At 59.7% G+C, this 55,408-nt stretch carries 58 protein-coding genes, 1 tRNA gene and 2 pseudogenes (2 of these 61 cut by a window edge); 35 read left to right on the top strand and 26 right to left on the bottom strand.

All coding sequences use genetic code 11. The annotated features are described in order from the left end of the window. Positions 1-1,182 carry the 5' portion of an OprD family porin gene (locus tag AACU78_RS17635; RefSeq protein ID WP_106577023.1) on the bottom strand. 111 nt of this gene lie to the left of the window's left edge, so 1,182 of the gene's 1,293 nt are visible here — the first part of the coding sequence; the start codon lies at positions 1,180-1,182; its stop codon lies beyond the left edge, outside the window. Between the two features lie 235 nt (positions 1,183-1,417). Between AACU78_RS17635 and AACU78_RS17630 the strand changes: the two genes are divergently transcribed. Together AACU78_RS17630 and AACU78_RS17625 are read left to right on the top strand one after the other, a co-directional pair. Next, complete coding sequence (locus tag AACU78_RS17630; RefSeq protein WP_083359659.1) at positions 1,418-2,089, top strand: response regulator; 672 nt, start codon at positions 1,418-1,420, stop codon at positions 2,087-2,089. After that, entirely contained in the window at positions 2,082-3,467 is a 1,386-nt protein-coding gene (locus AACU78_RS17625) for a sensor histidine kinase (protein ID WP_106577022.1), read from the top strand. Before AACU78_RS17630 ends, AACU78_RS17625 begins: the two co-directional genes overlap by 8 nt. Here the strand turns inward: AACU78_RS17625 and AACU78_RS17620 are convergent, their stop codons facing one another. After that, complete coding sequence (locus tag AACU78_RS17620) at positions 3,468-4,289, bottom strand: HDOD domain-containing protein (RefSeq protein ID WP_106577021.1); 822 nt, start codon at positions 4,287-4,289, stop codon at positions 3,468-3,470. A 37-nt stretch (positions 4,290-4,326) separates the two neighbouring features. After that, on the bottom strand, positions 4,327-5,268 hold the full coding sequence (ygfZ, locus tag AACU78_RS17615) for a CAF17-like 4Fe-4S cluster assembly/insertion protein YgfZ (protein ID WP_106577020.1): 942 nt from the start codon (positions 5,266-5,268) through the stop codon (positions 4,327-4,329). Positions 5,269-5,408: 140 nt separating this feature from the next. On the opposite strand from ygfZ, the gene AACU78_RS17610 reads away from it, so the two are divergent. Beyond that, the gene (locus AACU78_RS17610) at positions 5,409-5,663 is read left to right on the top strand and encodes an FAD assembly factor SdhE (protein ID WP_014717362.1); all 255 of its coding nucleotides are present in this window, start codon (positions 5,409-5,411) and stop codon (positions 5,661-5,663) included. Further along, on the top strand, positions 5,647-6,093 hold the full coding sequence (locus tag AACU78_RS17605) for a protein YgfX (RefSeq protein ID WP_106577019.1): 447 nt from the start codon (positions 5,647-5,649) through the stop codon (positions 6,091-6,093). The genes AACU78_RS17610 and AACU78_RS17605 overlap by 17 nt, the downstream gene beginning before the upstream one ends. Here the strand turns inward: AACU78_RS17605 and nadB are convergent. Beyond that, positions 6,062-7,678: an L-aspartate oxidase gene (nadB, locus tag AACU78_RS17600; RefSeq protein ID WP_106577018.1), complete on the bottom strand. Its 1,617-nt coding sequence runs from the start codon at positions 7,676-7,678 to the stop codon at positions 6,062-6,064. The genes AACU78_RS17605 and nadB overlap by 32 nt on opposite strands. 463 nt (positions 7,679-8,141) lie before the next feature. On the opposite strand from nadB, the gene rpoE reads away from it, so the two are divergent. From rpoE to AACU78_RS17580, 4 genes are all read left to right on the top strand, one after another. Continuing rightward, positions 8,142-8,723: an RNA polymerase sigma factor RpoE gene (rpoE, locus tag AACU78_RS17595; protein ID WP_003172477.1), complete on the top strand. Its 582-nt coding sequence runs from the start codon at positions 8,142-8,144 to the stop codon at positions 8,721-8,723. A gap of 32 nt (positions 8,724-8,755) precedes the next feature. Then, complete coding sequence (locus AACU78_RS17590; RefSeq protein WP_003172479.1) at positions 8,756-9,343, top strand: sigma-E factor negative regulatory protein; 588 nt, start codon at positions 8,756-8,758, stop codon at positions 9,341-9,343. Between the two features lie 16 nt (positions 9,344-9,359). Beyond that, on the top strand, positions 9,360-10,322 hold the full coding sequence (locus AACU78_RS17585; RefSeq protein WP_106577017.1) for a MucB/RseB C-terminal domain-containing protein: 963 nt from the start codon (positions 9,360-9,362) through the stop codon (positions 10,320-10,322). 234 nt (positions 10,323-10,556) lie between these two features. Further along, positions 10,557-11,996 carry a DegQ family serine endoprotease gene (locus AACU78_RS17580; RefSeq protein ID WP_106577016.1) on the top strand — a complete coding sequence of 480 codons (1,440 nt, stop codon included), beginning with the start codon at positions 10,557-10,559 and terminating at the stop codon, positions 11,994-11,996. 55 nt (positions 11,997-12,051) lie between these two features. Here AACU78_RS17580 and AACU78_RS17575 read toward each other — a convergent pair whose 3' ends face one another. Beyond that, entirely contained in the window at positions 12,052-13,485 is a 1,434-nt protein-coding gene (locus AACU78_RS17575) for a M48 family metalloprotease (protein WP_106577015.1), read from the bottom strand. A 95-nt stretch (positions 13,486-13,580) separates the two neighbouring features. Here AACU78_RS17575 and AACU78_RS17570 point away from each other — a divergent pair, with 95 nt between their 5' ends. Together AACU78_RS17570 and AACU78_RS17565 are read left to right on the top strand one after the other, a co-directional pair. Continuing rightward, positions 13,581-13,820, top strand: coding sequence for a sulfurtransferase TusA family protein (locus AACU78_RS17570; RefSeq protein WP_010212198.1), 240 nt, complete (start codon positions 13,581-13,583; stop codon positions 13,818-13,820). Positions 13,821-13,851: 31 nt separating this feature from the next. Further along, positions 13,852-14,922, top strand: coding sequence for an AI-2E family transporter (locus tag AACU78_RS17565; RefSeq protein ID WP_106577014.1), 1,071 nt, complete (start codon positions 13,852-13,854; stop codon positions 14,920-14,922). Between the two features lie 36 nt (positions 14,923-14,958). Here AACU78_RS17565 and AACU78_RS17560 read toward each other — a convergent pair whose 3' ends face one another. Further along, entirely contained in the window at positions 14,959-15,432 is a 474-nt protein-coding gene (locus AACU78_RS17560; RefSeq protein WP_106577013.1) for a peroxiredoxin, read from the bottom strand. A gap of 14 nt (positions 15,433-15,446) precedes the next feature. Beyond that, positions 15,447-16,007, bottom strand: coding sequence for a glycine cleavage system protein R (locus tag AACU78_RS17555; protein ID WP_003172487.1), 561 nt, complete (start codon positions 16,005-16,007; stop codon positions 15,447-15,449). 273 nt (positions 16,008-16,280) lie between these two features. On the opposite strand from AACU78_RS17555, the gene dapA reads away from it, so the two are divergent. The 7 genes from dapA (at position 16,281) to AACU78_RS17520 (ending at position 21,701) form a co-directional block, all read left to right on the top strand. Then, complete coding sequence (gene dapA / locus AACU78_RS17550) at positions 16,281-17,159, top strand: 4-hydroxy-tetrahydrodipicolinate synthase (RefSeq protein ID WP_106577012.1); 879 nt, start codon at positions 16,281-16,283, stop codon at positions 17,157-17,159. A 17-nt stretch (positions 17,160-17,176) separates the two neighbouring features. After that, positions 17,177-18,292, top strand: a complete 1,116-nt coding sequence (gene bamC, locus AACU78_RS17545; RefSeq protein WP_106577011.1) for an outer membrane protein assembly factor BamC — start codon at positions 17,177-17,179, stop codon at positions 18,290-18,292. Positions 18,293-18,296: 4 nt separating this feature from the next. Beyond that, positions 18,297-19,055, top strand: a complete 759-nt coding sequence (locus AACU78_RS17540; protein ID WP_106577010.1) for an MBL fold metallo-hydrolase — start codon at positions 18,297-18,299, stop codon at positions 19,053-19,055. Positions 19,056-19,082: 27 nt separating this feature from the next. Continuing rightward, complete coding sequence (gene purC, locus AACU78_RS17535; RefSeq protein ID WP_016971341.1) at positions 19,083-19,796, top strand: phosphoribosylaminoimidazolesuccinocarboxamide synthase; 714 nt, start codon at positions 19,083-19,085, stop codon at positions 19,794-19,796. An 83-nt stretch (positions 19,797-19,879) separates the two neighbouring features. Next, positions 19,880-19,969 (top strand) — tRNA-Ser (locus AACU78_RS17530). A 590-nt stretch (positions 19,970-20,559) separates the two neighbouring features. Further along, the gene (locus AACU78_RS17525) at positions 20,560-21,045 is read left to right on the top strand and encodes an Hcp family type VI secretion system effector (RefSeq protein WP_106577009.1); all 486 of its coding nucleotides are present in this window, start codon (positions 20,560-20,562) and stop codon (positions 21,043-21,045) included. 98 nt (positions 21,046-21,143) lie between these two features. Beyond that, positions 21,144-21,701 (top strand): DUF4225 domain-containing protein, encoded by a 558-nt coding sequence (locus tag AACU78_RS17520; protein WP_339382661.1) that lies wholly within the window; start codon positions 21,144-21,146, stop codon positions 21,699-21,701. A gap of 493 nt (positions 21,702-22,194) precedes the next feature. Here the strand turns inward: AACU78_RS17520 and AACU78_RS17515 are convergent. Beyond that, positions 22,195-22,354, bottom strand: a pseudogene (locus AACU78_RS17515) (MFS transporter); the annotation flags it as partial. Between the two features lie 764 nt (positions 22,355-23,118). On the opposite strand from AACU78_RS17515, the gene AACU78_RS17510 reads away from it, so the two are divergent. From AACU78_RS17510 to AACU78_RS17500, 3 genes are all read left to right on the top strand, one after another. Then, complete coding sequence (locus AACU78_RS17510; RefSeq protein WP_106577007.1) at positions 23,119-23,604, top strand: Hcp family type VI secretion system effector; 486 nt, start codon at positions 23,119-23,121, stop codon at positions 23,602-23,604. Between the two features lie 98 nt (positions 23,605-23,702). Then, on the top strand, positions 23,703-24,332 hold the full coding sequence (locus AACU78_RS17505; RefSeq protein WP_256586937.1) for a DUF4225 domain-containing protein: 630 nt from the start codon (positions 23,703-23,705) through the stop codon (positions 24,330-24,332). Then, positions 24,322-24,630, top strand: a complete 309-nt coding sequence (locus AACU78_RS17500) for a hypothetical protein (protein WP_106577005.1) — start codon at positions 24,322-24,324, stop codon at positions 24,628-24,630. Before AACU78_RS17505 ends, AACU78_RS17500 begins: the two co-directional genes overlap by 11 nt. Before the next feature lie 287 nt (positions 24,631-24,917). On the opposite strand, the gene AACU78_RS17495 is transcribed toward AACU78_RS17500, so the two are convergent. Continuing rightward, the gene (locus AACU78_RS17495; RefSeq protein WP_106577300.1) at positions 24,918-26,144 is read right to left on the bottom strand and encodes an MFS transporter; all 1,227 of its coding nucleotides are present in this window, start codon (positions 26,142-26,144) and stop codon (positions 24,918-24,920) included. Between the two features lie 274 nt (positions 26,145-26,418). Between AACU78_RS17495 and AACU78_RS17490 the strand changes: the two genes are divergently transcribed. Next, positions 26,419-26,673, top strand: a complete 255-nt coding sequence (locus tag AACU78_RS17490; protein ID WP_106577004.1) for a hypothetical protein — start codon at positions 26,419-26,421, stop codon at positions 26,671-26,673. A 93-nt stretch (positions 26,674-26,766) separates the two neighbouring features. On the opposite strand, the gene AACU78_RS30105 is transcribed toward AACU78_RS17490, so the two are convergent. From AACU78_RS30105 to AACU78_RS17475, 4 genes and pseudogenes are all read right to left on the bottom strand, one after another. Then, the gene (locus AACU78_RS30105; protein ID WP_371924122.1) at positions 26,767-27,630 is read right to left on the bottom strand and encodes a methyl-accepting chemotaxis protein; all 864 of its coding nucleotides are present in this window, start codon (positions 27,628-27,630) and stop codon (positions 26,767-26,769) included. Next, positions 27,622-28,377, bottom strand: a pseudogene (locus AACU78_RS30100) (MCP four helix bundle domain-containing protein); the annotation flags it as partial. The pseudogene AACU78_RS30100 and the gene AACU78_RS30105, both read right to left, overlap by 9 nt. A 155-nt stretch (positions 28,378-28,532) precedes the next feature. Then, the gene (locus AACU78_RS17480) at positions 28,533-29,741 is read right to left on the bottom strand and encodes an EAL domain-containing response regulator (RefSeq protein WP_106577002.1); all 1,209 of its coding nucleotides are present in this window, start codon (positions 29,739-29,741) and stop codon (positions 28,533-28,535) included. A gap of 108 nt (positions 29,742-29,849) precedes the next feature. Continuing rightward, on the bottom strand, positions 29,850-33,461 hold the full coding sequence (locus AACU78_RS17475) for a transporter substrate-binding domain-containing protein (RefSeq protein WP_256586936.1): 3,612 nt from the start codon (positions 33,459-33,461) through the stop codon (positions 29,850-29,852). 176 nt (positions 33,462-33,637) lie between these two features. On the opposite strand from AACU78_RS17475, the gene AACU78_RS17470 reads away from it, so the two are divergent. From AACU78_RS17470 to AACU78_RS17450, 5 genes are all read left to right on the top strand, one after another. Then, positions 33,638-34,264, top strand: coding sequence for a response regulator transcription factor (locus AACU78_RS17470; RefSeq protein ID WP_106577001.1), 627 nt, complete (start codon positions 33,638-33,640; stop codon positions 34,262-34,264). Positions 34,265-34,436: 172 nt separating this feature from the next. Further along, entirely contained in the window at positions 34,437-34,994 is a 558-nt protein-coding gene (locus tag AACU78_RS17465) for a cytochrome b (RefSeq protein WP_106577000.1), read from the top strand. 34 nt (positions 34,995-35,028) lie between these two features. Beyond that, complete coding sequence (locus tag AACU78_RS17460; protein WP_177410078.1) at positions 35,029-35,580, top strand: tetratricopeptide repeat protein; 552 nt, start codon at positions 35,029-35,031, stop codon at positions 35,578-35,580. A 72-nt stretch (positions 35,581-35,652) separates the two neighbouring features. Further along, a complete protein-coding gene (locus AACU78_RS17455; RefSeq protein ID WP_106577297.1) occupies positions 35,653-36,138 on the top strand; it encodes an RNA polymerase sigma factor in 486 nt (161 codons plus the stop codon). Beyond that, positions 36,135-36,902, top strand: a complete 768-nt coding sequence (locus tag AACU78_RS17450) for an anti-sigma factor family protein (RefSeq protein WP_106576999.1) — start codon at positions 36,135-36,137, stop codon at positions 36,900-36,902. The genes AACU78_RS17455 and AACU78_RS17450 overlap by 4 nt, the downstream gene beginning before the upstream one ends. 2 nt (positions 36,903-36,904) lie before the next feature. Here AACU78_RS17450 and AACU78_RS17445 read toward each other — a convergent pair whose 3' ends face one another. Then, positions 36,905-37,864, bottom strand: coding sequence for a LysR family transcriptional regulator (locus AACU78_RS17445; RefSeq protein WP_106576998.1), 960 nt, complete (start codon positions 37,862-37,864; stop codon positions 36,905-36,907). A gap of 157 nt (positions 37,865-38,021) precedes the next feature. Between AACU78_RS17445 and AACU78_RS17440 the strand changes: the two genes are divergently transcribed. From AACU78_RS17440 to AACU78_RS17425, 4 genes are all read left to right on the top strand, one after another. Next, positions 38,022-39,341 (top strand): MFS transporter, encoded by a 1,320-nt coding sequence (locus AACU78_RS17440; protein WP_106576997.1) that lies wholly within the window; start codon positions 38,022-38,024, stop codon positions 39,339-39,341. 13 nt (positions 39,342-39,354) lie between these two features. Next, positions 39,355-40,605, top strand: a complete 1,251-nt coding sequence (locus tag AACU78_RS17435; protein ID WP_106576996.1) for a Zn-dependent hydrolase — start codon at positions 39,355-39,357, stop codon at positions 40,603-40,605. Positions 40,606-40,671: 66 nt separating this feature from the next. Then, the gene (locus tag AACU78_RS17430) at positions 40,672-41,694 is read left to right on the top strand and encodes a histone deacetylase family protein (protein ID WP_106576995.1); all 1,023 of its coding nucleotides are present in this window, start codon (positions 40,672-40,674) and stop codon (positions 41,692-41,694) included. A 74-nt stretch (positions 41,695-41,768) separates the two neighbouring features. Further along, on the top strand, positions 41,769-41,900 hold the full coding sequence (locus AACU78_RS17425; RefSeq protein ID WP_256586935.1) for a hypothetical protein: 132 nt from the start codon (positions 41,769-41,771) through the stop codon (positions 41,898-41,900). Between the two features lie 28 nt (positions 41,901-41,928). Here AACU78_RS17425 and AACU78_RS17420 read toward each other — a convergent pair whose 3' ends face one another. From AACU78_RS17420 to AACU78_RS17385, 8 genes are all read right to left on the bottom strand, one after another. After that, positions 41,929-42,822, bottom strand: coding sequence for a hypothetical protein (locus AACU78_RS17420; protein ID WP_177410077.1), 894 nt, complete (start codon positions 42,820-42,822; stop codon positions 41,929-41,931). A gap of 98 nt (positions 42,823-42,920) precedes the next feature. Next, complete coding sequence (locus AACU78_RS17415; RefSeq protein WP_106576994.1) at positions 42,921-44,855, bottom strand: response regulator; 1,935 nt, start codon at positions 44,853-44,855, stop codon at positions 42,921-42,923. Further along, complete coding sequence (locus AACU78_RS17410) at positions 44,845-45,708, bottom strand: sensor histidine kinase (protein ID WP_106576993.1); 864 nt, start codon at positions 45,706-45,708, stop codon at positions 44,845-44,847. Before AACU78_RS17410 ends, AACU78_RS17415 begins: the two co-directional genes overlap by 11 nt. Further along, positions 45,701-46,708 carry an ATP-binding protein gene (locus AACU78_RS17405; RefSeq protein WP_106576992.1) on the bottom strand — a complete coding sequence of 336 codons (1,008 nt, stop codon included), beginning with the start codon at positions 46,706-46,708 and terminating at the stop codon, positions 45,701-45,703. The genes AACU78_RS17410 and AACU78_RS17405 overlap by 8 nt, the downstream gene beginning before the upstream one ends. Further along, the gene (locus AACU78_RS17400; protein ID WP_106576991.1) at positions 46,699-47,103 is read right to left on the bottom strand and encodes an ATP-binding protein; all 405 of its coding nucleotides are present in this window, start codon (positions 47,101-47,103) and stop codon (positions 46,699-46,701) included. The genes AACU78_RS17405 and AACU78_RS17400 overlap by 10 nt, the downstream gene beginning before the upstream one ends. Next, a complete protein-coding gene (locus tag AACU78_RS17395) occupies positions 47,100-47,462 on the bottom strand; it encodes an STAS domain-containing protein (RefSeq protein WP_106576990.1) in 363 nt (120 codons plus the stop codon). Before AACU78_RS17395 ends, AACU78_RS17400 begins: the two co-directional genes overlap by 4 nt. A 2-nt stretch (positions 47,463-47,464) precedes the next feature. Beyond that, complete coding sequence (locus AACU78_RS17390; RefSeq protein WP_106576989.1) at positions 47,465-48,316, bottom strand: STAS domain-containing protein; 852 nt, start codon at positions 48,314-48,316, stop codon at positions 47,465-47,467. An 86-nt stretch (positions 48,317-48,402) separates the two neighbouring features. Next, positions 48,403-48,618, bottom strand: coding sequence for a hypothetical protein (locus AACU78_RS17385; protein ID WP_146151420.1), 216 nt, complete (start codon positions 48,616-48,618; stop codon positions 48,403-48,405). Positions 48,619-48,720: 102 nt separating this feature from the next. Between AACU78_RS17385 and AACU78_RS17380 the strand changes: the two genes are divergently transcribed. Beyond that, the gene (locus tag AACU78_RS17380; protein WP_106577295.1) at positions 48,721-49,623 is read left to right on the top strand and encodes a LysR family transcriptional regulator; all 903 of its coding nucleotides are present in this window, start codon (positions 48,721-48,723) and stop codon (positions 49,621-49,623) included. On the opposite strand, the gene AACU78_RS17375 is transcribed toward AACU78_RS17380, so the two are convergent. Beyond that, entirely contained in the window at positions 49,615-50,373 is a 759-nt protein-coding gene (locus tag AACU78_RS17375; RefSeq protein ID WP_106577294.1) for a substrate-binding domain-containing protein, read from the bottom strand. The two genes, AACU78_RS17380 and AACU78_RS17375, sit on opposite strands and share 9 nt — an antisense overlap. Then, positions 50,373-51,677: an MFS transporter gene (locus AACU78_RS17370; protein WP_106576988.1), complete on the bottom strand. Its 1,305-nt coding sequence runs from the start codon at positions 51,675-51,677 to the stop codon at positions 50,373-50,375. The genes AACU78_RS17375 and AACU78_RS17370 overlap by 1 nt, the downstream gene beginning before the upstream one ends. Positions 51,678-51,875: 198 nt before the next feature. On the opposite strand from AACU78_RS17370, the gene AACU78_RS17365 reads away from it, so the two are divergent. Next, positions 51,876-52,022 (top strand): hypothetical protein, encoded by a 147-nt coding sequence (locus tag AACU78_RS17365; RefSeq protein ID WP_164487912.1) that lies wholly within the window; start codon positions 51,876-51,878, stop codon positions 52,020-52,022. A gap of 125 nt (positions 52,023-52,147) precedes the next feature. Here the strand turns inward: AACU78_RS17365 and AACU78_RS17360 are convergent, their stop codons facing one another. Both AACU78_RS17360 and AACU78_RS17355 read right to left on the bottom strand, forming a co-directional pair. After that, positions 52,148-52,540 carry a VOC family protein gene (locus AACU78_RS17360; protein ID WP_106576986.1) on the bottom strand — a complete coding sequence of 131 codons (393 nt, stop codon included), beginning with the start codon at positions 52,538-52,540 and terminating at the stop codon, positions 52,148-52,150. Positions 52,541-52,582: 42 nt separating this feature from the next. Continuing rightward, the gene (locus AACU78_RS17355) at positions 52,583-52,762 is read right to left on the bottom strand and encodes a hypothetical protein (RefSeq protein WP_106576985.1); all 180 of its coding nucleotides are present in this window, start codon (positions 52,760-52,762) and stop codon (positions 52,583-52,585) included. 129 nt (positions 52,763-52,891) lie between these two features. On the opposite strand from AACU78_RS17355, the gene AACU78_RS17350 reads away from it, so the two are divergent. From AACU78_RS17350 to AACU78_RS17340, 3 genes are all read left to right on the top strand, one after another. Further along, positions 52,892-53,827, top strand: coding sequence for a LysR substrate-binding domain-containing protein (locus AACU78_RS17350; protein ID WP_106576984.1), 936 nt, complete (start codon positions 52,892-52,894; stop codon positions 53,825-53,827). A gap of 26 nt (positions 53,828-53,853) precedes the next feature. Further along, positions 53,854-55,041, top strand: coding sequence for a low temperature requirement protein A (locus tag AACU78_RS17345; RefSeq protein ID WP_106576983.1), 1,188 nt, complete (start codon positions 53,854-53,856; stop codon positions 55,039-55,041). Positions 55,042-55,112: 71 nt separating this feature from the next. After that, a protein-coding gene (locus tag AACU78_RS17340) for a 5-carboxymethyl-2-hydroxymuconate Delta-isomerase (protein WP_106577293.1) crosses the window boundary here: on the top strand, positions 55,113-55,408 show its 5' portion. 67 nt of this gene lie beyond the right edge of the window; only the first 296 of its 363 coding nucleotides appear in the window; the start codon lies at positions 55,113-55,115; the stop codon falls past the right edge of the window.

The following is a 55,408-nucleotide window of genomic DNA, read 5'->3' as shown; positions in this document are numbered from 1 at the left end:
CGTGCCGCTTTGCACCACGTAGCGGATCTCGCTGTTGCGCTCCCACTCCTTGCCGGTCTCGCCGTTGCGAAGCCTGATGTTGTCACCCGACAAATAACGGCTCATGAAACTCAGGCCGGGAATGCCCAACTTGGCGAAGTCATAGTCGTAGCGCGCCTGCCAGGAGCGCTCCTGTGCGCCGGCAAAGTCGTTGATCTGCACGAAGTTGACCAGGTACGGATCGCTGCCATCCACGTAGGGAAAGGCGCTGTCGCCGGACATGTGCTGGTAGCCGGCGCTGAGCTTATGGCCATTGAGGGCATAGCTGAACAGGCCGTTGAGGGATTTGTTGTCGATGTTACCGCCACGGGCGCTGCCGGTGTCATCGCTGATGGCCAGGCGCAAGTCGGCGCCGAAAGTGCCGGGGCCCACTGGGCGTGAGGCCACCAGGCCAAGGAAGTGCTGGCGGTAGACGTCGTCGAGCTGGGCGAAGTGGTAGCTGCCGGTGATCTTGTCGGCGAACTTGTAGTCCGCACCGCCGAAATTGAAGTGCTTGCCGGTGGCGCCGCTGACGAAGCGGCTGTTTTTGTTGTTGAGGGCGATGTCTTCGTAGTGGGTGTCGTCGCGGTCTTTGGCTTTGTCGAGGCGGCCGCCGGTGAACACCAGGTTTTTGAATTCTTTGGAGGTCAGCAGGCCGCCGTTGAAGGTCTGCGGCAGGATGCGCCCGTCGTTGGGTTTGAGGATCGGCAGTTCGGGGATCAGCGCGCCGATTTTCAGTTCGGTGGCGGAGATCTTCACTTTGCCGGTCAGGCCCAGCTTGGAGTATTCGTTGGCGGCGCGGCCGTCGTCGTGGGTCGGCAACAGGCCGGTGCCGGTGCGGTCGGGGCTGGAGTCGAGCTTGACCCCAAGCATGCCCAACGCATCCACGCCGAACCCGACAGTGCCATCGGTGTAGCCCGATTGCAGGTTGAGCATGAACCCCTGGGCCCATTCGTCACGCTTGGATTGCTGGGCACTGGTACCGTCGCGAAAGTCGCGGTTGAAGTACATATTGCGGGTTTCGAGGGTGGCGCTGCTGTCTTCAAAGAAGGCGGCCTGGCTCAGTGGCGAAAAGCCGGCAAGGGCGGTGGCACTGGCAAGGGCGGTCTGGGCAAGGCGAGAAAAACGAACAGGCAGGCAAGCCTGTGGCTGTGTCGACAGCATCGTTGTGTACTCCGTTATTGTTCTTATTTTGGCGAAAACGCTTCGAGGCGTTTTTCTGGCACTACGGATCAGGTAGCTCGGCGGGCATAACCCACCGTGGCTGGATGCTAAAGGGCGAAGCTTTCACTAACCTTTCAGTTGCCTTTCAATGTTTTCGGGCTTCACAGGGCAGGCGGCGCCTGTAAACTGCCCCGCAAAGCGTGGCGTCGACCATGCCCGAATGAGGTGAAAATCCATGCGTGTCCTCCTGGTTGAAGACCATTTGCAACTCGCTGAAAGTGTCGCCCAGGCGCTCAAGAGCACGGGTTTGACTGTCGACGTGTTGCACGATGGCGTGGCCGCTGACCTGGCCCTGAACAGTGAGGAATATGCGGTGGTGATCCTCGACGTGGGGCTGCCGCGCATGGACGGTTTTGAAGTGTTGGCGCGCCTGCGCGCGCGTGGGAAAAATCTGCCTGTATTGATGCTCACGGCGCGCAGTGATGTGAAAGACCGCGTGCATGGCCTGAACCTGGGCGCCGATGACTACCTTGCCAAGCCGTTTGAATTGACCGAGCTGGAAGCGCGGGTCAAAGCGCTGTTGCGCCGCAGCGTCTTGGGGGGCGAGCGCCAGCAGGCGTGCGGCGTGCTGGTCTATGACCTGGATACCCGGCGTTTCACCGTGGGTGGCGAGCTGCTGACGTTGACTTCCCGCGAGCAGGCGGTGCTTGAAGCGCTGATCGCACGCCCTGGTCGCGTGATGAGCAAGGAGCAATTGGCGTCGCAGGTGTTCGGCCTGGATGAAGAGGCCAGCCCCGACGCCATCGAAATCTACGTGCACCGCCTGCGCAAGAAGCTCGACGGCCAGCCTATTGCCATCGTGACTTTCCGCGGCCTTGGCTACCTGCTGGAAGCCCGCGATGCATAAGCCCAGCAGCCTGCGCTGGCGCCTGCTGTGGAACCTGGCGCTGTTGCTGGTGGTGTTGATGCTCGCCAGCGGCATGAGCGCCTACTGGAATGGTCGCGAAGCCGCCGACACCGCTTATGACCGCACCTTGCTGGCGTCAGCGCGCACCATCGCCGCCGGATTGACCCAGGTGGATGGCACCCTGAGCGCGAACGTGCCGTATGTGGCGCTGGACACCTTTGCCTACGACAGTGCCGGGCGTATTTACTATCAGGTCAATGACATTGATCGCAAGCTGATCTCCGGTTACGAAAACCTCCCCGGGCCGCCGCCGGGCACGCCGCGCACGGACGACTACCCAGCGCTGGCGCGGTTTTACAACGCCACCTATCAGGGCCAGCATGTACGCGTGGTGAGTTTGCTCAAGGCTGTCTCCGAACCGAACATGAATGGCATGGCCGAAATACGCGTTGCAGAAACCGATGAAGCGCGCGAAAGCATGGCCCGTAGCCTGCTGGCCGACACCTTGCTGCGCCTTGGGATGTTGGCCGTCGGCGCATTGCTGCTGGTGTGGTTTGCCGTCAGCGCGGCGCTGCGTCCACTGGAGCGCTTGCGCACTGCCGTGGAGGAGCGTCAGCCCGACGACTTGCGGCCATTGCCGTTGGTGGAAGTGCAGCATGAGTTCGGTCCCCTGGTGCGCTCCCTCAATCACTTTACCGAGCGCCTGCGCGGCCAGTTCGAGCGCCAGGCGCAGTTTATCGCCGACGCCGCCCATGAATTGCGCACCCCGCTGGCGGCACTGAAGGCGCGTTTGGAACTCGGCCTACGCAGCGACGCCCCGGCGACGTGGCACAGCACCCTGGAAACCGCCGCCCAAGGCACCGACCGCCTCACCCATTTGGCCAATCAACTGCTGTCGCTGGCACGCATTGAAAACGGCGCGCGGGCGATTGCCGAAGGCGGGGCGCAATTGCTCGACCTCAGCCAACTGGCGCGGGAATTGGGCATGGCCATGGCGCCGCTGGCGCATGCGCGCGGCGTTGCGCTGGCGTTGGAGGCGGATGAGCCGGTGTGGCTGCGGGGTGAGCCGACCTTGTTGAACGAGTTGCTGAGCAATCTGGTCGATAACGCCCTGGCCCACACACCGCCTGGAGGCAATGTGATTTTGCGGGTCACGGCGCCCGCGATCCTGGAGGTGGAAGATGATGGCCCGGGTATCCCGCTGGATGAGCGGGACCGGGTATTCGAGCGTTTCTACCGCCGCAGTCAACAGGGCATGGGCTCAGGTTTGGGGCTGGCGATTGTTGGTGAGATCTGCCGCGCACACTTGGCGCAGATCAGCCTGCATGACGGCGAGTTGGCGGGGTTGAAGGTGCGCGTGAGCTTTATCGCGGGCTGATCAGTAAAACATCGAGCGCGCTTCATCCAGTTCGGCACGCAGGGCATTGCTGTACGGGTCGACCCGTAACTTCTGGATCGCCGGCAGGCTGGCAACCGATACATTCGCCAGCGGATGATCAGTGCCCCGGTGGCAATACAGCACGGCGACTTGCACCAGGTCGATGTAGTCCAGGCTCGCGGAGTCGCGCTCCAGGTCCAGGTATTGCCCTGGCAGCTTCGCGAGCATCTCCGGGAAATCCCAGCCGCCCAGCAGTTTGTCCCCCAGCAGCGGGTGAATGCTCTCTATCACATGGTTGAGGCTGACGGGGTCGGAGAGCAGTTCGTAATGGTCTTCGGCATAGGTGAGGATCGGCAGCACGCCAATCTGATGCACCAGACCGCCGAGCGCTGCCTGGTCAGGTTTCAACTGGCTGTGGCTGCGGCACAAGGCGTAGCTCACGCCCGCCACTTCCAGGCTGCGGCGCCACACTTCGCGCATTTTCAATTCGACGACCTCGGAGCGGGCGTGGAAAATTTGTTCCATCACCAGGCCGATGGCCAGGTTACTGCTGTAGTTGGTGCCCAGCCGGGTGATTGCGGTATGCAGGTCGGTGACTTCCTGGGTCGCGCGCAGCAGCGGGCTGTTGACCACTTTGATCAGGCGTGCCGACAGGGCGGTGTCGCGACCGATCACTTTGCTCAAGTGGCTGATGCTGATTTCCGGGTCTTCGGCGGCCTGTCGTATGTTCAGGGCCACTTCCGGTAATGTCGGCAGAACCAGGTCATCGTTGTCGATGGCCGTCACTAAAGCCTGTTGGACTTTTTCCGCCAGCTTGTTCATTCATGCTCTCTAGGGTGTTGCAAAAAAAGTACGGCGATTAACGCTGGATCTCTTGATCGCGATCCAGTGAGTACGGCAGGTCAAGCAGGTGTAAGCCGGGGCCTTCCAGAGCGCCCAAGTGCACATCGCCACTGTCGGCAGCTTCGGCTTGCAGCACGGCCAGAAGTTCAACGCATTGGTCAGCTTTTGCTGCAATCACCACCTCACCGATAGCACTGTTGTGGCTGGGCGCAAACAGCGGGGTGCCCGGCTCGGGCAATTCGGTTGCATCCAGGCTCAGGCGGTACAGGCGACGCTTGAGTTTGCCCAGGTATTGCATGCGCGCGACGATTTCCTGGCCGGTGTAGCAGCCTTTCTTGAAGCTGACGCCGCCGACGGCCTGCAGGTTAAGCATCTGCGGGATAAACAGTTCGCGGGTCTGGGGCATGACTTGGCCGATGCCAGCGCGGATCTGGCCCAGCAGCCATTGATTCAAGTCAGCAGGTTGCAGCTGTGTGGCCAGCTGAGCGCGTACGGCTTCGGTGTGTTCGACGGGCACCCAGAGTTCGCTGCGGCCAGGGGAGACGCGAATGGCGATCAATGTGTCGCTGCGCGCGACGCTGTCGGTTTCGGCAGGCAGCTCAAGGCCAAGGGAGGCGAGGGCCTGATCCGCATTCGACAGGCCGAAACGCACCCAGGCGGCGCTTTCGTCGGTGAGTTTGGATTTGGAGAACACCGCGTATTTTTTCAAATCTGCCAGTTGCGGTTCGAGCAGTTCGCTGGCCATGGCCAGGAGCACGCCGTCGCCTTGCAGCAGGATGCGAAAACTTGACTGCATGCGGCCTTTTTGCGTGCAGCGAGCGCCGAGGCTCGCCTGGGTGTCACTCAGGTAATTGAGGTTGCAGGTCAGTTGCCCTTGCAGGAACTTGGCAGCGTCGGCGCCGCGTACGGCGAGAACGCCTTCGTGTGACAAGGGGCAGAAAAAAGCAGAGTCAGCCATGGGTCATCGCAGGTCAAAAAGTCATGGGTGCATCATAGAGGGGCGCCCGGCAAATGGATAGTTTCCGTATGGTGCGACCAAAGCCGACTGGTCCGGTGCCGTCGGGCCTGTATACTTGCGCTCTATTTGAGGAGCGCTCCATGGTCGAAGATGTAGAAATCAATCGCCTCTACTGGCACAGCCGTCGCGGCATGCTGGAGTTGGATGTGTTGCTGGTGCCTTTCACCAAAGAGGTATACGCGACGCTCAATCAGGTGGACCGCGACCTCTACGTCAGGCTGCTGACTTGCGAAGATCAGGACATGTTCGGCTGGTTCATGGAGCGCGCCGAATCTGAAGATCCGGAGCTGCAGCGCATGGTTCGGATGATTCTGGATCGTGTCCAGCCCAAGTAATCGCTTCGAATGCCGCTGGCAGGCCTCACGGCTATTGCTGGCGGCCTACTCGCTTGCCCAACTGTTCGCGTTGGGCGCCTTGCTGCTTGGGGATCTACCGTTCTACGGCCTCGGCATTCTGTTGTGTCTGGCTCACGCCGTGTGGGTTTTACCGCGTCATATCCTGTTAAACCACCGTTCGTCGATTCGTGGCCTGCGCCGCGATGAAGACGGCTGGCAATTATTGTGTGACGAGCGCGGTTGGCACCCTGTGCAACTGCGTCCCGACAGCCTGGCATTACCGCTGATCGTGGTGCTGCGCTATCGGGTGCAGGGAGAATGGCGGGTGCGTTCGATCTGTGTGCCGAGGGACGCGCAGGCTGCCGATGTGCATCGGCGCCTGCGGGTTCGCTTGAAGTTCAGCCGCCGTAGGTGGCTGGCACCAGAATAGTGTCACGGGCCTCGAGCAGCATCTGCGGGTAGTCGAGGGTGTAGTGCAGGCCTCGACTTTCCTTGCGCTCCATGGCAGAGCGAATCATCAATTGCGCCACTTGGGCCAAGTTGCGCAATTCGATCAGGTCCCGGCTGACTTTATAGTTGCTGTAGAACTCGTCAATCTCGTCCAGCAGCAACCGCACGCGGTGTTGAGCGCGTTGCAGGCGCTTGTTGGTGCGCACGATCCCCACGTAGTCCCACATGAAGCGGCGCAGCTCGTCCCAGTTGTGGGCGATGATGACGTCTTCGTCCGAATCGGTGACCTGGCTGGCGTCCCAGCGGGGCAGGGCGGCGGGCACCGGGATGCGGGGTAGTTGTTCGAGGATGTCGGCGGCGGCGGAACGGGCATAGACGAAGCATTCGAGCAACGAATTGCTGGCCATGCGGTTGGCGCCGTGCAGGCCGGTGAAGCTGGTTTCGCCGATCGCATACAGGCCGGGTACGTCGGTGCGACCGTGTTGGTCGACCATGACCCCGCCGCAGGTGTAGTGCGCGGCCGGCACTACCGGGATCGGGCCTTTGGTGATGTCGATGTTGAACGCCAGGCAGCGCTCGTAGACGGTGGGAAAATGGGTCTTGATGAAGGCTTCGGGCTTGTGGCTGATGTCCAGATAGACGCAGTCGATGCCCAGGCGCTTCATTTCGTGGTCGATGGCGCGCGCGACGATATCCCGTGGCGCGAGCTCAGCGCGAGGGTCGAAGCGTTGCATGAAGCGCTCGCCATTTGGCAGTTTCAGGTGCGCGCCTTCACCGCGCAGGGCTTCGGTGATCAGGAAACTCTTGGCCTGCGGGTGATACAGGCAGGTGGGGTGGAACTGGTTGAATTCCAGATTCGCGACGCGGCAGCCCGAACGCCACGCCATGGCAATGCCATCGCCGCAGGCACCGTCGGGGTTGCTGGTGTAGAGATAAACCTTGGCCGCGCCGCCCGAGGCGAGAATGGTGAAGCGCGCGCCGTAGGTGTCGACTTCGCCGCTGGCGCGGTTGAGCACGTAGGCGCCGAGGCAGCGTTCGCCTGCCAGGCCCAGGCGTTTTTCGGTGATCAGGTCGACGGCTACCCGTTGTTCCAACAGCTCGATATTGGGGCGTTGGCGGGCCTGGTCGAGGAGGGTTTTGAAAATGGCGGCGCCGGTGGCGTCGGCCGCATGGATGATGCGGCGATGGCTGTGACCGCCTTCACGGGTCAAATGGAATTCAAATCCGCCGTCGTCGCTGCCGGCATGCTCGTCGCGGGTGAACGGCACACCCTGGTCGATCAGCCATTGGATAGCTTCGCGGCTGTGCTCGACGGTGAAGCGTACGGCGTCCTCGTTGCACAGGCCGCCGCCGGCATTAAGGGTGTCTTCGACGTGGGATTGCACGGTGTCAGTGTCGTCCAGCACTGCCGCGACGCCGCCCTGGGCCCAGAATGTCGAGCCGTTGGCCAGATCGCCTTTGCTCAGGACCGCAATGCGCAAGTGGCTGGGGAGCGTCAGCGCCAGGCTCAAGCCGGCCGCGCCACTACCGATCACCAGGACATCGTGTTGAAACTGTTGGCTCATTAGCAGGATTCCGCAAAAAGCGATCCAAAGGGGCGGCGCGAACAGGACGCCTGGATCGGCGAATCAAAGGGTCACACGGGCCACTAGTATATAGAGGGGGGGAGCGGCACAATAGCCGGGCATTCGTGGCAATGTGAGATTACGGTGCGCAGCTTGGGTAAAATCGGCTGGTTATTGAGGCGGGAACTTTTTGCATAAGCCCCGACTCAATAGCAGGTTGCCCGAAAGCTGGGAAAACGTTGAGTTTATTGGCCCGTCGGGAGCATTGGACGCGTCAGAAAACCGGCGACAAGATTATTCGCGCAGCCGGCAATGCCCGTGCTGCGTTTTTCGTGTGTGCCAAATCAGTGCGCGCCGGAAACTTGCTTGGAGGGGGAGAACTTTTGCGAAAAGTCCGAGTCTATGTTTGCAAGCCTGATCGTTTAGTTATGCAAGCCTCCTCCAAGTACAACGAGGAGTGTTCATGCTAACCCAGGAAGAGGATCAGCAGCTGGTCGAGCGCGTTCAACGCGGCGACAAGCGAGCATTTGATCTGCTAGTGCTGAAATACCAGCACAAAATTCTCGGGTTGATCGTGCGTTTTGTGCACGACACCCATGAAGCGCAGGACGTTGCACAGGAAGCCTTTATCAAGGCGTACCGTGCACTTGGAAACTTCCGCGGTGATAGTGCGTTTTATACGTGGCTATACCGCATCGCCATTAACACGGCGAAGAACTATCTGGTGTCTCGCGGCCGCCGCCCACCTGACAGTGATGTAAGTTCAGAAGATGCAGAATTTTATGATGGTGATCACGGCCTCAAAGATCTCGAGTCGCCGGAGCGTGCATTGCTGCGCGACGAGATCGAAGGCACCGTTCATCGCACAATTCAGCAACTTCCAGAAGATTTGCGTACGGCGTTAACTTTACGTGAATTCGATGGTCTGAGTTACGAAGACATTGCGAGCGTCATGCAGTGTCCGGTGGGGACTGTAAGGTCACGGATTTTCCGGGCCCGGGAAGCCATCGATAAAGCCTTGCAACCGTTGTTGCAGGAAAACTAAAGACAGCGGCGACAGCCAAGAGAGGAACCGCCATGAGTCGTGATGCCCTGCAGGAATCGCTGTCCGCAGTGATGGATAACGAAGCGGATGAACTGGAACTTCGTCGAGTGCTCAATGCATTTGATGATGCCGAAACCCGTGATACCTGGTCTCGTTACCAAGTCGCTCGGGCGGTGATGCACAAGGATCTTCTAATCCCTCGTCTGGATATTGCTGCGGCCGTTTCTGCTGCGCTGGCTGATGAAGCCGTTCCGGCAAAAGCTGCTCGTGGTCCATGGCGTAGCCTGGGTCGTTTGGCAGTAGCTGCTTCGGTAACTGTTGCCGTATTGGCCGGTGTTCGCCTGTACAACCAGGACGAAATAGCCGGTGCCGAACTGGCCCAACAGACTCAGCAGCCGGTCATGGCCGGTCCGCAAGTCAAAGGTCCAGCAGTGCTGGCCGGCTATAAGGAAAGCTCCGATACCACCGGCCCTATGGCTAACGGTGTACTTCAAGGGCAATCCGGCTGGCAGGATCAGCGTCTTCCAGGCTACCTGCGTCAACACGCACAGGAATCGGCTTTGAAAGGCACTGAAAGCGCTCTGCCATACGCCCGTGCAGCAAGTCTGGAAAACCGCTAAACCGTTAAGGAGCCCTATGCGCGCCATACCGCTCCTTACGCTTTTGCTCAGTGGTTGTTTTGCACTATCCGCCCATGCCGATGAAGCCCAAGATTGGCTGACTCGACTTGGGCGTGCAGAACAGCAGCAAAGCTTTGAAGGTACGTTCGTCTACGAGCGTAACGGCAGTTTCTCTACCCATGATATCTGGCACCGTATTCAAGACGGGCACGTCCGTGAGCGGCTCTTGCAGCTCGACGGATCAGCTCAGGAATTGGTGCGCGTAGACGGTCGAACCCAATGCGTCAGTGGCGCTCTGGTGGCTGGCCTGGGTAATTCGCCCGAAGCGCCGTCGCGCGCTCTTGATCCGCAAAAACTCACTCAACTCTACGAATTGGCCGTCATCGGCAAATCTCGCGTGGCCGGTCGAAATGCGGTGATTGTCTCGATCACGCCGCGCGATCAGTATCGGTATGGGTTCGAATTGCACCTTGATCGTCAAACGGCGTTGCCGCTCAAATCCTTGTTACTTAATGAACAGGGACAATTGTTGGAGCGTTTCCAGTTCACTCGACTGAACACGTCGGTCGCGCTCTCTGATCGAGACTTGCAGCCCAGCGGTGATTGCGCACCTATTGCACTTGCCAATAGCAAAGCGCCTGAAATCCCCGCCACCCATGCGTGGCATTTGGATTGGCTGCCTCCGGGTTTTCAGCTCACCAGCAGTACTGCACGCAAAGATACCCAGACCAAGTCCACCGTCGATAGCTTGATGTACGACGATGGGCTGGCACGTTTTTCAGTGTTTCTTGAGTCGACCGATGGCGCCAATGTGAGCGAAACCCGCACCCAGCTGGGCCCGACTGTTGCTGTATCGCGCCGCTTGAACACGGTAGATGGTGAAGTGATGGTGACCGTCGTGGGCGAAATCCCCATCGGCACTGCCGAGCGCATTGCGCTGTCGGTGCGCGGTGAAAAACCCGCCACCGCCAGGCCGTGAGTCGTTAATCCTATGTTCATCCTGACCTTTCAATGTGAGCCTATGCTTGGTTGGAGGCTGGAAGCATGAAACTTCAGGATCAGTATTTTCACTTGCAAAAAATCCCCATGTTTTTTATAGGTCAGGGCTTGTCGGCCCTGGCCTTGTTTTGTTCGCGGAACAAAGATGTCGGTCGCACTTTTCGGCGTTTCTTGAACCCTGTCGCTCAACCCTGCTCGTCGTAACGGGAGCTGTATGTCGATACCACGTTTGAAGTCTTACCTATCCATAGTCGCCACGGTGCTGGTGCTGGGTCAGGCCGTGTCCGCGCAAGCGGCCGAACTGCCTGACTTCACCCAACTGGTGGAGCAGGCCTCGCCTGCCGTGGTGAACATCAGTACCACGCAAAAACTGCCGGATCGCAAAGTCTCGAACCAGCAGATGCCCGACCTGGAAGGCCTGCCGCCAATGCTGCGCGAGTTCTTCGAGCGCGGCATGCCGCAACAGCGTTCCCCGCGTGGCGGCGGCGGTGGCCAGCGTGAGGCGCAGTCCCTGGGCTCGGGCTTCATCATCTCGCCTGACGGCTACATCCTCACCAACAACCACGTGATTGCCGACGCCGACGAGATTCTTGTGCGCCTGGCTGATCGCAGTGAATTGAAGGCCAAGCTGATCGGCACGGACCCGCGTTCCGACGTGGCCTTGCTGAAAATCGACGGCAAAGATTTGCCGGTACTGAAACTGGGTAAATCCCAGGACCTGAAAGCCGGCCAGTGGGTAGTAGCGATCGGTTCACCGTTCGGCTTTGACCATACCGTCACCCAAGGCATTGTCAGTGCCATTGGCCGCAGCCTGCCAAATGAAAACTACGTGCCATTTATCCAGACCGACGTGCCGATCAACCCGGGTAACTCCGGCGGTCCGCTGTTCAACCTGGCGGGCGAAGTGGTCGGGATCAACTCGCAGATTTATACCCGCTCCGGTGGCTTCATGGGGGTGTCCTTCGCCATTCCGATTGACGTGGCCATGGACGTTTCCAACCAGCTCAAAAGCGGTGGCAAGGTCAGCCGTGGCTGGTTGGGCGTAGTGATCCAGGAAGTGAACAAAGACCTGGCCGAGTCTTTCGGTCTCGATAAGCCGGCCGGTGCCCTGGTCGCCCAGATCCAGGACGACGGCCCGGCTGCCAAAGGTGGCCTGCAAGTCGGTGACGTGATTCTGAGCATGAATGGCCAACCAATCATCATGTCGGCCGACCTCCCACACCTGGTCGGTGCACTCAAGGCCGGCAGCAAAGCCAAGCTGGAAGTGATTCGTGACGGCAAACGCCAGAACGTTGAGCTGACCGTTGGTGCTATCCCGGAAGAGGGCGCCACCCTTGACGCTCTGGGCAACGCCAAACCGGGTGCCGAGCGCAGCAGCAATCGCCTGGGCATTGCCGTGGCTGAGCTGACTGATGAGCAGAAGAAAAGCTTCGACCTTAAAAGCGGCGTAGTGATCAAGGAAGTGCAGGACGGCCCTGCCTCTTTGATTGGCCTGCAACCAGGTGACGTGATCACTCACCTGAACAATCAGGCCATCGACTCCACCAAGCAGTTCACCGACATCGCCAAGGCGCTGCCGAAGAACCGTTCGGTGTCGATGCGTGTCTTGCGTCAAGGGCGTGCGAGTTTCATCACCTTCAAACTGGCCGAGTAACTTCCAGGCCACAAAAAAGCCCCGCGAAAGCGGGGCTTTTTTGTGGGCGACGTATTTAGCTCATCATCCCTTTTACCAAGCGTTCCTGCTCGATCAGCTCACGCTGGCGCGCGTCGATACGAGACGACAGCGGGAAGTTGTTGCCAGCCCGGCGTTTGGCAAAATCCAGTTGCTGAATGGCCTGCTGGAAGTCGCCCACCAATGCAAAGTACTCGGCGCGGGCTTGATGCAAGCCAATGATGTTGCCGGACAGTCCGCGTGTCTCGGCGACCTGGTACCAGACGTCGGGGTCGTCGGGACGAGATTTGAGCAGCGCATCCAACGCTTTCTCCGCATCGGCGGTTCGGTTCTGCTTAAGCAGCAAGTCCACGCGCACCTGGTTGAGTGGGTAGTTACCGGGGTACTGGGTCAGCATCCGATCAGTGCGTTGCTGAGCATCCGGCAAGCGGTTGTTGGTGATGTCCAGCTCGATTTGCGCCAGGTTGTACGTGATGTCGTTGGGCGCGTTGGCCAGCAGCGGTGCCAGGGTTTCGCGCGCTTCCTTGAGTTGAGTGCCCTTGATCTGGGCGATGGCCAGGCCATAGCGCGCCACATCGTTCTTCGGGTTCTCGTCCAACTGCGCCTGGAAGCGTTTGGCCGCAAGACCAGGCGTGTCCTCGTATTGCAACTGCACGCGCGCGCGAATCAGTTGATAGCGCAGACTGTCTTCCGTGCCGCCGGGTTTGGCTTGCTCGGCGCGGTTACGGGTATCTGCGATCCGTGATTCGGTAACCGGGTGAGTCAGCAGGAACTCCGGTGGCTTGGCGTCGAAGCGATATTGACGCATCAGCCGTTCGAACATGGTCGGCATGGAGCGTGGGTCGTAACCGGCTTTTTCCAGGTTAAGAATGCCGATACGGTCGGCCTCCTGTTCGTTCTGACGGGAGAACCGGCGTTGCTCCTGGATGGCTGCCGCCTGGCTGCCGGCAATCGCGGCAATACCGGCATCACCCGCACCCGCTGCCGCAGCGATGATGCCGCCGAGCAAAGCGGCCATCATCGGGATCTGCATGCGTGACTGCGCTTCCACGCCGCGGGCAAAGTGGCGCTGGGACAAGTGAGCCAATTCGTGGGCGAGTACCGAAGCATATTCGCCTTCGGTTTGCGCGTTGAGGAACAAACCGCCGTTGACCCCGACGATCCCGCCGGGGGCGGCGAAGGCGTTGAGCTGTGGGCTGTTGATCAGGATGAACTCCAGGCGCCGGTCATTGACCTGGCTGGTCTCCACCAGCTTGTACACGCTGGTTTCGACGTAATCCTTGAGTTGTGGGTCATTGAGTTGCGAGACCTGGCCGCGCAGGTAAGCAAGCCAAGCACGGCCCAGCTGGTATTCCTGTTGTGGCGAGACAATGGCAGAACTGGCGTCGCCAAGTGACGGCAGGTCGTCAGCGAAGCCCGGAGAGGCCAGCAGGCAGGCCAGCGTCAGCAGGGTAGGGCGCAAAAAAGTCATGCACAGAGCCTTTCGACAAAGAGCTTACTGTAGCCGGACACTGAGCTTCGGACCAGATATTCTAAGCACCCCAAACGCGTGCCCGGAGTAAAACCATGACCGACGCTGTAGCCTTTGATGCCGAACTCGATGCCAGCGGCCTCAATTGCCCGTTGCCGTTGCTTAAGGCCAAGCTGGAACTCAATCGATTGGCCAGCGGTGCAGTGCTCAAGGTGATCGCCACGGACGCAGGCTCCCAGCGTGATTTCCGCACGTTTGCCAAGTTGGCTGGCCACACCCTGTTGCATGAAGAAGACGCCGCCGGTGTATACCGCTATTGGTTGCGCAAGGCCTGAACCGTTCGCCCCTACCGCCCGAGGTTGATTGATGTTCAAAGTGTTACGAGACTGGATTCAGCGCTACTTCTCCGATGAGGAAGCCGTGGTGCTGGCGGTCCTGCTGTTCCTGGCTTTTACCGCCGTACTCACCTTGGGCGGCATGTTGGCACCGGTGCTGGCGGGGATGGTGTTGGCGTACCTGATGCAAGGCCTGGTCACCACGCTGGAGCGTATGCGTTTGCCGGGCGGGGTCGCGGTAGGGTTGGTGTTTGCGTTGTTCATGGGGTTGTTGGTGGTGTTCATCGTGGTGGTGCTGCCGTTACTGTGGCATCAGCTGATTACGTTATTCAACGAGTTGCCGGGCATGCTCGCCAAGTGGCAATCGCTGTTGCTGCTGTTGCCTGAACGCTATCCGCACCTGGTGTCTGACGAGCAGGTGCTGCAGGCCATCGAAGTGGCGCGCGGCGAGATCGGAAAGTTCGGGCAATGGGCGCTGACCTTTTCCCTGTCCAGTCTGCCGTTGCTGGTCAACATCATGATCTACCTGGTGTTGGTGCCAATCCTGGTGTTCTTCTTTCTCAAGGACCGCGCGATGATTGGCCGCTGGGTAAGTGGTTACTTGCCACGTGAGCGAGCGCTGATTACCCGAGTGGTGGAGGAAATGAACCGGCAGATTGCCAACTACATCCGCGGCAAGGTCATTGAGATCGTCATCTGCGGGGGCGTCACCTACATCGCTTTCGTCGCGCTCGGCCTGAACTACGCGGCATTGCTGGCGTTGCTGGTGGGGGTGTCGGTGGTGGTGCCCTACGTCGGCGCGGTGGTGGTAACGGTGCCGGTGATGTTGATCGCGCTGTTCCAGTGGGGCTGGAGTGATCAGTTCATCTACCTGATGGCGGTGTACGGCATTATCCAGACCCTGGACGGAAACGTACTGGTGCCGCTGTTGTTCTCGGAGGCCGTCAACCTGCACCCGGTGGCGATCATCTGTGCAGTGTTGTTGTTTGGCGGGTTGTGGGGGTTTTGGGGCGTGTTCTTTGCGATTCCCCTGGCGACACTGTTCAAGGCCGTACTGGATGCGTGGCCGCGGCAAGAACCGGTGGTGGCGCCTTTGTTGTAATGATGAGGGCGAACACCCGGTGTTCGCCCCAACCATTCAAGCCTTGCTCAGCGCCTGCGCCGCCGCCAAGACGGCGTCCACATGCTCTGGCACTTTCACGCCACGCCATTCCTGACGCAGCACGCCGTCCTTGTCGATCAAGAAGGTGCTGCGATCAACGCCCAGGTATTCCTTGCCGTAAAGCTTCTTCAGTTTGATCACATCAAACAGCTGGCAAACCGCTTCGTCCTTGTCGCTGATCAGCTCGAAGGGGAATTCCTGCTTGGCCTTGAAGTTTTCGTGGGACTTCACGCTGTCGCGCGACACGCCAAACACCTCGGTGTTGGCGGCCTTGAACGCTGCGTACTGGTCCCGAAAGCCCTGGCCTTCGGTGGTGCAGCCCGGCGTGCTGTCTTTCGGATAGAAGTAGATCACCACTTGCTTGCCCTTGAGGGCTGCGAGGCTGAAGGTCTGGCCGCTGGTGGCCTGGGCTTCGAAATCGGCCACGGGTTTATCGATGACTACCGGCATGGATAGAGACTTCCTTACATTGGGTTCTGTGGGCGCCATGGCTCGATCAAGGCGTCGAGGTTAAGGGCATCGGCGAAATCCAGGAACTGGTCACGCAACCAACTGATCTGCACGCCCGCCGGCAAGGTCACGGTAAACGTGGCGTTGAGCATGGTGCCGCCGGTCTGTGGCGCCTGGTAGGTGTCGCAGGTCAGGTTCTCGAGCTCGACGTTGTGGTCGATAAAGAACTGGCACAGCTCATTGACGATGTCCGAACGGTAAGCCGAGCTGACGTATGCCACGTAAGGCAGAGCCTGCGGGCGGTTTTCCAGTGCGGCGCTGCGCACTACGTTGACGGTGAAGTCATGCTTCTTGGCCAGGCCCGGCAGGCCGGTTTCCAGGCGCGCCAAGGCGTCCCAGGTGCCGGAAATCTGCAGCACCAGCGCGCTGCACTCGCCATGGCGCGTGAGGCGGGAGGTTACGACGGCGCAGCGGTTTTCATGGCTGGCGCGGCACAGGACGTTGGTCAGCTCCATGGGGTTGGCGCCGAGGGCACTGATAACAAGGAATTGTTCGCGAACTGTGGGGGTGGACATGCAGCCTTCCTAAAACGATGAGCGGTCGATACGGTCAGGGCTGTATCGATCAAAGGATGAAGGGTAGCGAAAACCGCCGCCAAGGGATAGGAGGTGGCGTTTTCATTGCGTGATCGGTCTGATTTCAGCGTGCTTCAAGGCACGCTTTGACCCAATGATGGCATTGCCCATCGTTTAGTTGCCCCAGAACGCATCCTCAGGCGGTACTTCGCTTGTACAAGCATCTTGGCGCCAGTACCATTACGGCTCTCTTTTTCCGGCAGGAGCGGTTGCATGATTGCGGGCAGTATGGTGGCACTGGTCACACCCATGGATGCACAAGGTCATCTCGACTGGGATAGCCTGGGCAAACTGGTGGACTTCCACCTGCAAGAGGGCACCAACGCCATTGTGGCGGTCGGCACCACAGGTGAGTCGGCCACACTGGATGTGGAAGAACACATCCAGGTGATCGAATTCGTGGTCAAGCGCGTTGCGGGCCGTATCGCCGTGATCGCCGGTACGGGCGCCAACTCGACGCGTGAAGCGATCGAGCTGACCAAAAACGCCAAGAAAGCCGGCGCCGATGCCTGCCTGCTGGTGACCCCGTACTACAACAAGCCGACCCAGGAAGGCCTGTACCAGCACTTTCGCACCATTGCCGAAGCCGTTGATATCCCGCAGATCCTCTACAACGTACCCGGCCGCACTGCCTGCGACATGAAGGCCGAGACCGTGATTCGCCTGTCCACCGTGCCGAACATCATTGGTATCAAAGAAGCCACCGGTGACCTGCAGCGCGCCAAGGACATTCTGGCCGGCGTGAGCAGCGACTTCCTGGTGTATTCCGGTGACGACGCCACGGCTGTCGAGCTGATCCTGCTGGGTGGCAAGGGCAACATCTCGGTGACCGCCAACGTCGCCCCGCGCGCCATGAGCGAACTGTGCGCCGCCGCCATCGCCGGTGATGCCGTGACCGCCCGCGCGATCCACGAGAAGCTGATGCCGCTCAACAAGACACTGTTTATTGAATCCAACCCTATTCCCGTGAAATGGGCGCTGTTTGAGATGGGCTTGATGCCGGACGGTATCCGTCTGCCGCTCACCCGGCTCAGCGAAGCCTGTCACGAACCGCTGCGACAGGCCCTGCGCCAGTCCGGCGTCCTGGTTTAATTGAGGAAGCACTACGCATGAAGCGATTGGCCGGACTTTCCGCACTTGCCTTGATTATCTCCAGCACCAGTGGCTGCGGTTGGATTTGGGGCCCGGATGGTTACTTCCGTGACCGCGGCAGCGATTACCTGGAAGCACAAGCAACCAAACCGATGCAACTGCCGCCGGACGTCAATGTCGCCAAGCGCCTTGACCCGTTGCTGCCTATTCCGCGCAACGTTGCCGACGACACCACCAAGGGTGAATACGTGGTGCCACGTCCACAGCCGATCTCGGCCGTGGCTGATGCCAGCGACTACAGCCTGCAGAAGAGCGGCGACAACCGCTGGATTATCGCCCAGCGCCCACCTGCCGAAGTCTGGCCAGTGGCGGTGCAGTTTTTCCAGGACAACGGTTTTCGCATTGACCAGCAACGCCCGCAGACCGGTGAATTCACCACTGCCTGGCAGCGCAGCAGCGAACTGTCCGCCAACATGGCCCAGCGCCTGCAGGCCGGCGGTGTAGCCGCTGACAGCGAAGCCCGTGTGCGTGTGCGCATCGAGCCGGGCGTGCAGCGCAATACCAGTGAAGTCTACGTGGTCAGCGCCGAGCGTCCCGCCGGCAGCACCGCCGCTGTCGATTTCACCCCGCGTTCGGTCAACATGGGCGTGGACGCCGCGCTGGTCGACGAGATGCTGGCCAGCATGAGCCGTATCTCCGAGAAGGGCGGTTCGGTGTCGCTGCTCGCTGCGCGTGATTACGACACGCCGAACCGCGTCAGCCTCACCGAGGACGGCAGTGGCAACGTGGTACTGAACCTGGGTGAAGACCTCGACCGTGCCTGGGCCAGTGTTGGCCGAGCGTTGGAGAAAGGCCCATGGCGCGTTGAAGACATCAACCGCAGCCTGGGTCTGTACTACATCAACGTGGCTGAAAAAGCCGAGAAGAAAGACGACGAGCCAGGTTTCTTCGGCAAACTGTTCGGCAGCAAGCCGACCAAGGAAGAGGTCGAAACCCGCGCCGAGCGCTACCAGATTCGTTTGAGCAAAGTGGGCGAAAGCGTGCAAGTCACCGTCGAGAAAAACATCAACACCGTTGCGCCGGCTGAAACAGCGCGCAAAGTGTTGGGCGTGATTCAGGACAACCTGGGCTGATCCAATGCGTTTTGCCGTTCTCGGCAGCGGTAGCCAAGGGAACGGCACGCTGGTCGCCCACGACGACACGTACGTGCTGGTGGATTGTGGTTTCTCGTTAAAAGAAACCGAGCGGCGCCTGCTGCGCCTGGGGGTTCACCCCACGCAGCTGAGCGCGATTCTAGTGACCCACGAACATGCCGACCACGTGCATGGCGTGGGTTTGCTGTCTCGGCGCTACAATCTTCCGGTGTACCTGAGTCGCGGCACACAGCGCGGGATGCGCAAACCCATAGAACCTGCAGGTTTCCTGGCTGGCGGCGAGCAGCTGCAGATTGGTGCGTTGAGCATCGATGTGATTGCCGTTGCGCATGACGCCCAGGAGCCCACGCAGTATGTATTCAGCGACGGAGAGCGACGTTTTGGCGTGCTCACCGACCTGGGTTCCTACTGTTCCAAAGTGCTGGATGGATACCGCAACCTCGATGCATTGATGATCGAGTCCAACCACTGTCGAGACTTGCTGGCGCGCGGTCATTATCCGTACTTCCTCAAGCAACGGGTGGGCGGCGAGCTGGGACATTTGAATAACCACCAGGCGGCGTACCTGGTGTATGAGTTGGGCTGGCAAGACCTTCAGCACTTGGTCCTGGCCCACCTAAGCAGCAAGAACAACCTGCCGCAGCTGGCCCGGCAATGTTTTGTCGACACCCTCGGGTGCGACCCGGACTGGCTGCAACTGGCCGATCAAGATTCAGGGCTCGACTGGCGACACATCGCCTAGCCCACCATTTAGCAAGCGGAGCCCATCATGGAAAAACGTGAAGAACTCTACCGCGGCAAAGCCAAGTCGGTGTACAAGACCGACGACGCCAACCGCCTGATCCTGCTGTTTCGCAACGACACCTCGGCGTTCGACGGCAAGCGCATCGAACAGCTCGACCGCAAAGGCATGGTGAACAACAAGTTCAACGCCTTCATCATGCAGAAACTCGAAGCGGCGGGCATCCCGACCCAATTCGACAAACTGCTGGGCGACAACGAGTGCCTGGTCAAGAAGCTCGACATGATCCCGGTTGAATGCGTTGTGCGTAACTACGCCGCCGGCAGCCTGGTCAAGCGTCTGGGCGTGGAAGAGGGCCTCAAGCTCAACCCTTACACGTTTGAGCTGTTCCTGAAGGACGACGCCAAGGGCGACCCGTTCATCAACGAATCCCACGTCGTGGCATTCGGTTGGGGCACCGCTGAGCAACTGGCACGCATGAAGGAGTTGTCCCTCAAGGTCAACGAGGTGCTGAGCAAGCTGTTCGACGACGCTGGCCTGCTGCTGGTCGACTTCAAGCTGGAATTCGGCGTATTTCACGACGGCTCCATCGTCCTGGGCGATGAATTCAGCCCGGACGGCTGCCGTCTGTGGGACAAAGACACCAAGAAGAAGATGGACAAAGACCGCTTCCGCCAGGGCCTCGGTGACGTTATCGAAGCCTACGAAGAAGTCGCCAATCGTCTCGGCGTACCGCTTTAATCGACGCAAGCATCTGATAGCACGGAAAAAAATCGCATTTGGGGTTTGCTTCCGCGAAACACACTGTTATGATGCGCGCCGTTGGAGAGATGCCAGAGTGGCCGAATGGGACGGATTCGAAATCCGTTGTACCTTCACCGGTACCTAGGGTTCGAATCCCTATCTCTCCGCCATTACATAGAAAAAGCCCCGTAGCTGAATAAGCTACGGGGCTTTTTTGCGTTGGCTTATAAATCGGTGGCAGGCTCAATCGCTCAGTTGCTTTCCGATAAACCTAATCACGATCTGGTTTATCAAAGGCCGCCCCAGCGACGGTGATTTTCTGATCAGTCACCTGAAAAATAGCCTGGCTGCTACGTCGCTTGAGCTGTAGCCATCAGGCATCTCATGCAGGCGGTTAGCGTCAATCCGGAGATCTTCAGTACTTATACCCATTCCTCCGTGAGCGACTGACGAACGGTATCGCCAAGTTTTTGCCATTCCTTCAATGGCTTGATCTTCCTCGGTCATCAGAACACCCGAGGACAACTGCCACCCAGTCCTGTTTGAAAGCAGAGATTAGTAAGTTCTTCATAACGTGTTGTTACATCGTGAAAAGGCTGACTCCCGACCTACCGATGCGCTCAACGCCATTTATGACGACGACAGTGCGCTGAAATCAGAAGTCTCAGATTTTCCTGAGAACCGGACGCGTCCTACACGTGCATCCTTGATCGCTGTAATAGTCTACTCAGCCGATTGGTTGAGTACGAGAAGGTTACCCATGGCGAACACTGGTTATATGTCGATCACCGGTAAGGTTCAAGGATTGATTTCAGCGGGTTGTTCAAGTCAGGAGTCGATAGGTAATAAGTGTCAGCCGGGCCATTTAGATGAAATCATGGTGCTCTCATACAGCCATAACATGGCGAATATTGGCAACGTGAACAAGCCGACGCATCGCCCAATTGTGCTCACAAACAATGTTGATAAATCGTCACCGTTACTCGCTCAAGCGCTTTCAAGTAGAGAGGAAATTGAATGTACGATTAACTTTTATCGAATATTTTCCTTTGGACAGCAGCAAAAGTTTTACTCAATCTCCATTGAAGGCGGTGTTATCACAGACCTGACGCTGGATATGCCGCATGTCATTTTACAAAACGATGCCGAACCACAGGAACATCTAGCGATTCGTTATCGGAGCATCACGTGGGCTCACCACCTTGCTGGCACAACAGGCTATAGCGCTTGGGGAGGCGATGAGTGAAACCCTTGACGGACAGAGTGGATGGCGACAGGTCCGATAGCTGCGATTTTTGGCAGGTCAGTCGTGCTCGGAGCATTCTGGCTAACCAGGCGTGTACCGTGAGCGCACGGCATATCAAAGATGGAGTTCTGCGACTGCAGTTCAACCGTGAGGTAGCGTTCTTCGCGAGAAGTATTGTCCACGATGTGGAGCAGGGTAAAAAGTCCCCAGAGCAGGGTCTTAGGGACTTGGAGAACGAGCAAAAAGGCCTGCTTGACCAGTCAATGGAAATTTCTCGACAGGGTATTGGGATGATTGCAGGTGCACTGCAATTCGCGGCCGGAGCAGGGATTTGTTACGTGTCTATCGGTGCGCTATGTGTGGTCCCCGGAGTGCCGTTGATGGCGCACGGAGCCAATAATGTCTATGAGGGCGGACGCAATTTGTGGGAGCGCCGCTCGGACACTCAAGGGCCGGTGCGCAAGGTTTACCACCAAGTTGCTAAAGCAATGGGCGGTGGTGAGTTTGAAGGGAATATGGCGTATGGAGGCGGCGATTTATTGATGTCAGTGTATGGTGCGACCAGGTTGGTTTTAAAGCCTGGTTCTTGCGTCTGTTTCGTTATGTTCGTAGTGGCTATCAACGTGGATATGTCGAGGCTAGCAAATTTACCTTAGTTTTTGACGCGTTTGCTGCCGGAGTGACGATGGATAATTTGACTAGAGATATAAAGAATAATGAGCAGTGATAATATTTTTTTAACTTTATTTTATTTTATAGTTTCTGTTTTGGTTTTCTTGTGTTGTTATTCAATTAGCAGGCATCTTTCTGGTGAAGGCTTTAAAGAGAAATGGTTTTGGCTTTGCCTTGCTGGCGTTCTACTTTGGGGGACGGTGCAATATAACGTAGCTCGTCACGGATCTATTTTATTTTTTTCGTCCCCTCTGGAGTTTCTTGTGAGTAATTATTGGATTCGATGGATTGCATTCATCAGTGCTATCCTTCAAGCGATATGTATTCCTAGCAAAACAATGCACAAGCCAAACGCTGGTGGATCTATTTGAGCATGATTTCCCGGCGGATAAACACGGCAGATCCTGTCTAACATCTAAAACTAAAAAATCCTGCTGAGCTCAACGCCCAGCAGGCCTTTCAGTCATTCCTCCCTGGTCAGCCGGGCTGCGCCACCAAGCTATTGCTCATTGCGCCCCAGCACCAATACCGTCACAAACCCACAGCCGACCAACGCCGTCGCCAAACTCAACAACATCGCGCCCCCCATCTGATCGACGATCCGTCCGCCAAAGAACGAACCCAAGGCAATCAGAATTGTTGAGCCCACGCGTCTGTTCCCCCACGTGTTCTTCCACTGAACGTGGGATTCAGCGGATGCTCTCGGGACGCTAATGGACGGATACTAGGCTGTAAGCCTTGTTTTATCTAGGGGTTGTGGATTTTTTAGGACATTGGCGAATACTAAGTTGGCGGCCTATCTCTCCGCCATTACATAGAAAAAGCCCCGTAGCTGAATAGGCTGCGGGGCTTTTTTGCGTTGGCTTATAAATCGGCCGCAGGCTCAATCGCTCAATTGCTTTCCGATAAACCTGATCACGATCTGGTATGTCAAAGGTCGCCCCAGCGACGGTGATTTTCTAATCAGTCACCTGAAAAATTAGCCTGGCTGCTACGTCGCTTGAGCTGTAGCCATCAGGCATCTCATGCAGGCGGTTAGCGTCAATCCGGAGATCTTCAGTACTTATACCCATTCCTCCGTGAGCGACTGACGAACGGTATCGCCAAGTTTTTTCCATTCCTTCAATGGCTTAATCTTCCTCGGTCATCAGAACACCCGAGGACAACTGCCACCCAGTCCTGTTTGAAAGCAGAGATTAGTAACTTCTTCATAACGTGTTGTTACATCGTGAAAAGGCTGACTCCCGACCTACCGATGCTCTCAACGCCATTTATGACGACGACAGTGCGCTGAAATCAGAAGTCTCAGATTTTCCTGAGAACCGGACGCGTCCTACACGTGCATCCTTGATCGCTGTAATAGTCTACTCAGCCGATTGGTTGAGTACGAGAAGGTTACCCATGGCGAACACTGGTTATATGTCGATCACCGGTAAGGTTCAAGGATTGATTTCAGCGGGTTGTTCAAGTCAGGAGTCGATAGGTAATAAGTGTCAGCCGGGCCATTTAGATGAAATCATGGTGCTCTCATACAGCCATAACATGGCGAATATTGGCAACGTGAACAAGCCGACGCATCGCCCAATTGTGCTCACAAAAAATGTTGATAAATCGTCACCCTTACTCGCTCAAGCGCTTTCAAGTAGAGAGGAAATTGAATGTACGATTAACTTTTATCGAATATCTTCCTTTGGACAGCAGCAAAAGTTTTACTCAATCTCGATTGAAGGCGGTGTTATCACAGACCTGACGCTGGATATGCCGCATGTCATTTTACAAAACGATGCCGAACCACAGGAACATCTAGCGATTCGTTATCGGAGCATCACGTGGGCCCACCACCTTGCTGGCACAACAGGCTATAGCGCTTGGGGAGGCGATGAGTGAAACCCTTGACGGACAGAGTGGATGGCGACAGGTCCGATAGCTGCGATTTTTGGCAGGTCAGTCGTGCTGGGAGCATTCTGGCTAACCAGGCGTGTACCGTGAGCGCACGGCATATCAAAGATGGAGTTCTGCGACTGCAGTTCCACCGTGAGGTAGCGTTCTTCGCGAGAAGCATCGTCCGCGATGTGGAGCAGGGTAAAAAGTCCCCAGAGCAGGGTATGAGGGAGCTGGAAAGCGAACAAAAAAGCCTGCTTGAGCAAGCACGGGATGTCGCACAAAAAGGTGTCGGGGTGATTGCCGGTGCACTGCAGTTCGCGACAGGGGCAGGCATTTGCTACGCGTCCTTCGGTACGCTATGCCTGGTCGCTGGAGCGCCGCTGATCGCGCACGGAGCCAACAACGTCTATGAGGGGGGACGAAATTTGTGGGAGGGCCGCTCGGACACTCAAGGGCCGTTACGCAAGGGATACCATGAAGTTGCCAAAGCAATGGGCGGTGGTGAGTCTGAAGGAAATATGGCGTACGGAGGTGCAGATTTATTGATGTCAGCATATGGTGCAGGTCGATTGGTGTTGAGGCCTGACTCCTGGCGTCTGTTTCGTTATGTTCGAGCCGATTACCAGCGTGGATACGTCGACGCAAGTAAAGCCGCCTTGGTACTCGATGCTGCAGCTGATATAAGCACCATAAATGTCTTATATAAAGAGTATAAAGAAAATGGGCGCTGACCAGATTCTTGTCACTGCCATTTATTTTTTTATTTCTCTTTTGGGATTTTTATTTTGGCGTTCAATCAGTAAGCATTATTCTGGTGATAATTTTACTGTTAAGTGGTTTTGGATATGCCTTGTTGGTGTTTTACTGTGGGCGGCGGCTCAGTCTAGTGTGGCGCACCACGGCTCGTTATTGTTTTTTTCTCCACCCTTGGAATTTCTGGAGCATAACGATTGGGTTCGATGGATTGCTTTCATTAGTTGGCTTCTTCAGGGGGTATGTATTCCTAGCAAAACCATGCGCAACCCTTAGCTTGCATGCGTTCTGATCCAGCTTGCCTGAGCGACTGAGAAGGATTCGAGCCTATTGCCCGCAGCTATTGGCATCGAAACAACCCTTGCCAACAAGACCCGGACAACATCCACTCACCAGTGATCATGCACCTCGCTTAATTGAACGAGAGCACCCAGGCGCTAGTGGAAGCTGTGTTGGAGCGCAGTTCCCCGACAGGTACACCCACCCAATAATCCGCTACCTCAGAAACTAAAAAATCCTGCTGAGCTCAACGCCCAGCAGGCCTTTCAGTCATTCCTCCCTGGTCAGCCGGGCTGCGCCACCAAGCTATTGCTCACATTGCGCCCCAGCACCAATACCGTCACAAACCCACAGCCGACCAACGCCGTCGCCAAACTCAACAACATCGCGCTGCCCATCTGATCGACGATCCGTCCGCCAAAGAACGAGCCCAAGGCAATGATCACTTGGAACAAGGCAACAAACAGTGGCATGCCGCGTTCGACATCCTTGGGCGCTACTACAAACATCCAGATACTGGCGCAAGCCGGGAAGGCGCCGAAGGCGAAGCCCCACAGCCCGATCAACATCGCGGCGCCGGTCATGCCGGTGGCGAAGTAGGGGAACAGCGCGGTGCTTGTGCCGATCATCAGCGCGACCAGCAGCAAGGTGTAACGGACGCTGCGGTTGGCGGCGAAACCGGCAAAGACATTGCCCATCACGCCGGCCACACCGTAAAGCAGCAGCAGTGAGCCAATCGTTGGGCCGTCGAAGCCGGAGCTGTTTTTGAAGAAGGGCGCGACATAGGTGTAGGCCGCAAAGTGCGCCAGCCCGATCAGCAAGACGGCGATCAACCCGACCCGTGCTTGTGGGTTGATGAACAAGGCCGGCAGGTCGCGGACCTGAATGGCTTTTTCCGGGGTAAGGCGTGGCAGCAGGAGGACTTGCGCCAGCAGCACCGGCACGCCCACCAGCGCGGTCACCAGAAAGGTCATGCGCCAGCCCATCAGGCCACTGAGCCAGGTGCCAACAGGCACGCCAAGCACGGTGGCCAGCGTCACTCCCATCATGATGATCGACGTGGCCTTCGCTACGCCCACACCCTTGGGTGCCAAGCGCCCGCTGAGGGCGATCGCTGTCGCCCAGAAGCCGCCGATGCTGATGCCCAGCAGTACGCGGCCGAACAACAGCACGCTGAAATCGCTGGCGTAGGCCACCACCGAGTTGGCGATGATCATGATCAGCGTCAGACCGATCAGCAGGTAACGACGGTCCATGGCGCCAATGCTGACAGACAGCAACGGCGCGGCCAGGGCGGCCATGATGCCGGGCAGGGTCACCATCAGGCCGGCGTGGCCGGCGCTGATGCCGAGGTCGCTGGCAACGTCGTTGAGTACGCCCACCGGCAGAAACTCACTGGTCACCAAGGCGAAGGCGCCCACGGCGACCGAGAGTATCGCCAGCCACTGCTGTTTGACGCTCTGTTGATTATGTTCGGGAAGGCCGCTGGGAGCCGGGCTGGCGCTTGGCATGGTATTGGGTTCCATAGGGACATGTCGCCTGAAGCAGGCGAGGGGAAGGGAGAGTGGGGGCGATTATAGGAAGCGGGTTGGGCAATCACACAGGCGAGCGTTTCGATAATAACCATCAGTGCAATCGATTAGACGCCTTACATCACGCTTGCGCCTTTCGTACCGGTTTCCCAAACGTTGCCTACAGGCAGCGCGTTGCGACCTGTTCTGCAACTCACTATCGTGGTCCAGCGATTTTCAGGTAGGAAATCCCACACAGCAAAGGAGTTGCATCATGAGCAAAAACACCAAGAAAACCTCCGGCAAGATGGCCACCTTGGCGGCGGAAACCCTCAATAATCCAAACGCCTCGGCCCTTGCCAAAAGCCTTGCCGCTTCGGCGTTGGCCCAGAGCGGTACAGACAAGCAGACGAGCGCCGAGATGGAGGAGAAAGCAGCGAAGGCGCTTCAGAGCGATAAATACAGCGACCAGACCAAATCCCTCGCTGCCTCGGTCCTCTCCCAGGCCAATAGAGAACGCGGACGCTGAGTTAACAACGCCGCCAAGGCACAAGCCCTGTAGCTGAACACGCTACGGGGCTTTTTCGTTTCCGATGTTTTGTTCCAGCAGCTTGCGGCGGGCTTAAACCACGAACTTCGCAATCATTGTGTTCAGGTCAACCGCCAGGCGCGAAAGCTCCTGACTGGCGGCGGTGGTCTGGTTGGCCCCGGCGGCCGTCTGGGCCGACAGATCACGGATATTCGTCAGGTTGCGATCCACCTCCCGGGCCACCTGCGCCTGCTCTTCGGAAGCGCTGGCGATGATCAGGTTGCCTTCGGTGATGCGGGTGATTGCATGGGTGATCCGCTCCAGCGACTCGCCCGCACAGTGGGCCACCGTCAGTGTCGAGCGTGCGCGTTCATTGCTGCTGTGCATCACCGATACCGCCTGGGCCGAACCCTTCTGCACCCCGCTGACCATCTGCTCGATTTCCTGGGTCGACTGCTGGGTTCGATGCGCCAGGGCCCGGACTTCGTCGGCCACCACGGCAAAACCGCGTCCGGCCTCACCGGCGCGGGCGGCTTCAATGGCCGCGTTCAGGGCCAGCAGGTTGGTTTGTTCCGCAATGGCGCGGATCACGTCCAATACTTTGGTGATGTGTTGAACACTGTCGGCCAGGCTCTGGATTTCTTCGGTCGCCGACGTCACTTCCTCGGCCAGCAAAGCAATCGACTCCACGGTGTCCATGACGTGGCCGCGACCGTTGCCTGCCATGGCATCACCGTCTCGGGAGGCGTCGGCAGTGCTGATGGCGTTGCGTGCGACCTCATCCACCGCTGCGGTCATCTGGTTGACCGCCGTGGCGGCCTGTTCGATTTCACCGTTCTGTTCGTGTAAGGCCCGTGTGGACTCCTCGGTGACCGCCGAGAGTTCTTCCGCCGCGGATGCCAGTTGATTGGACGAGTCGGTAATCTGGTGGATGGTTTCGCGAAGGTCCGACTGCATGGTTTCCAGCGCACGCAACAGCTGCCCAGGCTCGTCGTTGCCGTCCACCACAATCGACACAGTCAGGTCGCCCTTGGCCACTTGCTCGGCGATACGCACCGCCTGGTGCAATGGCAGCACGATGCTGCGGGTAAACAGCGTGGCCAGCAGTGCGGTGAGGAATGTCGCCAGTGCCATGGCGATGAATACCCATTTCACTGCGCCGTGGTACGTGGCGTCGGAGCTCGTGGCCGCGTCGTCGGCTTCCTGAATATTGATCGACAGCAGGTTCGCCAGCTCGGTCCCAAGCTTGTCGCCCAGGGCGATCAGTTCGCCATTGAGCAGCGCGATCGCCTGTGAGCGTTCGCCGTTGGCGGCCAGGGCCAATACCTGTTGCTGGACCTGCAGGTATTGGTCCTGGGCCGACTTGAAACGTTCGAACGTGACTCGCTCGGCGTCCACCGTGAGCTTGCTTGCGTACTGCGCGTTGTCGGCCTGAATCTGTTGGCGCAGCTGCGAAAAAGCCCGCTGGCTGGCCTTTACCTGCTCGGCGCTGTCCACCAACATCACCCGGTAGGTCGCGGCGCGGATCTCGGACACGGCGGTTTGCAGGTCGCCCAAGGCGAGGATGCTGGGCAACCAGTTTTTGTCGACTTCATCCGACTCGCTGGCCATGTCGCGCATCTGGCTCAAAGAGAACAGGCCCAGCAATACCACGAGCAGCCCGACCAGGCCGAAGCCAAAGGCCGAACGCAACGCTATTTTCATCTTTCTTAAACTCATGAACTCCCCCGGTCACAGGAAAAAAGAGCGGTTGCAGCACGCCGTTGTCCACGCGAAAGCGCAGGAGGCAATGGCTGCACCCTCTGTTGGTTTGAATGTTTTATAAGGCGCCAGTCAGCGGTGCTGACCGGTGTTGAGCGTCATCCCAGGCGCTGCGTGATGGCTTTTCTGCCGATCAGCCATGGCAATAGGGTGTGTGCCGGCATTGGGCGAGCAAGCAGGTAGCCCTGGCCCGTTTCACAGCCCAGGGTTATTAGAATGTCGCGCTGTTCAACGGTTTCAATGCCTTCAATCACCACACCAATGTTCAGCTCGCGCGCCAGGGACAAGACGCTCGAGATCGCTGCACGGCTGCGCGGCTCCGAAGACAGGTCGCGAATAAATTCGGCCTGTATTTTTATTTCGTTGAACGGCAGGCTGCACAGGCGCTGCAATGACGAATAGCCGCCGCCGAAGTCGTCGATGGACAAACCGCAGCCCATCATGCGAAGGCGCACCATGTTTTCCAGGCTGATGGAGCCTGGGTCGAGTGTGCCGGTCTCGGTCATCTCAAACGACAGGCTGGAACCGGGCGCGTCGAAGCGCTTGAGCAGCAGGGCCACGTGCGCACTCATCTGCGGGTTGGCAAATTGGCTCGCGTTGACATTCACCGCGAAGGTGAGCGACACCTCAGAGGCCAGTGCTTGCTTGCGCAGCGTCAGGCAGTGATCGATCTGGCGATACAGCAAACTGTCCATCAGGCCGTGCCGTTCCAGTACCGGAATAAATGACGCGGGTGCCAAGATGCCCCGCTCAGGATGATTCCAGCGAGCAAGCGCCTCCACCGAGGTGACCTGCAATGTCCTGATGTCGAATTTTGGCTGATAGAAGACCTCCAGCTCGCCGTTCTCGAGTGCGCTGAGCACCTGATGTTCGTTGGTCTCACCGGCAACGTGCAGCGGGCAGGCTGGGTGCGAGTCGTCGTCCAGGTACTTGCCTGCCAGTCTTTTCAACTCGTGCTCGTGCAGCGGTTTGCACAACTGGCCGAGTACCCGCAGACCGAGCAGTGTCGCCATATGACTGATGGCTTGGCGCACGTCCAACGCGATGCTGCTGGTGATAACCACCGACTTCAGCGCGTGCCGTTGGCTTGCGCGGCGCAGGAAGGTAATGCCGTCCATGCCCTCCATGCAGATGTCGCAGAAGGCGATGTCTACCGGCCCGTTGCTCTGCAGCAACTGCAGCGCCTCCCCGCCGTCCGAGGCTTCAAGAATGCGGGTACAGCCCAGATGAGCGAGGAGCGTCACGGCGTAACGGCGCTGTACGGGCTGGTCCTCCAGGATCAGGACGCGAAGGGTGGACAGTGGCATTTGAATAGCTCATCGAAATTCTCAGACGCTAGCTTGCCAAAAGATGGTGGCCTTTTAATGGCGAAACACCTTACGTCTTTGCAAGAAATTTCTTAAGCTGGTTGGCGCTTACTCCTGCGCGGAGTCCTCCTGCAGCAGCGTCAGCAGCTGCCGCATGCACGTTTGCAGGGCGGCGGTCGAGGCCATCAGCTCGGCTCGCGCTGCGCCATTTGCGCAGTGGGCTTCAAGGTTTTCGCAGGTGAGGATCAGCTGTTCGTAGCGGATAAGCCTTGCCCCACCTTTGACCCGATGAGCCACGTGAGCCAAATGCTGCCGGTCGTCGCACGCCAGCAGTTCGGTGAGCTGTTGCAGGTCGGCGCGGGTGCTCGACAGCAGCTCTTCACGCACGGTTTGCAGCGCCGATAACTTGCCCGGAACCAGCGTTTTCAGATGGGCATCGAGTGAGGCTGCGGTCAGCTCCGTGCTCGCCTCGTTGTCGAAGTATTCGGTTTGCAGTGGCTGCAGCCGTGCACTCAGTTGTTCCAGGCTGATGGGCTTGAACAGGCAGTCGTCCATGCCGGCCGCCAGGCAGCGCTGTTTTTCTTCGGCGACGGCGTTGGCGGTGAACCCCAGCAACAAGCAACCAGGTTCGCCTCTGGACTGCTCCGCCTGGCGAATCGCCTGGGCCAATTGATAGCCGTTCATGCCTGGCATGTCGCAGTCTGTCACCACCACATCGAACGGTTGCGCATTCCACAAGGCCAACGCCTGGACGCCGTCGCTGGCGTGTTGAACGTCGTGGCCCAAATAGGCCAGTTGTTGTGACAGCACCAGGCGATTGGCGGCGTAGTCATCCACGATCAATACGCTTAGCGCCAGGCCCGGCGTCATCTCCAGCGGCACGTCGTCCTGCGGTGAAGGAACGTCTGCGGCAGGCAGAGCGAGCTTGACCGTGACCTGCGTGCCTTTGCCGGGAGCGCTGGTTAACACCAGGCTGCCGCCCATCATTTCGATCAACGACCGGCTGATGACCAGCCCCAGGCCGGAGCCTTGCTGCTGATTGCCGGCCTGGCTGAACGGCGCGAACAATTGCCGCTGGTCGGCCGCGCAGATGCCCACGCCGGTGTCCACGATACTCACCGATAACTGCATCGGCTGGGTGGCGTCAGCCGGTTGCGCGTGGGCGCTGATGCGCACTTCACCCACGGCGGTGAACTTGATCGCATTGCTCAACAGGTTGGCAATAATTTGTTTGAAGCGCAGGGCATCCATCAGCACATGGCGGTTGACGGCCGGATCAATCTCCAGCGTCAGCGCGATGGCCTTTTCGCGCGCCAGGCCGTCGAACACGCGCGTCACCGCGTTCAACAACAGGTGCGGGTTGGCGCTCTCGAGCGTCAGGCTTTGGCGACCGGATTCGATGCGGGCAATGTCGAGGACATCGCCGATCAGCGCCAGTAACTCCCTGGCAGCGCCCGACGCAACATCAATGGCGGCGCGGTCGAAAATGCCGTGTTCAGACTTGCGCGCAGCCATTTCCAGCATGCCGAGCACGGCGTTCATCGGGGTGCGGATCTCGTGGCTGATGGTCGCCAGAAACGTGGTTTTGGCCCGGTTGGCGTTATCGGCTTCCTGCTTGGCGGCGTGCAGTTGTTCGACCAGGCGCTGGCGGTCACTGACGTCGACCCAGCCACCGATCAGGCCGTCGACACGGCCTTCGCTGCCGCGAAAAGGCAGGATCCAGTGATAGATGGTGAGCACTTCGCCGCTGCGCAGGACGATCTGCCGGTCACGCAGCAAGGGTTCGTCGGCGTCCATGACGGCGAGGTAGTCGCGGTGGTATTCCAGGGCCTGCTCCTGGCTGGAGAGCAGGCTTTGCATCACGGTGGTGCCGAGCAACTGTCGCTCGTCCTCAACACCAAAAACCTCGCGATAGGCCTTGTTGCACACCAGCAACCGAGCCTGGCGATCCCTTACGTAAGTAGGGTGGGGCATGCCGTTGATCAGCACACGATCGAATTCAAGCCTGGCACTGAGTGCTCGCTCGGCGAGCTTGCGGCGCAGCACTTGGCGGCGCAGCAACACAATCCATACACACGCACTCAGCAGCAGCACGGCTGCCAGCGCGAAGCCCTGCAGGATTGCCGCCCGGTGTTTGCTCCAGTAGCTGTCGTCGAGCACCACCGGGCTGCGCCAGCGATTGGTCAGTTCGTCCATTTCCTCAGGCGAGATGCTCAGCAGCGACTTGTTGAGGATCGAGAGCAATATCGGCGAGGTGTGATCCACCGCAAACGCCAACTGCGCAGCACGGGCGCCGACGGTTGCGCTGATCTTCAACTGGTCGGGGTAGTTTCGGGCAATCAGATAACGTGCGCTCACCAGGGTGCTGACACAGGCCTCGACACTGCCTTTGGCGAGCATTGAAAACGCATCGGCGAGGCTCTGCGCTTCGACAATGCGCACCTGCGGAAACTGCTGTTCAATCAGCTCCCGGCTGGCGTTGCCCTTGATGATCGCCAGGCGTTTGCCCGACAAATCCTGCAGGTTGTTCGAGCTGTCGGCGTGGTTGCGCGTGACCAGCACAAACGGGGTGGACAGGTACGGCCGACTGAAACTGACGCGCTGTTCGCGATCAAAGCTTGGAGTCAATGCCGCCAGCATGTCAGCCTCCCCGTGGTTGACACGGGTGATCATCGCGTCCACCGAGCCGCCTTTTTGCGGGTCGAATTTCAACCCGGTCCTGAGGCTGATTTTGGCCATCACGTCGGCACTCAGGCCACGGAAACGGTCGTGCTCATCAAAAAAGGTGAAGGGCAAGAAGTCTTCATTGACCGCCACTTTCAGGCGCGGATGGTGCGCCAGCCAGCGCTGTTCCTCGACGCTGAATTGCACCTGGTGAGTACCCGAGATGCTCACGCCACCGGCGTTCCAACGGCGCGCGATGGCCATCTGTTCACTGGCGGGAATGGCTTGCAGCGCCGCATTGATCAGGTGCAGGAGTTCACTGTTCTGGCGAGTGGCGGCAAACGAGAAGTTATTGACTTCCATGCGCGAGAAATCCACCAGTTGCACGTTATTCAAGTAACTCTTGTTGATCAGGTAACTGGCGCTGACCGAGTCCCCCAGGTAAACATCAGCCTTGGAAAACGCCACTGCGCCTACGGCGTTGAGGATCGAGGGGTACAGCGTGAACGTAGCGTCCGGATAAAACGCCTGAACCGTACTCAGCGGCAAATAGTGTTCGACCATGGCCACGGTTTTACCCGCCAGGGTGGGGTCCAGCAGCGGTGAATCATGGGTGCGCGCCACGAGTGTCGGCTGGTCCAGGGTGTAGGGTTCGGACAGGCGAAGGTCCGGGTCTGCGCGTTCAAAATCGTTGGCCGACGCCAGCAGGTCGATCTCTCCGCGTTTGAGCGCCTGGATCACCGCACCGCGGTTGGGGTAGCGCTGCACCTGGATCTGTACCGACAGCAGTTGACCGATAAGCGCCAGGTAGTCCGCACTGATGCCCTCGAATTCGTTGCTGTGGTTGGTGATGTCAAAGGGCGGATAGTCGGGCTCGGACGTGCCGACACGCAGCTGTTTTTGCGTAGTCAGCCACGTCAGATCGGCGGGGCTCAAATGCAGTTGGCCCTCCTGCACGCTGGACCGGCCCAACACGGTTAACGTGACGGGCGAATCGGCCGCCCATGCCATGTGAGCACTCGCCCATAACGCCAGCAGGGCTGCGAACAACTTCAAATCAAAGGTCCTTAATGCGTAGAAGAGAGGGCGCAACGGCGGCGCTTTATGCGCACAGCGCCAATGTCCATCCACTGAGTAGCCTGTCAGGAATTGGGTAGTGGCACTAAAGCACTATGGTACATTGTCGGCATTATTGCCGACAAAGCCCGACTAATTCCCGAGGAAAGCTGCAGATGTATAAAGTCCTGGTGGTCGATGACCACCCTTTTATCAGGACCGCGCTGCGTACGCTCGTGAGTGAGGAAGGTTATAAAGTGGTGGGCGAGACCGACAATGGCGTCGATGCCATCAGCCAGGTCCGTCAACTGACCCCGGACCTGATGTTGCTGGACATCACCATGCCGCGCCTGGACGGCATTGCGGTGATCGAAAGAATCCGTGCGCTTGAGGTGAACACTCGGATCATCGTCCTCACCTCGCTTTCCTCGGAGCACTACGCCACGCGTTGCATCAGCGCCGGGGCTTCGGGCTTCATCAGCAAGACCGATGAACTGAGCGTACTGGCCCAGGCCATGAAAACCGTGATGAAGGGCTATGTCTATTACCCGGAGACGGTGGTGGCATTTTCGCGCAAGCGCGCATTGGCCGTGGATGAAGCGCAGTTGATCGCCTCGCTGTCCAACCGTGAACTCTCGGTATTTCAGCAGTTGTCCCGAGGCATGAGTAACAAGGACATTGCCCAGAATATTTTGCTCAGCAGCAAGACGGTGAGTTGCTATAAAGCGCGTTTGCTGGCCAAGCTCAATGTGAAATCGGTGGTGGACCTGGCGGATATTGCCAGGCGCAATAATCTGATTTAGCCCGCGATGCTCGTCAGGGTGATGGCTATGCACCCCGCAAAACGCTGGCGCCGCTTCGTCCCTGTACATAGCCAAAATCCTCGCCACGTCCTCTTCGAATAAATTTTTCGCGCCTCACCGAATAACCTGGGCCGCTGCGGTGTTCACCTCACAGACCACCCAGAGAACGCCCATGAACCGCCAAGCCGACCGCTACGACCGCCTGACCCGCACTTTGCACTGGCTCACCGCCGCCGTGGTGATCTTCATGTTTGCCAGTGCGCACATCTGGGAAAACCTCGAAAAGGGCACGCCGCTGCGCAAGGGCCTGCAATCGGTGCATATCTCGCTCGGCATCGCCATGGCCCTGTTGATCGTGGTGCGAATTGTATGGCGTGTGTTCGGCGGCAATCGCCCGAAGGCCGACAGTCACCCAACGCTTAACCTGTTCGCAAAAATGGCGCATGGTTGCCTGTACCTGTTGCTGCTGGCGCAGATTGCCTTGGGCTTTGTGTTTCGCTGGGCTCAAGGTGAACCCTTCAACTTTTTCGGGCTGTTCCCGGTTCCTGCGCCCTTTGTGATCGATCACCAATGGCGCGGCACCCTGGGCGGCCTGCATAACAACGTGGCCTGGGCGATCATCCTGCTGGCGGGCCTGCATGCCGCGGCTGCGCTCTGGCATCACTGTGTACTGGGCGACAGCACGCTGCGCCGCATGCTGCCGGGTTCACGCAATGTGTTTCAAAAGTGATGTTTCCTCCCAATCGCTACGGAGCATGACCGCCATGAAAAACCGCCACCCACACCCCGTTACTTACCGCACCGCGCTGTTCTACGGCGCATGCCTGGCTGCTGCGTTACTCGCAGGCCAGGCCCACGCCTCTGGTGACGAGTCGGCACCGCCCAAGCCCAATTGCCCCAAAGGCCAGGTCTGGGACACCAAGACCGCAAAATGCGTGCTGCAAACCAGCAAAGCCACCTCGGATGCCGACCGCACCGACTACGCCTACCGCCTGGCCAAAGATGGGCGCTACGACGAGGCTCTGGCCTTGCTCGACACCCTGCAAAACCCGAACACCGCCAAGGCCCTCAATTACCGCGGTTATGCCACGCGCAAACTGGGGCGCACCGATGAAGGCATCGGTTATTACCTGAAGTCGGTCGCGCTCGATCCCAACTACGCCCAGGTTCGCGAGTACCTGGGTGAGGCTTACGTGATCAAGGGCCGCGTCGACCTGGCGCAGGAGCAGTTGGTGAAAATCAAAGCCCTGTGCAGCACCACCTGCGAAGAATACGAAGACCTGGCCGAAGCGATTGCCGCTGCGCCACAGGCTTGAATCCACCGAGTGCGCGAGCAGGGGGCAGCCATTACCCACGAGGCTGAATTTCGTCGCGAGTTAGGCCTGCTGTTGCCGCGTTTGTGGCGATACGGGTGGGTGCTGTCGCGCCAAAAGCACCTGGCCGAAGACCTCGTGCAGGCCACCTGCGTCCGCGCGCTGGAGCGTGCCGGCCAGTTCGCGGCCGGCACGCGGTTGGACCGTTGGCTGCTGGCGATCATGCATTCCATCTGGCTCAACGAAGTGCGCTCGCAACGGGTGCGTCAGGGCCAGGGTTTTATCGATGCCGAACAGGCGTTGTCATTCGATGGCGAACGCCAGGCGCAGGAACAGGTGTTGGCCGCGCAGGTGATCAAACGCGTCAACGGCTTGCCCGAGGCGCAGCGAGAAACGGTGTTTTTGGCGTATGTCGAAGGGCTTTCCTACAAGGAAATTGCCGAAGTCCTGCGTATTCCCGTGGGAACCGTAATGAGCCGGCTGGCGGCCGCGCGTTTGAAGCTGGCAGAGACCGCCCCTGCAAAAAACCGGCAGGATCAAGTCAGCGGAGCACAGCGATGACGCACACAACCCCAGTGTCCGATGAACTGTTGGTGGCTTACCTGGATGGCGAACTGGAGGCTCGGCAGCATCGGCTTATCGCCGATCAGGTCAGCACTAACCCGGCACTTGCTGCACGCGTTGAGGCCTTGCAGTGCGCCGATTTACCCTTCAAGGCCGCGTTCGAAGCGATGCTTGACCAAGCCCCCAGCGAACGCCTGCAGGCCATGCTCAAGGCGCTGCCACCGGTACAGGCTCCCGCCTTGAGTCGCCGGCGGTTCCTGGCTGTGGCGGCGGGGTTTGCCGTTGCCGGTGTGGTCGCCGACCGCGTGTTCATGAGCTGGCCACGGGCGGAGTCTGGCCAAGGTTGGCGCGCCTCGGTTGCCGAGTACATGGCCTTGTACACGCCGCAGACCCTGGAAAACCTCAGCGCCGACCCCGCTTCGCAGGCCGCCCAACTGCGCTCCGTGGGCGCACAACTGGGCCTGCCGTTAACCCTTGGCGCGGTAGAGCTGCCCGGTGCCGAGTTTCGGCGCGCGCAGATCCTCGATTATGACGGCGCCCTGATCGGTCAACTGACCTACCTGGACCCGCGCCACGGGCCACTGGCCTTGTGCATCACGGCCAGTAAAAGAGGCGCTCAGCCCGTCGCGACGGAGCAGCGCCGAGGCCTGAATGTGGTGTATTGGGCCAACCTGTCCCATGGGTTCATGCTGATCGGTCGAAACCCTTTCGACGATTTGCAGGCCATAGCTGGCGGCGTCGAGCGGGCGTTGGCGGGTTGAAATCAGCGACTGGCATCCTCAGCAGCGCCCGCCAGCCGAGCCGAAAGACGCTCGATAAACACCGTCTCCGCCCGGCTCATCTTCTGCTCGCGATTCCACAGCAGATGAATGTCCACATCGGCGATCCCGTCATCCGGCGGTAGCCGCCACAGCAGTCCGTGCTTCACATCGTCGGCCACCACATGAATCGGCAAACAGCCTAAGCCAAAACCGGCAATCACCAGGCGTCGCACCTCTTCCAGGCTTGATGACGACGCCACGATGCGCCCGCTGAACCCTTGCTGGTCACGAAAGATCGTCAGCGGCGACAACATGCCGCCAATCTGGTCGCTGGTAAAACTTACAAAATTCTCCGACTGCAAATCGCCTTCCGCCAAGCCGGTGCGCCCGAACAGCGGATGGTGGCGCCCGCAAAAAAACGCATAGCGCTGGCGCAGGAACAGGTGCTGTTCCAGGCGTGGCTGTGGCCGGCGATTAAGGCTCAGGCCCAGGGTTGCGGTTTTTTCCAGCAGGGCGGCGACGATGTCCGAGCTGCGCATCACTTCAACCTCCAGGTCCACGCGTGGATGCTCACGGTGAAAGGCGGCAAGGAAGTCGTCGAAGGTCTCCGAGTTGATCCGGCTGATCATCAGCAAGCGCACTTTGCCGAGCACTTCATCGCCGGGTTTTTGCAGCGCATTGCTCATCTGCGAGACCTGGCCGTACATCTCGCCGGCGATGGTGAAGATCTGTTCACCCGCTTCGGTGAGCGCGAAGCGCGGGCCACGGCGGGCGATGAGTTGGCAGCCCAGTTGTTCTTCCAGGCGCTTGAGCGCCTGACTGATGGCCGGTTGGGTCAGGTGCAGGCGCGCAGCGGCGCGGCTGATGCTCAGTTCCTGGCCGATGACACGGAAGGTGCGCAGCAGGTTCCAGTCCAGTCGGTCGTTGAGCAGAGGGTGACTGTCGCGACGAAATTCGGGCATGGCGCAGCTCGATAATAAGCAGGATTTATAATCGGAATAATAAATAGAAAATTGACTAATCATAGCCCCGCGACGATAAATCACCCCCAACAAGCGCCATCAGAGCGCGTGCGTTCGACATTCTCCTGCCAAAAAAATAACCAAAGGAGCCAGCCCCATGAAGCCTTCCGCTTCGCCGCAGCCGCGCCGTGCCGCGGCCGCCGCTTTTATCGGCACCATGATCGAGTGGTACGACTTTTACATCTACGCCACCGCCGCCGCGCTGGTGTTCGGCCAACTGTTTTTCCCTTCCGACGACAAACTGTTCAGCACCATGGCGGCGTTCGGCACGTTCGCCGTGGGCTTCTTCGCGCGGCCGTTGGGCGGCATTGTGTTCGGGCATATCGGTGACCGCATCGGCCGCAAGAAATCCCTGGTGATCACCTTGGTGATGATGGGCGTGGTCACCGTGTGCATCGGCCTGTTGCCGACCTACGCTCAGATTGGTGTTGCGGCGCCGGTATTGCTGGTGCTGCTGCGCGTGGTGCAAGGCATCGCCGTGGGCGGTGAGTGGGGCGGTGCGGTGTTGATGGCCGGCGAACATGCGCCGAAAGGTCGTCGAAACTTCTTTGCGTCTTTCGCTCAACTGGGCAGCCCGGCGGGTTTGATCCTGTCGCTGCTGGCGTTCAGTGCGGTCACCCGGTTGCCGGAAGAGGACTTGCTCAGTTGGGGCTGGCGCCTGCCGTTTCTGGCCAGCGCCTTGCTGTTGATCGTCGGCCTGGCGATTCGCCTGGGGGTCAACGAGTCTCCAGAGTTCCTTGAAGACAAGGCCATTGCCGAAAAAGCGCGGGCGATCCAGAAAGACCAGGCGCCCGTGATCGAAGTGCTGAAAACCGCCTGGCGCCCATTGCTGTTGTGCATCGGCGCCAACACCCTGGGCATTGCCGGCGTGTATTTCACCAACACCTTCATGATTGCCTACAGCACTCAGCAACTGGGCCTGCCACGTTCGCTGATTCTGGAATGCCTGTTTGTCGTCGCCATCATCCAGTTCTGCATTCAGCCACTGGCTGCCTGGGTGGCCGAGAAGGTTGGGGCCACGCGTTTTCTGTGCGCCATGACCGTACTGGCGATGGCCTCGCCTTATCCGATGTTCGTACTGGTCAGCAGCGGGCAGGCGCCGTTGATCATTCTCGGCATCGCCCTGGCTGTGGTGTGCATGGCCTCGTTCTACGCGGTGATCGCCGGGTTTGTCAGCGGCCTGTTTGAAACCCGCGTGCGCTACACCGCGATCTCCCTGGCCTACCAGGTGTGCGGTGCGCTGGCCGGTGGCCTGACGCCGTTGATCGGTACGTGGCTGGCCCACGAATACCAGGGCCAATGGTGGCCCATGGCAGTGTTTTACAGCCTGATCGCTGCGGTCTCGTTGGTGTGCGTACTGGCATTGTCGCGCCGCCACGCCACCGCCCACCGTCTTGAAATGGCCCACAGCGTTTAATGGAGCGTGCGTAATGTTGAAGATTAATGGCCAACGCCTGTGGGCGAGCCTGATGGCCATGGCCGAGATCGGCGCCACGGCGCGTGGCGGCAGTTGCCGTTTGGCCTTGAGTGCCGAAGACCAGGCGGGTCGTGAACTGTTCAGCCATTGGTGCAACGCCGCCGGGCTGACGTTGAGCGTGGATGCGATCGGCAACCTGTTCGCCCGTCGCGCCGGTACCGACAAGGACGCAGCCCCGGTGATGATGGGCAGCCACCTCGACACGCAGCCGGAAGGCGGGCGGTTCGATGGGGTTTACGGCGTGCTGGCCGGCCTGGAAGTGCTCCGCAGCCTTGACGATCACGGCATTCAAACCCGTAAGCCGCTGGAAATCGCGGTGTGGACGAATGAGGAGGGCGCCCGTTTTACCCCGGCCATGCTCGGCTCGGCCGTGTTCACCGGCAGCCTGGCACTCGACCAGGCGCTGGCCACCACCGATGGCGCCGGCATCAGCGTGGCCGAGGCTTTGCGCAGCACCGGCTACAACGGCGAGCGACCCCTGGGTGGCGCGGTGGACGCGTATTTTGAAGCCCATATCGAGCAGGGCCCGATCCTGGAGGACAACGCCAAGAGCATTGGCGTGGTGACCGGTGGCCAGGCGATCCGCTGGCTCGACGTGCGGGTCCAAGGCGTGGCCGCGCATGCCGGCACCACGCCGATGCCCCTGCGCAAGGACGCGCTGTATGGCGCGGCAAAAATGATTCAGGCGCTGGAAAACCTCGCCGCCGATTTCGCCCCCGAAGGCCTGACCACGGTCGGCGAGTTAAGCATCAGCAAGTCGTCGCGCAACACCATTCCCGGCTTGTTGACCTTCACTGTCGACCTGCGTCATCACCGCGACGCCGACATTGAAGCCATGGAGCAACAGGTGCGCGCGCGCCTGCACGCCATCGCCCAGCAGCGCGGCCTGACGGTCAGCATCAGTGGGCACTGGATCAGCCCGGCAACGCCGTTCGATGCCGATTGTGTGGCGTGCGTGCAGTCGTCGGTGGATGCCTTGGGCTACAGCCAGCAACGCATTGTCAGCGGCGCCGGCCACGATGCCATTCACCTGGCACGGTACTGCCCGACGGCGATGATTTTTATCCCGTGTGTCGGTGGACTCAGCCATAACGAAGCTGAAGACGTGCTGCCCGAGGATGTGCGCCAAGGCACCGATGTGCTGCTTAACGCCGTGTTGCAGCGCGCAGGCCAAGCTGATCAACGACTCAACGCTAACGTCTGACCAGATTCGAATGCAGGCGCCGGCACGCCAGCGCCTGCAGGTTGGGTGTTTATACAGGAGCATCTCATGCGTACGTTTTTCCACCCCGAACAACTGTTGCATCACCCGCGCAGCTACTACTCCCGCGGCCAGATGCGCACGCCCCAGGAAGTCCCCGAGCGCGCGCGCAACTTGCTGTTGGCCGCACAGACCTTGGGCTTCGATATCCAGCCGCCTGCTGACTACGGCCTTGAACCATTGCTGGGTGTGCACGGCGCGCCTTACCTGACGTTTTTGCAGGAAGCGCATTCACGCTGGAAGGAGATCCCCGAAGACTGGGGCGACGAAGTCATGTCGAATATCTTCGTGCGCGAACCCAACGCCCTGCGCGGCATCCTCGCCCAAGCTGCGCATTACCTGGCGGATGGCAGTTGCCCGGTCGGCGAGTTGACGTGGCGTTCGGCGTACTGGTCGGCGCAAAGTGCCGTCGCCGCCGCCAAGCACATCGTTGACGGCGCGCCGGCGGCCTATGCGCTGTGTCGCCCGCCGGGCCACCATGCTCGTTACGATGCGGCGGGTGGTTTCTGCTACATCAACAATGCGGCGGTGGCCGCTCAGGTTCTGCGCGAAGGCTTTGCGCGCGTGGCCGTGCTGGACACCGACATGCACCACGGCCAAGGCATCCAGGAGATTTTCTACGACCGTGACGACGTGCTGTATGTGTCGATCCACGGCGACCCGACCAACTTCTACCCGGGCGTCGCAGGCTTTGCCGACGAGCGCGGCGCGGCTGGCGGTGCAGGTTTTAACCTCAACCTGCCTATGGCCCATGGCGCCAGCGAAGCGGTGTTCTTCGAAAAGCTGGCGCTGGCCTTGGCGGCGGTCAAGGCATTCTCGGCGGATGTGCTGGTGTTGTCCTTGGGGTTCGATATCTACGAACTCGACCCACAAAGCAAAGTGGCGGTGACGCGTGAAGGGTTTGCGCGCTTGGGCGAATGCGTCCGGCAGTTGGGCTTACCCTGCGTGATTGTGCAGGAGGGTGGCTATCACCTGGAAACACTGGACAGCAATGCGCAGGCGTTTTTCAGCGGCGCCAAGGCGTGGGTGTAATGCGCAGGCGATAACTTCCGTGGATGCGTGATATCTTTGTGCCATCACGCGTCGTGATCGTCACGGAGGGTCGTATGAAAAAGCTTTCGTTGGTTGGGTTACTGGTGGTCTTGATGGTCACCCCGATGTTCGCGGCGGCGTGCCCCAAGGGCACGCATCCGGTGGGCGGCACGGGCTCGCACCACAAAGGCGGCACTTGCCAGTAGCCGCTGTTCGGTCTGTCTCGGGGCGGCGTCAGGGCTTGTGGCCGTCGCCGGCCGCCGCCAGCGCGTTGTTCACCAGTTTGAGTACCCGATTGCGTCCACCTTCGGCCACCAGGTAAGTGCCGTCTGCGGTTCGCACAATCGATTGCGGCGCCTTCAAAAACGACAGAATCGTCTGCTGGCGCCCCTGTTTGTCGATCAGCAACAAGCGTGCGCGGTGGGTGGAATCTTCATTGACCCACAGGCCCCGCTCATCGCACATCAAAAAGGTCGGTTGGTTAAGTTTGGCCAGTACCACCGGGTCACTGCCGTCGGCGGTCAGTTCGCGCACCATGCCTTCTTTCTTTTTGGTGTGGAGCATGCGGCCATCCGTGCAGCGGATAATCGACTCCGCCTGGTCCAGGCCCTCGCGTATTACGCTTATGCTCTGGTCGCTCCAGCGATAGCGCAGCAGGCGTCCTGCATGGCTGCGGTCTTCGATGGCATAGAGGTAGTCGCCGTCATCCCACAGGCCCTGCACGTTTTCGCCTTTGAACAATTCGGTGACCGCGCCGTCCTTGAGAAAGCTGACGGGGGCGTTGCCGGTTTCCTGGCTGAACACCCAGCCGCCTCGCGTGGCTAACATTCCGTCGGGTTTGGACAGGTTGCCCAGCACGACGTCGCGCGTTCCATCCAGCCGGATGTGCACGATGCTGCCCAGCCCGTCCTTGAGTTCCTGGGTGACCATCAACGAGCCGTCAGCCATCGGCATCAACGACGCCGCCTTGGCCACATCGGTGTGCAAAACCTGGTAACTCCACGAATCGGCGGCGCGCACCGGGTAGAAACTTTGCCAGGCAAAAAAGCCCAGGGTGGCGGTGCACAGCAGGCCGAGCGCCCACGATGCAAGGCGCAGGGGCCGATAGTTCTTGTTGGATTGAGTCATTGTTCGGTGCCGGTAGCAGCTTGCAAGGCCGGTCACGGTACCAAGCCTGTCACCGCACGGCATCCTGCAATTTAGCCGGGGCGGCCTGCGTGTCCCCCTTACTCGGTGCCTGGCAGGCCATCCAGCCCGCGTCGGATCTTCTCCAGCAACTCGTCGATATGGAACGGTTTGGAGATCAGGTCCATGCCTTCCCCCAGGAAGCTTTGGCGATTCGCTGCGTTTTCCGCATAACCGGTCATGAACAGAATCGGCAGCGTAGGACGCAGGCCACGGGCGACATCGGCCAATTCCCGCCCGGTCATGTAAGGCAGGCCGACATCGGTAAGCAACAGGTCGATGCTGGTGTCCTGGTTCAGGGTGGCGATCGCTTCATCACCGTCGGCCGCCAGGCTGCAGCGGTAACCGGCGTCGACCAGCACCTCGGCGACGAAGCTGCGCACCGAGGGCATGTCTTCGACGATCAGCACGTGTTCGCCGCTGCTGAGCCCGGGCGCCGCAACGGGCTTGGTGGTTGCGCTGGCCGGGCCCGAGGCAGCGGGCAGCATGATGGTGACCTCGGTGCCCTGGCGGGTGACGCTGCGGATCTGTGCATCGCCGCCGGACTGGCGTGCAAAGCCGTAGATGGTCGACAGCCCCAGCCCGGTGCCCTGGCCCAGCGGTTTGGTGGTGAAGAAAGGGTCGAACACTTTGTCGATCACACTGTGTTCGATGCCCACGCCGTTATCGCGCACGGAGAGCGCGATGTAGGCGCCGTTTTCCAGTTTCAGGTTGCCGTTGGAGTAAGCAGGGTAGGTGGTCACCCAGATATTGCCGCCCTTGGGCAGCGCATCGCGGGCATTGATGACCAGGTTCAGCACTGCGCTTTCCAGTTGGATCGGATCGACCAGCGCCACGGCCGGGTGGGTCGTCAGCTCGAGTTTGAGCGCGATGTGTTCACCGATCGTGCGCACCAGCAGCTCTTCCAGTGAGCGGATGTGCGCGTTGATATCCACCGGGCGCGTGTCCAGAGGCTGCTGGCGGGCAAATGCGAGCAGGCGGTTGGTCAGGCCGGCGGCGCTCAGGGCCGAGCTCAATGCGGCGTCGGCATAAGCCTTGACCTTCTCGGTATGCTGAGTGTCGAGGCGTTTTTTGATCAGCTCAAGGCTGGTGATGATCCCGGTCAGCAGGTTGTTGAAGTCGTGGGCGATGCCGCCGGTGAGTTTGCCCAGCGCGTCCATCTTCTGTGCCTGCAGCAACTGCGCCTCGGTGCGCGCCAGCTGCGTGGTGGCGTTGGTCAGCTCGGCCAGCTGATGGCGCTCGCGATGGCGATGCTCGGTGACGTCTTCGACAAACACCAGGCTCAGTTCGGCCCGGCGATAGGGCGAGATTTGCCACTCGGTTTCGCGCACTTGGCCATCGACTTGCATTTGCAAGGTGCCTTTCCAGCGCTCGCCCGCGGCGAGACGCAGGCGCAGCTCCTGAATGACGGCCTGCTGATCGCTGGCGAAGCATTCGAGCAAGGCGTCAGGGTTCAGGTTGTCCTGGATCAGTTGGGCGAACGCGTGGTTGCATTCATGCACCTTCAACTGCGGGTCCATGACGGCGATCGGCGCGCTGATGTTGAAGAATATTTCGCGAAAGCGCGCCTCGCTCTCGCGCAAGGCGTATTCGGTATCACGCACGCGCAGCAACGTGCGCAGGGTTGCCAGCAGCACGTCCGGGTCCACCGGGTGGATCAGGTAGGCATCGGCGCCGGCGTCCAGGCCGGTGATGATGTCGCCCGTCTCGATGGACGCAGCCGAGACGTGCACCACCGGTAGCAGAGCGGTCACCGGGTCGGCGCGCAGCGCGCGCACGATGTCGAAGCCACTCATGTCCGGCAGATTGACGTCGAGGATGAGCCCGTCGATCTGTTTGCTCGCGATCAGGTCCAGGCCCTCTTGGCCGGTGCCGGCTTCGAGCACGTGGTAGTGATGGCTTTCCAGGCGTCGGCGCAGGGCATAGCGGGTGGCGGCGTTGTCGTCGACGATCAGCAGCTGGATGTCACGATTCATCAGCAGGCCCGCCCGCGATAGACAGAGGAATGATCACAAAGAACATCGACCCGACGCCTGGGGCGCTTTGCACCCCGACACTGCCACCGAGCAACTCGGCAAAGCGCTTGCATAGCGAGAGCCCCAGGCCGGTGCCGCGCAGGCGTTTTTGCAGCGGTGAGTCGATCTGGGAAAAGTCTTCGAACAGGTTGTTGTGCAGCTCGGCAGGAATGCCCAGGCCAGTGTCCTGTACCGCAAAGCGGATCTCGTGCGCGCTTTCCATGCGGGCCGACACGCGCACCTCACCTTGCAAGGTGAACTTCAGGGCATTGGAGATAAAGTTGCGCAGGATCTGCGCCAGCTTCTTGTCATCGGTGTAGAGCTTGGGCAAGCCTGCGGGCTCTTCAAAGATGAGGTCCACCGACGAGGCGTCGACAATCGGGCGGAACATCCCGCGCAATGCCGAGAACAGGTCGAACATGTCAAACCAGGCAGGCGAGATGGTGATGCGCCCGGCCTCGATCTTGGCCAGGTCCAGCAGGTCGTCCACCATCTCGCGCAGCTCGCGCGCCGAGCTGCGGATGAAGCCTACCTGGGTCTGCTGCTCGGGGCTCAAGGGGCCGTCGAGTTCATCGGCAAGCAAGCTGGTGATGCTCAGGATCGAGCCCAGGGGCGTGCGGAATTCATGACTCATGTACGACAGGAAGCGGCTTTTCAGGTCTGATGCCTGACGCAACTGATCGGCCTGCATATCCAGTTCGGCATACAGTGCCAGCACACCCTGGTTGGTCTCATCCAACTCGGCACGCAAGGCGTCGGCTTCCTGGTGCAGGCGCTGCACTTGCTCAGTGAGCGAAGCAATGGTGTCAGCCATCAATGGCCTCCAGGGCAATCACGAAGACGGTAACGTCATCCCGGCCGCGACAGAAGTCACGGTGAAGGATGGCGGCGATCAGGGCGGGGTGGCGGTGGCAAAGCCCGGGATAGTCCGCAAGGTTCCAGCGTGACTGCAGCCCGTCGCTGTAAAGGATCAGCAGTTGGCCGCTGACCTGAGCGTAGTCGAAGGGTTGCGCCTTGCGAAACTGCACGCCGACGATGCCCGGGTGGGACGCCAGCCCGCGCGATTTGCCGAAGGCAATCAGGCTGGCGCCGATGTTGCCCACGCCGGTGAAACGCAGCCGGTCAGCCACGGCGTCGTATTGCGCCACGGCCACTGCGCCGCCCCGGGTGCCGTTCATGCCGATATGCATGTCGTTGAGCAGCGTGGCCGAGTCCTGAAAGGGGTCTTGGGCAAACACCTCTTCGCCCGCGCGCGCTGCCCGTTCGGCTTCGCTGCCATGGCCCAGGCCGTCGGCAACCATCATGCTGAACCGGCCCGCTTCGATTGCCAGGTGCCAGGCGTCGCCGCAGGCCGGATCGTCGTGCAAGGAATGCTGGCTGACGCCATAGCGGATATCCCGCGTGTTCGACGTGCGTGGGTAGAGCCGCGCCAACATCGCCGTGCCCCGATGATCGGCATGCACATCAAAGACCTGGGCCACACGCGATATGGCGCCCATGCCGATGCCTTGCGTGCCGCCCGTGGAGAACCCATCCACCAGGCAGCTTTCCAGGTCGAAGCCCTGACCACGGTCGACGGCGATCATTTCTACGCCCTGGTTGCCCGTAGCGCGCAGGTGCAGCTCGCCATGGGCGGCATGCTTGAGGATATTGCTGGCAAGTTCGGTCGCCACCAGGGCCACGCGCCCGGCGTCGGTTTCATCAAAACCCAGCAGCTCGGCAAGCTGCTGGGCGCTGCGCCGGGCATAGCCGATTTGGCTGACATCTTCGATCAAAAGCACTTGGGTCAAGGCGCTGGGAATATTCAGGTCCATCGGGTGATCGTCACGCGTGTGCCCTCGCCGGGTGCGGTTTCCAGTTCAAACTCGTCCACCAGGCGCCTGGCGCCGGTCAGGCCCAGGCCCAGGCCGCTGCCGGAGGTCCAGCCGTCGGTCAGGGCCAGCTTGAGGTCGGGAATGCCGGGGCCTTCATCGCGAAAGGTCAGGCGCAGGCCGGGGCGATGGTCTCTTTCGACGACGCTCCAATCCATGTACCCGCCGCCGCCGTAGACCACGGTGTTGCGCGCCAGCTCACTGACGGCCGTGACCAGCTTGGTCAGGTCGATCAGGCGCATGCCGCAGTCCTGTGCCAGCCTGCGTACTAATTGTCTGGCCAGCACAACGTCCTGTTCGATCAGCACGGGATGCGTGCCGCTGCTGGCTTGGCTCATAAGTGTTCTACCCGGTCACGCAGCAGTTTCATGCCGCGCTCGACGTTCAGTGCGGTCGCCACGCCGGGCAGGGTCATGCCCAGTTCCACCAGGGTAATGGCCACCGCCGGTTGCATGCCCACCAGCACGGTCTGCGCGTCCATGATGCGCGACAGGCCGGAAATGGTGCCGATCATGCGCCCGATGAACGAGTCGACCATGTCCAGCGCCGAAATGTCGATCAGCACGCCGCGCGCCGACGTGCGGCTGATGCGCTCGGACAGGTCGTCCTGCAGCGTCATGGCCAACTGGTCGTGCATGTCGACCTGAATGGTCACGAGCAAAAATTCGCCCATCTGCAAAATAGGGATGCGTTCCATGCTTAGACAGCCTTGCTGATGGTGACGCCCAGGCGTTTGAGGGCCAGCGCCAGGGCATCCGCCAAGTTGGCTTTGGTCACCACGCCTTGCAGGTCAAGGCCCAGGTGCACGATGGTCTGGGCAATTTGTGGGCGTACGCCACTGATGATGCAATCGGCACCCATCAGGCGGATGGCGGTGACGGTTTTCAGCAAGTGCTGGGCCACCAGGGTGTCGACGGTCGGCACGCCGGTGATGTCGATAATGGCGATTTCCGAGCCGGTGTCGACGATGCGTTGCAGCAGGGACTCCATGACCACCTGGGTGCGTTGCGAGTCCAGGGTGCCAATCATCGGCAGGGCCAGCACGCCGTCCCACAGCTTCACTACGGGGGTGGACAACTCCAGCAATTCTTCCTGCTGGCGTTTGATGACCGACTCACGGGACTTCTGGAAGGTGCGGATGGTGTGCATGCCCAGCGAATCGAGCAGTTCGGACACTTCCCACAGTTGCTCGGCCAGTTGCGCCGGTTGTTCGGCGTACTCACGTTGCAGCAGGCTGAACACTGGGCCTTTAAGGGCGAAAATGAAGCTGGCAGTCTGTTGCGAGTCTTGGCCGATCAAGGCACGGCTGTGCGACAGCTTTTCCAGGAAGACCCGGGTTTCGGCCCAGTTTTCATGGCTTACCTGCTGTGAGCTGCCCTGCAGAAGCGCGTCGATCAGCAAATTAAGGAAGTCGCCCGCTTGCTGTTTGACGTCATCACCCTTGACGTTTCGTGTGGCTCCCGAAGCCTCGAGGCTCGTAATCCATTCGGTCAGCAGGGCAGGGCGTTGGGTTTGCAGCGCCTGGATTGTATGAGCTTGAAGAGTTGCCACGAGAGTCTCCTTGAACGGCTTTAGTTGTTGCGGTGCAATTTATACTAAGTTGGGTTTTTTTGAATTGTTTCGTGAAATTTTCGTGTTCAAATCCGGCCGTATTGCTCACTTTCGTCTCTGCTACTCAAGCCGATCAGCGGCGTCAACGCAGCCCTCGCTTGAAGACTGCCTGTATCGACACCCGCTTCACTGGATTTATCCACCGTAAATGCGATGAAGCGCGAAGATGGCAGGGTACGCAGCGAAGGTTGCAGGTAGTCGCGGTGCGGGCACACCTGACGCGCTGATAGCGCCGGTTTCATCGTTGTCGCCGGGTTATCAATCCAAACCCGTGCAGGCACACATGGCGCGCCACCACTGCCCATACGATAATGCCCCCCAAATCGACCACCCTGGCCCATCCCGTGATCATCAACTTCGACCTCAACGACCTCCAGGCTTTTCGCGCCGTGGTAGACAAGGGCAGTTTTCGCGGCGCCGCCGAAGCCATCCGCATCTCGCAGCCGGCGCTGAGCCGGCGCATCGAAAAGCTCGAATCCGCCCTCGAGGTGAAGTTGTTCGAACGCACCACGCGGCGGGTCAGCCTGACCATGGTCGGTCGGGCGTTCTTGCCGCAAGTGGAGCGCATGCTCGACGACCTCGATGTCGCCTTGATGGGCATCAGTAACGTGGCGTCCACGCGCATGGGCAACGTGACCATTGCCTGCGTGCCGTCCACCGCTTACTACTTCATGCCCCACGTGATCTCCGAATTCCACAAGCTGTACCCCAAGATTCGCCTGCGCGTACTGGACGCCAGCGCCGGCGAGGTGTGCAACGCGGTGGAAAGTGGCGAGGCGGATTTTGGCGTGAGTTTCAGTGGCAGTCTGGCCGACGAAGTGGAATTTGAACTGTTATTGCAGGAGCGCTACGTCCTCGCCTGTCGGCGTGATCATCCGTTGGCCGAGCGCGAGAGCGTGACCTGGGCCGAGGCCTACGAGCACGATTACATCACCGTGGACAAAACCTCGGGCAACCGCTTCCTGCTGGACCAGGCGCTGCGTGGGGTGCGGGTGAAAAAACCGAGTATTTGCGAGACCCACCACGTGACCACGATGATTGGCTTGGTGGAGGCAGGGCTGGGCGTGGCGATGGTGCCGTCGATTGCGATGCCGGCGGGCACGCACCCGATTCTGGTAAGCGTGCCGCTGGTAGAACCGCAGGTGATGCGCAATGTGGGCTTGATCAAGCGCCGCGGGCGGACGTTGCCGCCGGCGGCGCTGGAATTGGAACGGTTGGTGCGGGAGATGCCGTTTCGGTCAGTGTGATACCGAGTCCAACCCGGTGGATTGCACCAGCGGTTGCGCCTCGGGCGAGGCCAGGTACTGCAACAGTGCCTTGGCCTGCGCCGGATGTTGGGCGTTGACCGGAATGCCCGCCGCAAAGCGCGTCACCGATTGCACGTCCTCCGGGATCTTGCCGACGTAAGTCACGCCCGGCACCGGCAGCAATTCCGCCACCTGCTGCAGGCCCACCTCGTATTCACCCTTGGCGACCACCGACGCCACCGGGATGCGCTCGATCATCTTGCCCTTGGCGGGCATGCCGAGCTTTTTGAACAGCTCCTTCTCGACATACACACCGCTGGCGCTGTCCGAATACGCCACGGACTTGGCCTGGCTCAGCACCGCTTTCAACTCGGCATCGGTGCCAATCGCCGGCTTCGCGGCGCCTTGCCTGACCACCAGGCCGATGCGCGAATCGGCCAGTTCCACCCGCGACGCCTTGTCGACCTTGCCCTGCTTGATCAAGTCATCCAGGGCATAGCCCACCATGATCACCACGTCGGCGTGTTCGCCACGGGCCAGGCGGTTGGGAATCGCTTCCGGCGCCTTGCCCATGGACGGGCCGAGAATGGTGTCGAGGGTGTCGCCGCTTTGCCGGGCGTACTGCGGGCCCAGCAGTTTATAGGCGGCGGTGAAACCACCGGAGGTCATCACCTTGAGTTCTTCGGCCTGGGCCGTCAGCGCCAAAGCGCCGAGGACCAGGGCGGTCAGGGTTTTGCACAGCGGCTTGATCATGCGGCCCCCTGCATCACCTGCCCGCGGGTATTGGCGCGGCGGTACAACGCGAGGGTCGAGCACAGCGCGCACAACGCGGCAAACATCATCCAGTAGGCCGGCGAGGCCTTGTCTTCGGTGATGTGAATGAACCAGGTGGAGATCGCCGGTGTGAAACCGCCAAAGATCGCTGTCGCCAGGCTATAGGCCAGCGAGAAGCCCGCCACGCGCACTTCCACCGGCATGATTTCGGTCAGCGCCGGGATCATCGCGCCGTTGTACATGCCGTACAGGAACGAGAACCACAGCAGGGTTTCCAGCATGTGGCCAAAACTTGGTGCGTTGACCACAAACGACAGTGCCGGGTAAGCGGTGATCACGGTCAGTACGGTCATCGCCACCAGCACCGGCTTGCGGCCGAAACGGTCACTCAGGGTGCCGCCGATCGGCAGCCAGACAAAGTTCGACACGGCCACCAGCAAGGTCACCAGCAGGGCGTCGGAGGTGCTCAGTTGCAGCACGGTCTTGCCGAAGGTCGGGGCGTACACGGTAATCAGGTAGAACGCGGTGGTGGTCATGGCCACCATCAGCATGCCGCCGATCACCACGGTCCAGTTCTTCACCAGGGTCGCCAGCACTTCGCGCATGGTCGGGCGATGCTTGCGGTTGGCGAACTCTTCGGTTTCCTGCAGGTTACGACGCAGCAAAAAGATGAACGGGATAATCACGCAGCCGATGGCAAACGGAATACGCCAGCCCCAATCGGCAACCACGGCCGGTTGCATCCACACGTTCAGGCCGTAACCCAATGCGGCGGCGACCACGATGGAAATCTGTTGGCTGCCCGACTGCCAGCTGGTGTAGAACCCTTTGCGGCCCGGGGTGGCCATTTCGGAAAGGTAAACCGACACACCGCCCAGCTCCGCACCGGCAGAGAAGCCTTGCAGCAAGCGACCCAACAGCACCAGCAACGGCGCCCACAGGCCGATGGTTTGGTAACCCGGCACCAACACGATCAACAGCGTACCGCTGGCCATGATCGACAGGGTCACGATCAACCCTTTGCGGCGACCGACGTCATCGATATAGGCACCCAGAATGATCGCGCCCAACGGTCGCATCAGGAAGCCCGCGCCGAACACGGCGAAGGTCATCATTAATGACGCAAACTCATTAGCGGCGGGGAAGAACGCGGCGGCGATGTAGGTGGCGTAGAAGCCGAACAGAAAGAAGTCGAACTGTTCGAGGAAGTTGCCCGAAGTAACGCGGAATACCGCACCAACTTTCGAGCGGGCAGAGTCGGGCCGGGAAGGGCTAGTCATGGTTTTGTGTCTCCAGCGTTCTTTTTAAAGTGCTTGTTTCGCTTAAGACCGCGGATAGTGGCTGACACATTTAGAAATGATAAGTGAGTAATTTGGATGCATTGATGCGTCCTGGCTATCAATCGCTGCTGGCGTCCAAAATCTCGCCACTGTTCTATGCTTGACGCTGTGACCAATTCTTACGGATGGGAGGTGGCAATGGCTGACAAACACGAGCACCGGGATGAGCACGCGCATGAGCAACCTCGGCGGCAGCCTGAAGAGGAAAAGCCGCAGACCTGGAAGCATCCGGACGATGGTACGGAGCTTTCCGAGCGAGATCAGGAGCGGCCGCTCAAGCCCTGATTGAATGAGCGAACGCAGTCTAAAGGTGGGAGCGGGCTTGCTCGCGAAGGCAATGTGTCAGTAACCAACAAGCTCACTGATTCACCGCCTTCGCGAGCAAGTCCGCTCCTACATCGGCGCTACGTTCAGCCTACGATTGGCGTGCACAATTCCACCAGCGTGCCATCCGGGCAGCGCACATACGACACCACCTGGCCCCAAGGCTTGGTGGCGGGTGGCGCCAGCTCCGTCGCGCCGTGGGCCAGCGCTTTGGCATGGGCGACGAACACGTCTTCAGTCATGAACCCGACCTCCATCCCCAGCGGCCTTTTAGAGGCATGCGCCTGGACATGACCACCGTCGAAATTCAATTCGCCCAACTCATGCGCCGCAAACGAGAGCGTGGTGTCGCCGGTTTCAAGCTCGCCGTAAGTGCCGGATTCATGCAGGAAACGGCGACTGAAGCCGAAGGCCTTCTCGAAAAACATCAGAGAGGCGGCAACGTCGGGTACATAGATGATGGTGTAGGCAAATTTCACGATCAGGCGGTCCTTGCTGAAAGAGTGGATGAATGAAATGGCTCATGACAGCAGCACGGAGACGGGAACCCCCCACGCCAACACCACAAACGCGATCACGGTTGCCAGGCACAGGCCGACAAACACCCGCGTCAGCGTTCTCACCGTGGGGTTGGCGATCCCCTTGACTACCCAGAGACAGAACCCGGCCACCACAATGGCCAAGGCAATAATGAACAGCACGATGGTGTTCCTGTGGCCTTCAAGCGCTGATTTATAATCCCAAAGCCGTCCGATGAACAGTGTTCACATAGACGCAGCCCCGCGGGCTTTCTAAACTGCGGCTTGTCTTGGGGAAAGGGGCAGGTGCCGATGAATCGCAATGAATTACGCAAGGCCGACATCAACCTGATGGTGGTCTTCGAAGCACTGATGCTCGAGCGCAATGTCACGCGGGTGGCGGAGAAGCTGTTTCTCGGTCAACCGACCATCAGTTCGGCCCTCAACCGTTTGCGCACATTGTTCAATGACCCGCTGTTTATTCGCGTCGGCCACCGTATGGAACCCACCGCGCGCGCCGAGGAGATCATTCAGCACCTGTCGCCGGCCCTGGATTCACTGTCGTCGGCCCTGAGCCTGACCCACGATTTCGATCCCACCCAGAGCACCATGACCTTTCGCATCGGTTTGTCCGACGACGTCGAGTTCGGCCTGCTGCCGCCCCTGCTGCGGGCGTTGCGCCAGGAAGCGCCGTTGGTGGTGTTTGTGGTGCAGCATGTGGATTACTGGCGCATCCCTGACCTGCTGGCGTCCGGCGATATCACCGTCGGCATCACCCAGACCCGCGGCCTGCCGGCGAATGCCAAACGTAAACTGCTGCGGCATATCCGCCCCTGCCTGCTGCGCGCCGACGCCTCGGATAAACCGCTGACCCTCGACGAATATTGCGCACGCCCTCATGTGCTGGTGTCCCACACCGCCAACGTGTCCGGGTTTGCCGATGAATGGCTGGCCGAAATTGGCCGCAAGCGCCATGTGGTGCTGTCGGTGCCGCAATACAGTGCGCTGCCGGCACTGCTCGCCGGCACTGACATGATCGCCAGCTTGCCGGACTACACCGCCCAGGCCATGGCCGCTGGCGGCAACCTGTTCTGCGAACCGTTTCCGTTCGAAACCCCGACCCTGGACTTGTCCATGGTCTGGCTCAGCCACGTCGACACCGACCCGGCGGAACGCTGGATGCGCTCGCGGCTGGAAGCGTTCATGAGCGAGCGCGACATGCTGCCGGTGCTGGCGACAAAATCTTGAGATAGCCCCTTCAGGGAGTGCCACCGATGATTCCATCCCGTTCCTTGCTGCGTGGGCGCGGCAGTCATGACAGTGGCAAAGTCGGCATGGTCGAGCTGTTTTTCGACTTGGTGTTCGTGTTCGCCGTGACCCAATTGTCCCATTCGCTGTTGGCGCATCTGACCCTGGACGGGGCGGTGCAGGTGGCGCTGATGATGGTTGCGGTGTGGTGGGTGTGGATCTTCACGTCGTGGATCACCAACTGGCTCGATCCAGAAAAAATCCCGATACGCCTCGGCCTGTTCGGCTTGATGGTGGCCGGTCTGCTGCTGTCTTCCTCGATCCCCAAGGCTTTTACCGACCGAGGTGTACTGTTTGCCGGCGCCTACGTATTCATGCAGGTAGGACGCACGCTGTTTGCATTGTGGGCAGTGCGTGGCGAGTCGCTGAACATGATTCGCAATTTTCAGCGAATCCTGGCGTGGATGCTGTGTTCCGGCGTGTTCTGGATCACCGGCAGCCTGCTCGAAGGTCAACAGCGCCTGGCTTTCTGGGCGCTGGCGCTGTTGATCGAACTGGTATCGCCGTCGGTGTATTTCTGGGTACCGGGCCTGGGGCGTTCGACCCTGGCGGACTGGAACGTCGAAGGCAACCACATGGCCGAACGCTGCGGCCTGTTTGTGATCATTGCCCTTGGCGAATCATTGCTGGTGACCGGCGCCACCTTTGCCGAATTGCCCTGGAGCGTAGAAGGCCTGGGCGCATTCCTGGTGGCGGTGGTGGGCAGCATTGCGCTGTGGTGGATCTATTTCGACAGCGGTGCCGAGCGCGCCCATCACCGGATTGCCAGCTCTGCCGACCCGGGCCGCCAGGCGCGGATTGCCTATACCTACCTGCACGTGCTGATCGTCGCCGGCATCATTGTCAGCGCGGTGGCCGACGAACTGGTGCTGGTGCATCCGGGCCATGCCAGCCAGGCCGGCGTGGTGGCGATCATCGCCGGTCCATGGTTGTTTCTAGTGGGCAGCGCCTTGTTCAAGTGGGTGATGAGTGACCGGTCATTGCCACCGCTGTCGCACCTCGGCGGGTTGCTGATGTTGCTGGTGGTGTTGCCGCTTGGGTTGCAGCAGGTGTTTTCGGCCTTGGTGCTGGGCGCGCTGACCACGGCGGTGTTGGTGATCGTGGCCGTTTGGGAAAACCGTGCGCTGCGCAGCCTGAACGAAGTTTCACACTGAAAGCGTTCTGATTCGGTTCGGCTGCGTGCTATATGTATCGCTCTTTTTCCTACAACTATTCGGAGCTTTTCATGCCGCACCTGCACCTGGAATACACCGCCAATCTGACCGGTCTGGCCGTCGAGAAAACCCTGTTGCGGCTCAACAATGTGCTGATGGCGTCCGGGCAGTTCGGTTCCGAGTTCGATATCAAAAGCCGCGCCGTCAAGGTTGAGACGTTCCAGGTCGGCACCTCACTCAACCCGCGTGGGTTTATTGCGCTGAAGCTGTCACTGCTCAGCGGGCGCTCGCCGCAGGTCAAGAAGCAGTTGTCGGAAAGCCTGTTGGCGGCGTTGCAGGACCAGGGCGAATGGCCGGCGAATATTCA

Origin of the sequence: Pseudomonas sp. R9.37 (assembly GCF_963878885.1) — a bacterium.
GTDB lineage: Bacteria > Pseudomonadota > Gammaproteobacteria > Pseudomonadales > Pseudomonadaceae > Aquipseudomonas.
This window is presented reverse-complemented; position numbering and strand designations above follow the sequence as displayed.

Excerpts from the sequence above, each read along its gene's own strand:
- AACU78_RS17470 (WP_106577001.1), top strand. The coding sequence starts at position 33,638 with ATGTATAAAGTCCTGGTGGTCGATGACCACCCTTTTATCAGGACCGCG.
- AACU78_RS17405 (WP_106576992.1), bottom strand. The coding sequence starts at position 46,708 with ATGGACCTGAATATTCCCAGCGCCTTGACCCAAGTGCTTTTGATCGAA.
- AACU78_RS17465 (WP_106577000.1), top strand. The coding sequence starts at position 34,437 with ATGAACCGCCAAGCCGACCGCTACGACCGCCTGACCCGCACTTTGCAC.
- AACU78_RS17420 (WP_177410077.1), bottom strand. The coding sequence starts at position 42,822 with ATGACTCAATCCAACAAGAACTATCGGCCCCTGCGCCTTGCATCGTGG.
- AACU78_RS17540 (WP_106577010.1), top strand. The coding sequence starts at position 18,297 with ATGCGTTTTGCCGTTCTCGGCAGCGGTAGCCAAGGGAACGGCACGCTG.
- AACU78_RS17580 (WP_106577016.1), top strand. The coding sequence starts at position 10,557 with ATGTCGATACCACGTTTGAAGTCTTACCTATCCATAGTCGCCACGGTG.
- AACU78_RS17430 (WP_106576995.1), top strand. The coding sequence starts at position 40,672 with ATGCGTACGTTTTTCCACCCCGAACAACTGTTGCATCACCCGCGCAGC.
- AACU78_RS17445 (WP_106576998.1), bottom strand. The coding sequence starts at position 37,864 with ATGCCCGAATTTCGTCGCGACAGTCACCCTCTGCTCAACGACCGACTG.
- AACU78_RS17450 (WP_106576999.1), top strand. The coding sequence starts at position 36,135 with ATGACGCACACAACCCCAGTGTCCGATGAACTGTTGGTGGCTTACCTG.
- AACU78_RS17425 (WP_256586935.1), top strand. The coding sequence starts at position 41,769 with ATGAAAAAGCTTTCGTTGGTTGGGTTACTGGTGGTCTTGATGGTCACC.
- AACU78_RS17575 (WP_106577015.1), bottom strand. The coding sequence starts at position 13,485 with ATGACTTTTTTGCGCCCTACCCTGCTGACGCTGGCCTGCCTGCTGGCC.
- AACU78_RS17370 (WP_106576988.1), bottom strand. The coding sequence starts at position 51,677 with ATGACTAGCCCTTCCCGGCCCGACTCTGCCCGCTCGAAAGTTGGTGCG.
- AACU78_RS17490 (WP_106577004.1), top strand. The coding sequence starts at position 26,419 with ATGAGCAAAAACACCAAGAAAACCTCCGGCAAGATGGCCACCTTGGCG.
- AACU78_RS17525 (WP_106577009.1), top strand. The coding sequence starts at position 20,560 with ATGGCGAACACTGGTTATATGTCGATCACCGGTAAGGTTCAAGGATTG.
- AACU78_RS17630 (WP_083359659.1), top strand. The coding sequence starts at position 1,418 with ATGCGTGTCCTCCTGGTTGAAGACCATTTGCAACTCGCTGAAAGTGTC.
- AACU78_RS30105 (WP_371924122.1), bottom strand. The coding sequence starts at position 27,630 with ATGCAGTCGGACCTTCGCGAAACCATCCACCAGATTACCGACTCGTCC.
- AACU78_RS17610 (WP_014717362.1), top strand. The coding sequence starts at position 5,409 with ATGGTCGAAGATGTAGAAATCAATCGCCTCTACTGGCACAGCCGTCGC.
- rpoE (WP_003172477.1), top strand. The coding sequence starts at position 8,142 with ATGCTAACCCAGGAAGAGGATCAGCAGCTGGTCGAGCGCGTTCAACGC.
- AACU78_RS17435 (WP_106576996.1), top strand. The coding sequence starts at position 39,355 with ATGTTGAAGATTAATGGCCAACGCCTGTGGGCGAGCCTGATGGCCATG.
- AACU78_RS17350 (WP_106576984.1), top strand. The coding sequence starts at position 52,892 with ATGAATCGCAATGAATTACGCAAGGCCGACATCAACCTGATGGTGGTC.
- AACU78_RS17480 (WP_106577002.1), bottom strand. The coding sequence starts at position 29,741 with ATGCCACTGTCCACCCTTCGCGTCCTGATCCTGGAGGACCAGCCCGTA.
- AACU78_RS17365 (WP_164487912.1), top strand. The coding sequence starts at position 51,876 with ATGGCTGACAAACACGAGCACCGGGATGAGCACGCGCATGAGCAACCT.
- AACU78_RS17495 (WP_106577300.1), bottom strand. The coding sequence starts at position 26,144 with ATGCCAAGCGCCAGCCCGGCTCCCAGCGGCCTTCCCGAACATAATCAA.
- AACU78_RS17590 (WP_003172479.1), top strand. The coding sequence starts at position 8,756 with ATGAGTCGTGATGCCCTGCAGGAATCGCTGTCCGCAGTGATGGATAAC.
- AACU78_RS17460 (WP_177410078.1), top strand. The coding sequence starts at position 35,029 with ATGAAAAACCGCCACCCACACCCCGTTACTTACCGCACCGCGCTGTTC.
- AACU78_RS17570 (WP_010212198.1), top strand. The coding sequence starts at position 13,581 with ATGACCGACGCTGTAGCCTTTGATGCCGAACTCGATGCCAGCGGCCTC.
- bamC (WP_106577011.1), top strand. The coding sequence starts at position 17,177 with ATGAAGCGATTGGCCGGACTTTCCGCACTTGCCTTGATTATCTCCAGC.
- AACU78_RS17560 (WP_106577013.1), bottom strand. The coding sequence starts at position 15,432 with ATGCCGGTAGTCATCGATAAACCCGTGGCCGATTTCGAAGCCCAGGCC.
- AACU78_RS17500 (WP_106577005.1), top strand. The coding sequence starts at position 24,322 with ATGGGCGCTGACCAGATTCTTGTCACTGCCATTTATTTTTTTATTTCT.
- AACU78_RS17345 (WP_106576983.1), top strand. The coding sequence starts at position 53,854 with ATGATTCCATCCCGTTCCTTGCTGCGTGGGCGCGGCAGTCATGACAGT.
- AACU78_RS17625 (WP_106577022.1), top strand. The coding sequence starts at position 2,082 with ATGCATAAGCCCAGCAGCCTGCGCTGGCGCCTGCTGTGGAACCTGGCG.
- AACU78_RS17400 (WP_106576991.1), bottom strand. The coding sequence starts at position 47,103 with ATGAGCCAAGCCAGCAGCGGCACGCATCCCGTGCTGATCGAACAGGAC.
- AACU78_RS17395 (WP_106576990.1), bottom strand. The coding sequence starts at position 47,462 with ATGGAACGCATCCCTATTTTGCAGATGGGCGAATTTTTGCTCGTGACC.
- purC (WP_016971341.1), top strand. The coding sequence starts at position 19,083 with ATGGAAAAACGTGAAGAACTCTACCGCGGCAAAGCCAAGTCGGTGTAC.
- AACU78_RS17410 (WP_106576993.1), bottom strand. The coding sequence starts at position 45,708 with ATGGCTGACACCATTGCTTCGCTCACTGAGCAAGTGCAGCGCCTGCAC.
- AACU78_RS17555 (WP_003172487.1), bottom strand. The coding sequence starts at position 16,007 with ATGTCCACCCCCACAGTTCGCGAACAATTCCTTGTTATCAGTGCCCTC.
- AACU78_RS17620 (WP_106577021.1), bottom strand. The coding sequence starts at position 4,289 with ATGAACAAGCTGGCGGAAAAAGTCCAACAGGCTTTAGTGACGGCCATC.
- AACU78_RS17440 (WP_106576997.1), top strand. The coding sequence starts at position 38,022 with ATGAAGCCTTCCGCTTCGCCGCAGCCGCGCCGTGCCGCGGCCGCCGCT.
- AACU78_RS17510 (WP_106577007.1), top strand. The coding sequence starts at position 23,119 with ATGGCGAACACTGGTTATATGTCGATCACCGGTAAGGTTCAAGGATTG.
- AACU78_RS17415 (WP_106576994.1), bottom strand. The coding sequence starts at position 44,855 with ATGAATCGTGACATCCAGCTGCTGATCGTCGACGACAACGCCGCCACC.
- AACU78_RS17565 (WP_106577014.1), top strand. The coding sequence starts at position 13,852 with ATGTTCAAAGTGTTACGAGACTGGATTCAGCGCTACTTCTCCGATGAG.
- dapA (WP_106577012.1), top strand. The coding sequence starts at position 16,281 with ATGATTGCGGGCAGTATGGTGGCACTGGTCACACCCATGGATGCACAA.
- ygfZ (WP_106577020.1), bottom strand. The coding sequence starts at position 5,268 with ATGGCTGACTCTGCTTTTTTCTGCCCCTTGTCACACGAAGGCGTTCTC.
- AACU78_RS17585 (WP_106577017.1), top strand. The coding sequence starts at position 9,360 with ATGCGCGCCATACCGCTCCTTACGCTTTTGCTCAGTGGTTGTTTTGCA.
- nadB (WP_106577018.1), bottom strand. The coding sequence starts at position 7,678 with ATGAGCCAACAGTTTCAACACGATGTCCTGGTGATCGGTAGTGGCGCG.
- AACU78_RS17385 (WP_146151420.1), bottom strand. The coding sequence starts at position 48,618 with ATGAAACCGGCGCTATCAGCGCGTCAGGTGTGCCCGCACCGCGACTAC.